The sequence below is a fragment of the Chryseobacterium sp. JK1 genome (assembly GCF_050632815.1).
GTDB lineage: Bacteria > Bacteroidota > Bacteroidia > Flavobacteriales > Weeksellaceae > Chryseobacterium.
In genome coordinates this window covers 1-57,671 of sequence record NZ_JBODRU010000002.1, presented here as the reverse complement: position 1 = coordinate 57,671, position 57,671 = coordinate 1, and the positions used below count along the sequence as shown (strand labels likewise).

At 36.1% G+C, this 57,671-nt stretch carries 48 protein-coding genes; 12 read left to right on the top strand and 36 right to left on the bottom strand.

The features are described from left to right. Positions 1 to 97: 97 nt before the first annotated feature. The 15 genes from ftsA to mraZ all read right to left on the bottom strand — a co-directional run bounded on the left by ftsA (position 98) and on the right by mraZ (position 15,635). A complete protein-coding gene (gene ftsA / locus ACQ76T_RS13210) occupies positions 98 to 1,480 on the bottom strand; it encodes a cell division protein FtsA (RefSeq protein ID WP_431343782.1) in 1,383 nt (460 codons plus the stop codon). Between the two features lie 87 nt (positions 1,481 to 1,567). Then, a complete protein-coding gene (locus ACQ76T_RS13205) occupies positions 1,568 to 2,542 on the bottom strand; it encodes a cell division protein FtsQ/DivIB (RefSeq protein WP_431343781.1) in 975 nt (324 codons plus the stop codon). 42 nt (positions 2,543 to 2,584) lie between these two features. Beyond that, positions 2,585 to 2,806, bottom strand: a complete 222-nt coding sequence (locus tag ACQ76T_RS13200) for a GxxExxY protein (RefSeq protein WP_431344387.1) — start codon at positions 2,804 to 2,806, stop codon at positions 2,585 to 2,587. 19 nt (positions 2,807 to 2,825) lie between these two features. Next, positions 2,826 to 2,921: a GxxExxY protein gene (locus ACQ76T_RS13195; RefSeq protein WP_431344386.1), complete on the bottom strand. Its 96-nt coding sequence runs from the start codon at positions 2,919 to 2,921 to the stop codon at positions 2,826 to 2,828. 214 nt (positions 2,922 to 3,135) lie between these two features. After that, entirely contained in the window at positions 3,136 to 4,500 is a 1,365-nt protein-coding gene (murC, locus tag ACQ76T_RS13190; RefSeq protein WP_431343780.1) for a UDP-N-acetylmuramate--L-alanine ligase, read from the bottom strand. 11 nt (positions 4,501 to 4,511) lie between these two features. Beyond that, positions 4,512 to 5,162: a hypothetical protein gene (locus ACQ76T_RS13185; protein WP_431343779.1), complete on the bottom strand. Its 651-nt coding sequence runs from the start codon at positions 5,160 to 5,162 to the stop codon at positions 4,512 to 4,514. Between the two features lie 2 nt (positions 5,163 to 5,164). Beyond that, positions 5,165 to 6,265: an undecaprenyldiphospho-muramoylpentapeptide beta-N-acetylglucosaminyltransferase gene (murG, locus tag ACQ76T_RS13180; RefSeq protein ID WP_431343778.1), complete on the bottom strand. Its 1,101-nt coding sequence runs from the start codon at positions 6,263 to 6,265 to the stop codon at positions 5,165 to 5,167. 47 nt (positions 6,266 to 6,312) lie between these two features. Continuing rightward, positions 6,313 to 7,551: an FtsW/RodA/SpoVE family cell cycle protein gene (locus ACQ76T_RS13175; protein ID WP_431343777.1), complete on the bottom strand. Its 1,239-nt coding sequence runs from the start codon at positions 7,549 to 7,551 to the stop codon at positions 6,313 to 6,315. A gap of 65 nt (positions 7,552 to 7,616) precedes the next feature. Then, positions 7,617 to 8,945: a UDP-N-acetylmuramoyl-L-alanine--D-glutamate ligase gene (gene murD / locus ACQ76T_RS13170; protein ID WP_431343776.1), complete on the bottom strand. Its 1,329-nt coding sequence runs from the start codon at positions 8,943 to 8,945 to the stop codon at positions 7,617 to 7,619. Between the two features lie 61 nt (positions 8,946 to 9,006). Continuing rightward, positions 9,007 to 10,248, bottom strand: coding sequence for a phospho-N-acetylmuramoyl-pentapeptide-transferase (gene mraY, locus ACQ76T_RS13165; protein ID WP_422695291.1), 1,242 nt, complete (start codon positions 10,246 to 10,248; stop codon positions 9,007 to 9,009). 33 nt (positions 10,249 to 10,281) lie between these two features. Beyond that, positions 10,282 to 11,742 carry a UDP-N-acetylmuramoyl-L-alanyl-D-glutamate--2,6-diaminopimelate ligase gene (locus ACQ76T_RS13160; protein ID WP_431343775.1) on the bottom strand — a complete coding sequence of 487 codons (1,461 nt, stop codon included), beginning with the start codon at positions 11,740 to 11,742 and terminating at the stop codon, positions 10,282 to 10,284. A 55-nt stretch (positions 11,743 to 11,797) separates the two neighbouring features. After that, a complete protein-coding gene (locus tag ACQ76T_RS13155) occupies positions 11,798 to 13,789 on the bottom strand; it encodes a penicillin-binding transpeptidase domain-containing protein (RefSeq protein WP_431343774.1) in 1,992 nt (663 codons plus the stop codon). After that, positions 13,773 to 14,138, bottom strand: a complete 366-nt coding sequence (locus ACQ76T_RS13150) for an FtsL-like putative cell division protein (RefSeq protein WP_422695287.1) — start codon at positions 14,136 to 14,138, stop codon at positions 13,773 to 13,775. The genes ACQ76T_RS13155 and ACQ76T_RS13150 overlap by 17 nt, the downstream gene beginning before the upstream one ends. 96 nt (positions 14,139 to 14,234) lie before the next feature. Next, on the bottom strand, positions 14,235 to 15,128 hold the full coding sequence (rsmH, locus tag ACQ76T_RS13145) for a 16S rRNA (cytosine(1402)-N(4))-methyltransferase RsmH (protein WP_431343773.1): 894 nt from the start codon (positions 15,126 to 15,128) through the stop codon (positions 14,235 to 14,237). A 48-nt stretch (positions 15,129 to 15,176) separates the two neighbouring features. Next, positions 15,177 to 15,635 (bottom strand): division/cell wall cluster transcriptional repressor MraZ, encoded by a 459-nt coding sequence (gene mraZ, locus ACQ76T_RS13140; protein ID WP_422695285.1) that lies wholly within the window; start codon positions 15,633 to 15,635, stop codon positions 15,177 to 15,179. Between the two features lie 272 nt (positions 15,636 to 15,907). Between mraZ and ACQ76T_RS13135 the strand changes: the two genes are divergently transcribed. From ACQ76T_RS13135 to ACQ76T_RS13125, 3 genes are all read left to right on the top strand, one after another. After that, complete coding sequence (locus ACQ76T_RS13135) at positions 15,908 to 16,669, top strand: alpha/beta fold hydrolase (RefSeq protein WP_045492318.1); 762 nt, start codon at positions 15,908 to 15,910, stop codon at positions 16,667 to 16,669. A 63-nt stretch (positions 16,670 to 16,732) separates the two neighbouring features. Continuing rightward, entirely contained in the window at positions 16,733 to 17,356 is a 624-nt protein-coding gene (gene yihA, locus ACQ76T_RS13130; protein ID WP_129040996.1) for a ribosome biogenesis GTP-binding protein YihA/YsxC, read from the top strand. Continuing rightward, positions 17,349 to 17,798 carry a GNAT family N-acetyltransferase gene (locus ACQ76T_RS13125; protein ID WP_431343772.1) on the top strand — a complete coding sequence of 150 codons (450 nt, stop codon included), beginning with the start codon at positions 17,349 to 17,351 and terminating at the stop codon, positions 17,796 to 17,798. The genes yihA and ACQ76T_RS13125 overlap by 8 nt, the downstream gene beginning before the upstream one ends. Before the next feature lie 62 nt (positions 17,799 to 17,860). Here ACQ76T_RS13125 and ACQ76T_RS13120 read toward each other — a convergent pair whose 3' ends face one another. The 9 genes from ACQ76T_RS13120 to ACQ76T_RS13080 all read right to left on the bottom strand — a co-directional run bounded on the left by ACQ76T_RS13120 (position 17,861) and on the right by ACQ76T_RS13080 (position 24,935). Beyond that, positions 17,861 to 18,742 carry a hypothetical protein gene (locus ACQ76T_RS13120; protein WP_431343771.1) on the bottom strand — a complete coding sequence of 294 codons (882 nt, stop codon included), beginning with the start codon at positions 18,740 to 18,742 and terminating at the stop codon, positions 17,861 to 17,863. A gap of 8 nt (positions 18,743 to 18,750) precedes the next feature. Next, positions 18,751 to 20,091, bottom strand: a complete 1,341-nt coding sequence (locus ACQ76T_RS13115; protein ID WP_431343770.1) for a beta-carotene 15,15'-monooxygenase — start codon at positions 20,089 to 20,091, stop codon at positions 18,751 to 18,753. 6 nt (positions 20,092 to 20,097) lie between these two features. Next, entirely contained in the window at positions 20,098 to 20,505 is a 408-nt protein-coding gene (locus ACQ76T_RS13110; RefSeq protein ID WP_431343769.1) for a hypothetical protein, read from the bottom strand. Positions 20,506 to 20,510: 5 nt separating this feature from the next. Continuing rightward, a complete protein-coding gene (locus ACQ76T_RS13105) occupies positions 20,511 to 20,915 on the bottom strand; it encodes a DUF6804 family protein (protein ID WP_431343768.1) in 405 nt (134 codons plus the stop codon). Positions 20,916 to 20,922: 7 nt separating this feature from the next. Then, entirely contained in the window at positions 20,923 to 21,447 is a 525-nt protein-coding gene (locus ACQ76T_RS13100) for an SH3 domain-containing protein (RefSeq protein ID WP_431343767.1), read from the bottom strand. A 440-nt stretch (positions 21,448 to 21,887) separates the two neighbouring features. Then, complete coding sequence (locus ACQ76T_RS13095; RefSeq protein ID WP_431343766.1) at positions 21,888 to 22,226, bottom strand: YegP family protein; 339 nt, start codon at positions 22,224 to 22,226, stop codon at positions 21,888 to 21,890. A 147-nt stretch (positions 22,227 to 22,373) separates the two neighbouring features. After that, on the bottom strand, positions 22,374 to 23,039 hold the full coding sequence (locus ACQ76T_RS13090) for a response regulator (protein ID WP_431343765.1): 666 nt from the start codon (positions 23,037 to 23,039) through the stop codon (positions 22,374 to 22,376). A gap of 15 nt (positions 23,040 to 23,054) precedes the next feature. Further along, positions 23,055 to 24,695, bottom strand: a complete 1,641-nt coding sequence (locus tag ACQ76T_RS13085; RefSeq protein ID WP_431343764.1) for an ATP-binding protein — start codon at positions 24,693 to 24,695, stop codon at positions 23,055 to 23,057. 48 nt (positions 24,696 to 24,743) lie between these two features. Further along, positions 24,744 to 24,935 carry a hypothetical protein gene (locus ACQ76T_RS13080; RefSeq protein ID WP_431343763.1) on the bottom strand — a complete coding sequence of 64 codons (192 nt, stop codon included), beginning with the start codon at positions 24,933 to 24,935 and terminating at the stop codon, positions 24,744 to 24,746. Between the two features lie 382 nt (positions 24,936 to 25,317). Between ACQ76T_RS13080 and ACQ76T_RS13075 the strand changes: the two genes are divergently transcribed. Continuing rightward, on the top strand, positions 25,318 to 26,175 hold the full coding sequence (locus ACQ76T_RS13075; RefSeq protein WP_431343762.1) for a hypothetical protein: 858 nt from the start codon (positions 25,318 to 25,320) through the stop codon (positions 26,173 to 26,175). Positions 26,176 to 26,233: 58 nt separating this feature from the next. After that, positions 26,234 to 28,042: a metallophosphoesterase family protein gene (locus ACQ76T_RS13070; protein WP_431343761.1), complete on the top strand. Its 1,809-nt coding sequence runs from the start codon at positions 26,234 to 26,236 to the stop codon at positions 28,040 to 28,042. Positions 28,043 to 28,105: 63 nt separating this feature from the next. Here ACQ76T_RS13070 and ACQ76T_RS13065 read toward each other — a convergent pair whose 3' ends face one another. Next, on the bottom strand, positions 28,106 to 29,170 hold the full coding sequence (locus ACQ76T_RS13065; protein ID WP_431343760.1) for a phosphatidylinositol-specific phospholipase C1-like protein: 1,065 nt from the start codon (positions 29,168 to 29,170) through the stop codon (positions 28,106 to 28,108). 333 nt (positions 29,171 to 29,503) lie between these two features. Here ACQ76T_RS13065 and ACQ76T_RS13060 point away from each other — a divergent pair, with 333 nt between their 5' ends. Next, the gene (locus ACQ76T_RS13060) at positions 29,504 to 32,548 is read left to right on the top strand and encodes a SusC/RagA family TonB-linked outer membrane protein (RefSeq protein WP_431343759.1); all 3,045 of its coding nucleotides are present in this window, start codon (positions 29,504 to 29,506) and stop codon (positions 32,546 to 32,548) included. 18 nt (positions 32,549 to 32,566) lie between these two features. Next, the gene (locus tag ACQ76T_RS13055) at positions 32,567 to 34,327 is read left to right on the top strand and encodes a RagB/SusD family nutrient uptake outer membrane protein (RefSeq protein WP_431343758.1); all 1,761 of its coding nucleotides are present in this window, start codon (positions 32,567 to 32,569) and stop codon (positions 34,325 to 34,327) included. An 89-nt stretch (positions 34,328 to 34,416) separates the two neighbouring features. Here the strand turns inward: ACQ76T_RS13055 and msrA are convergent, their stop codons facing one another. The 10 genes from msrA to ACQ76T_RS13005 all read right to left on the bottom strand — a co-directional run bounded on the left by msrA (position 34,417) and on the right by ACQ76T_RS13005 (position 50,059). Beyond that, positions 34,417 to 34,971, bottom strand: a complete 555-nt coding sequence (gene msrA / locus ACQ76T_RS13050) for a peptide-methionine (S)-S-oxide reductase MsrA (RefSeq protein ID WP_431343757.1) — start codon at positions 34,969 to 34,971, stop codon at positions 34,417 to 34,419. A gap of 293 nt (positions 34,972 to 35,264) precedes the next feature. Continuing rightward, positions 35,265 to 36,233, bottom strand: coding sequence for an ROK family protein (locus ACQ76T_RS13045; RefSeq protein ID WP_431343756.1), 969 nt, complete (start codon positions 36,231 to 36,233; stop codon positions 35,265 to 35,267). Between the two features lie 79 nt (positions 36,234 to 36,312). Continuing rightward, complete coding sequence (locus tag ACQ76T_RS13040; protein ID WP_431343755.1) at positions 36,313 to 37,524, bottom strand: PepSY-associated TM helix domain-containing protein; 1,212 nt, start codon at positions 37,522 to 37,524, stop codon at positions 36,313 to 36,315. 51 nt (positions 37,525 to 37,575) lie between these two features. Further along, complete coding sequence (locus tag ACQ76T_RS13035; RefSeq protein WP_431343754.1) at positions 37,576 to 39,690, bottom strand: TonB-dependent receptor; 2,115 nt, start codon at positions 39,688 to 39,690, stop codon at positions 37,576 to 37,578. Next, positions 39,690 to 40,889, bottom strand: a complete 1,200-nt coding sequence (locus ACQ76T_RS13030) for a PepSY-associated TM helix domain-containing protein (RefSeq protein WP_431343753.1) — start codon at positions 40,887 to 40,889, stop codon at positions 39,690 to 39,692. The genes ACQ76T_RS13035 and ACQ76T_RS13030 overlap by 1 nt, the downstream gene beginning before the upstream one ends. 43 nt (positions 40,890 to 40,932) lie before the next feature. After that, on the bottom strand, positions 40,933 to 43,113 hold the full coding sequence (locus ACQ76T_RS13025; protein WP_431343752.1) for a TonB-dependent siderophore receptor: 2,181 nt from the start codon (positions 43,111 to 43,113) through the stop codon (positions 40,933 to 40,935). A 27-nt stretch (positions 43,114 to 43,140) separates the two neighbouring features. Further along, positions 43,141 to 45,321, bottom strand: a complete 2,181-nt coding sequence (locus tag ACQ76T_RS13020) for a TonB-dependent siderophore receptor (RefSeq protein WP_431343751.1) — start codon at positions 45,319 to 45,321, stop codon at positions 43,141 to 43,143. Positions 45,322 to 45,473: 152 nt separating this feature from the next. After that, positions 45,474 to 48,548 (bottom strand): preprotein translocase subunit SecA, encoded by a 3,075-nt coding sequence (gene secA, locus ACQ76T_RS13015; protein ID WP_431343750.1) that lies wholly within the window; start codon positions 48,546 to 48,548, stop codon positions 45,474 to 45,476. Between the two features lie 124 nt (positions 48,549 to 48,672). Beyond that, positions 48,673 to 48,894, bottom strand: a complete 222-nt coding sequence (locus tag ACQ76T_RS13010) for a DUF2795 domain-containing protein (protein ID WP_002662059.1) — start codon at positions 48,892 to 48,894, stop codon at positions 48,673 to 48,675. Between the two features lie 136 nt (positions 48,895 to 49,030). Continuing rightward, entirely contained in the window at positions 49,031 to 50,059 is a 1,029-nt protein-coding gene (locus tag ACQ76T_RS13005; RefSeq protein ID WP_431343749.1) for a GDP-mannose 4,6-dehydratase, read from the bottom strand. Between the two features lie 89 nt (positions 50,060 to 50,148). On the opposite strand from ACQ76T_RS13005, the gene ACQ76T_RS13000 reads away from it, so the two are divergent. The 3 genes from ACQ76T_RS13000 to ACQ76T_RS12990 are packed head-to-tail and all read left to right on the top strand — an operon-like array spanning position 50,149 to position 55,376. Continuing rightward, a complete protein-coding gene (locus tag ACQ76T_RS13000) occupies positions 50,149 to 50,946 on the top strand; it encodes a DUF2797 domain-containing protein (RefSeq protein WP_431343748.1) in 798 nt (265 codons plus the stop codon). Positions 50,947 to 50,949: 3 nt separating this feature from the next. Continuing rightward, complete coding sequence (locus ACQ76T_RS12995) at positions 50,950 to 52,716, top strand: WG repeat-containing protein (RefSeq protein WP_431343747.1); 1,767 nt, start codon at positions 50,950 to 50,952, stop codon at positions 52,714 to 52,716. Positions 52,717 to 52,718: 2 nt separating this feature from the next. Beyond that, positions 52,719 to 55,376 (top strand): hypothetical protein, encoded by a 2,658-nt coding sequence (locus ACQ76T_RS12990; protein ID WP_431343746.1) that lies wholly within the window; start codon positions 52,719 to 52,721, stop codon positions 55,374 to 55,376. A gap of 122 nt (positions 55,377 to 55,498) precedes the next feature. Here ACQ76T_RS12990 and ACQ76T_RS12985 read toward each other — a convergent pair whose 3' ends face one another. After that, a complete protein-coding gene (locus ACQ76T_RS12985) occupies positions 55,499 to 55,849 on the bottom strand; it encodes a hypothetical protein (RefSeq protein ID WP_431343745.1) in 351 nt (116 codons plus the stop codon). Between the two features lie 174 nt (positions 55,850 to 56,023). Here ACQ76T_RS12985 and ACQ76T_RS12980 point away from each other — a divergent pair, with 174 nt between their 5' ends. Both ACQ76T_RS12980 and ACQ76T_RS12975 read left to right on the top strand, forming a co-directional pair. After that, entirely contained in the window at positions 56,024 to 56,218 is a 195-nt protein-coding gene (locus ACQ76T_RS12980; RefSeq protein ID WP_422695260.1) for a hypothetical protein, read from the top strand. A gap of 120 nt (positions 56,219 to 56,338) precedes the next feature. Next, positions 56,339 to 57,385: a PA0069 family radical SAM protein gene (locus ACQ76T_RS12975; protein WP_431343744.1), complete on the top strand. Its 1,047-nt coding sequence runs from the start codon at positions 56,339 to 56,341 to the stop codon at positions 57,383 to 57,385. Positions 57,386 to 57,671: the final 286 nt, after the last annotated feature.

The window sequence follows — 57,671 nt, the reverse complement described above, 5'->3', positions numbered from 1 at the left end:
CTGACAGTTGACGATTGATGCATGATATCTGCTTTAAGTTAATAAATATTATACTATTTTCCGGTATCATTGATCAAAAATTTTCTATCATTTATATTTATTCCACTTCTTCAAAGAATTTTTTTACTTTTTCCATAAGCGACTGCCCAAATGTGAGCTTCGCTTTTCTGTTCTCTTGCTTCTCTCTTGCTGCTGGTTGTTCCTGAACCGGCGCTTCTTCTTTTACAGGTTGAGCGGGTTCTGCCTGTACAACAACGGCTTCTGGTTTCGGCTGTTCAACAACATCTTCAATGATTTCGTCAGCATTCTGCTTTTTATCGCGGATTTTTAAACTCTCCATTAGCAATCCAATAGAGGTAGCAAATTCAGGACCTTTCAGATACTGATTTTTATCGTTGGCGATATATTCGTTGGCAAAACCAATTCTGCTGTCGAAACCTGTTGTATAGTTGGCGAGCTGACGAAGGTGTTTAAGGTTGGAACCACCACCTGTCAGAACAATTCCGGCAATCAGCTTTTTCTTTTGTTCAAAAGCTCCGTATGCCTTTAGCTCTGTATTTACCATTTCAAGAATTTCTTCAACTCTTGCATTGATGATCTGTGCTAAAGTTTTTAAAGAAATTTCTTTATCCGGTCTTCCATGAAGGCCCGGTATTGTTACAAAAGTACTGTCTTTTTCCAATTCGGGAACAGCCGAACCGAATTTTACTTTCAATTGTTCAGCATGTTTCTCAATAATAGAGCAACCTTCTTTGATGTCTTCTGTAATAATTCCTCCTCCGTATGGAATTACACAGGTATGACGGATGATATTATCTTTAAAAATGGCAATATCCGTAGTACCACCACCAATGTCTACAATAGCAACGCCGGCTTCTTTTTCTTCTTTGGTAAGAACGGCTTCTGAAGAGGCTAGAGGCTCCAGAGTAAGGGCTTCCATTTCTAATCCTGCTTCACGTACGCATCTTGCAATATTTCGGATGCTTCCCATTTGTCCTACAACAACATGGAAGTTAGCTTCTAAACGTTTTCCGTGCATCCCGACAGGCTCCTGAATTTCACCTTCGGAATCCACTTTATATTCTTGAGGAAGTACATGGATAATTTCTTCTCCAGGAAGCATGACCAGCTTTTTCACCTGATCTTTTAATGCTTCAATGTCGTCGTCTGTAATAAATTTATCCGGATGTTCACGCATAATATAATCGGAGTGCTGCAGAGAACGGATGTGTTTTCCTGCAATACCTACCGTAACCTTGCGGATAGGAACTCCGGCACTGGACTGTGCCTCGGTAACTGCAGCCTTGATTGAATTAATGGTTTGTGATATATTATTCACAATTCCTTTATGAACACCAAGACTTTTAGCTTTTCCTACACCGAGAACTTCTATTTTCCCGTGTGCATTCCTTCTTCCGACAATCGCGACTATCTTCGTTGTCCCGATGTCCAGACCTACTGAATACTCTTGATTTTCCATTTTTATATCGATTTGATTTTTTCTACTTTTTCCATGATCAGGACGATGTCCTGGCTTGTGTTACAATATCTTTTTTGAGACGTGTTTTTATTCTATTTTTACCTTGGCTTTTGACTTAGGCTTGGACTGCGCCGTTGCCACTGTTTTTTTCTCTGTTTTTTTTGTTTCCTTTGTGTGTGTTTTTGTTTTTGTGCTTTCTTTAGGTTGGGAAGCGACAGGTTTTGTTTTCTTTGTTTCGGCAAGCTTTGGTTTGATGTCTGTTTTTTTAGAGGCCATCAGTGAAGGAGCTTTTGCCATTTCCTGTTTTCCTGCTTTTAAAATACTGTCATTTTCTTTAAAATAGGGGTTTAAAGTTGTAACAATCTGATTCTGATATTTTACAGAAACCATACTGTATTTTTGCGGGTCCTGATATACCAGGTATTTTTCCACAAAGGTTTTAAATCCTTTTACTTTAAATTCAATATTTTCCAGATCTCCGATTTCCACTCTGTAGTTTCCTTCGCTTGTCAGAAGACTGTAACTTTCTTTATTTTTTGAAATTCCGATGAAGTATTTCTTGCTAAAATCATCTTTATCAATCTTTTCAACCAATTCTGCCAGCTTTTCATATTCATCAGGCTGCACATTTCCTGTTACCAGCATACAAGGATGTGAGTAGGTTCTTGAAATCGGGAATTCCACTCCTTTTTCATCCACATAAAAATCTCTTCCATCTTTATTGAGCCTGAAAACAGGAACTCTCTGTTTGATATCCAGATTAAGTTTTCCGTTTAGGTTTAGGTAAACGTTGGCACTGTCGACGGCAGGAAGAGAATTGATCTTTTTCTCTAAAGCAGGAATGTTCAGGTCTCCTACTTTTCCGGATGGGTTTTCTCTTTTTACAATTTCCCTGATATCTTTTTCGTCTACAAAATAAACCGGAGTCCTCTCGCTCATCTTTACAGAAATCTTATTATCTGTAATCTGCTCACGACTGAATCTTCCCAACGAGAAGCTCAGCAATAATCCGAGGATGATTACGGTGACAACAATTTTTAATATTCTGTATTTATTTTTCATATTTTTCTTTAGCCGCTAAGGACATAAAGCCATTTATTTTCTTTATAATTTATTTACAACTCGTTTTACTCCATTTTTGAATAAAACTGAATGGAAGTTCAAAATCATTCCAAGTTTTATATTTGTTATTCTTAAATAATTTAAAAGCTGGAAGAAATGATAGTCATTAATCTCCTGAGCTGCTTTTATTTCAATTATTAACTCGTTTTCAACTAATAAATCTACTCTGAAGGCTTTAGGTATTTTTAATTCTTCATATTCAATGTCAATGTTTTTTTGACTTTCAACATTTAATCCTCTGTTTTTTTAGTTCATAAACTAAACACTCTTCATATACATTTTCATAAAGCCCAATTCCAAGCGTACGATGTATTTTCATTCCAGCACTGAAAACAATCTCTGAAATTTCATTTTCTATCATACATTTTGTGTTTTTATGTTTAACGCTATGATCGCAAGGCAATCTGTTTATTTTTCCGATCGCGAGGGCGTTTCACTCAGCGAAGGCTATAACTTTTATAATTTGTTTTCTCATTTGCCGAGTGAAACGTCTTTGCGAACGATTTTATATTTTCTGATCGCGAACATTGCGTCTATACTCCAATTTTCTCAATCCATTCACAGATAGGGTCATACAGGGTATCTATATTTCCTGCGCCTACAGTAAGGAGGATATCAAAATCTTTTTCTTTTATTTTTTCAAATGCATCAGCTAATGTTGATACTTCTTTTTTATCTAATGTTACTTTGTCCAACAGCCAGCTTGAAGTAATGCCTTCAAAATTTTCCTGAAGTTCTCTTGCCGGGTAAATGTCAAGAAGAATAAGCTCGTCTGCTTTGCTTAAACTTTCTGCAAACCCGTCTGCAAAATCTCTTGTTCTGCTGAAAAGGTGGGGCTGGAAGGCTACCAATAGTTTTTTATCAGGATAAAATGTTCTTATTGAGCTCATTACAGCATTAATTTCTGTAGGATGGTGAGCATAATCATCAATATATATTTTACCGTTTTGATAAATATGTTTTGTGTATCTTCTTTTAATTCCTTTAAAATTGGCAATCGCCTTTTTCAGCGTATCAAAATCTGCGCCCAAATTGTGTAGAATAGCCAGTGCTACCGTCGCATTTTCAACATTATGGATTCCGGGGATTCCCCAAACGAAATCTTTTATGGTTTCTGTTGGAGTATGGAAATCAAAATAAATCTTGTCATGATCCATACGCAGATTGTCTGAATAGAAGTCTGCAGGCTCATTTACAGCATAGGTCTGATGTCCTCTGCCAATCTCAACACCTTTTCTTACGAATAGCTGTTGATCTTGTGGAACCAAAGCCGCAAATTGTCTGAAACCTTCTTCAATATGGCTTTTATCACCATAGATATCCAAATGGTCTGCATCTGTAGAAGTTACTACTGCCCAATCCGGAGAAAGGTTTAAGAAACTTCTGTCGTATTCATCCGCTTCTACAACGGAGTAAGTAGAACCATTGTACAGGAAGTTGGATTTAAAATTTTCGGAAATACCTCCTAAAAAGCATGAGAAAGGTAAATCAGCTTCTTTACACAAGTGTGCTACAAGAGTAGAGGTTGTTGTTTTTCCGTGTGTTCCTGCGATGGCAATACAGTCTGTATTTTCTGTAATTAATCCTAAAACCTTAGCACGTTTTAATACTTCGAACTGATTTTGGTTGAAGTAATCCAAGATCCCTAGTGTTTTGATAGCCGGAGTATAAATAACCAGTGTATCTTCTTTCTGAAGGGAAGTGATCCTATCATCAATAAGGTCTTCAAAAACGATATCAATACCTTCATTCATCAGGTTCTGAGTAAGTTTGGTATTGGTTTTATCGTATCCCAATACTTTTTTTCCGGACGCATTGAAATAACGTGCTAAGGCACTCATTCCGATTCCTCCGATCCCGACGAAATAAAAAGTCTGATATGTTTGTAAAATGTTCATTATTCTAATTATTATTTAAAAAGCCTTAAAGCTGTCCAGACAATAAAACTAATTACTGAAAAGATCAAGATGTTCTGGCCTTGTTGTCTGTCATTTTCAGAAAACCCGTACATCTTTTCACCATTAGGCAGTACTTTTCTATACTTCATTAGGTGATATCCAATGAAAATTCCAATGAATCCGCCTAATAGCGCAAAGAAATATCCCATAACAATCAGCAATTTTGGACTTTTTTCCTGTGCTGCCAAATTTTGTATTCTTTGCTTATTGATAATATTGAGAAGATCAGAATTAACTTCTTTTCCTCTATTTTTTAATATTTTTTGAGCGAGAAGATAATCAAACTTACTCCACTCTTCTTTTTTCATGACGATCTCAATCAGTTCTTCATCAGAATAATCAAATAAATAGTAATTATCCTCAATTTGGTTAACATCATTTCTGACAAGTTCCTCCTCCAGATGCTCTACTTTTTCAAAGTCTTCTTGCTGAATTTTCAGTTCAAACTCGTTTGTATTTGCATCTCCTCCGAAGCTGGCTCCTAATCTGGAAGAGTTGTCTTCCAATTCATAGATGATCTGATGATGTTCAAGGACTTTAATTAGTTCCAGAGCATCATCTTTATAAATAAATTTTCTATAGGTAGACAGTTCGGCTGTCATTTTTATTGTATTATTTTAAAAATTTCGTCTACAATCTCTTTTGTGGCATTTGGCTTGGCAAAATATTTAAGATTGTCCGACATTTCTTTTCTTACATTTTCACTCTCGCAGATTTCTGATAATGTATTCCAGAATTTTTCCTGCATTTCAGAGTCTTTTACCATTCTGGCAGCATCTTTTTCCACCAGATTCATAGCATTTTTGGTTTGGTGATCTTCCGCTGCAAAAGGGAAAGGAACCAATAATACTGGTTTCTGGGCTACTGCCAACTCTGAAATGGCGATAGCTCCGGCTCTTGAAACAATAATGTCGGCTGCAGAATAGGCAAGCTCCATCTCTTTGATGAATTCCAGGATCTGGATATTTCCGGTGGCAACATCTTTTGTTTCGTTTAAAATATCTTTATAATCAAGCTTTCCGGTCTGCCAGATCAGTTGATAGTCTTTATCTACTATTTGTTTAAGGTGAGACTTCCAGGCATTATTCAACGTTCTGGAACCTAAAGAACCTCCTACAGACAGAATGGTAAGTTTGTTTTTATCCAGTCCCATTTTTTCTTTTGCCTGAGAAGTTTCCTGCATTCCGGAAATAATGGTTGAGCGAATCGGATTTCCCAGAAATTTGATCTTTTCTACTGGAAAACCTGCTACTTTTGGATAGGCTGTAAATATTGCTTTAGCTGCTTTGCTTAAAATTTTATTGGTTACACCTGCATGCGCATTTTGTTCCTGAATAAAAACCGGAATTCCCAATTTAGTGGCTTCATAAAGCGCCGGTCCACTGGCAAAACCTCCTGTTCCTATTGCAAGATTGGGAGCAAAATCTTTGATAATTGTTTTAGACTTCGATAAGCTTTTCAGAATCTTGAAAGGTAATCCAAGGTTGGATAATAGATTTCCTCTGTCGATTCCGGCAATATCAATTCCTTCGATTTTATAACCGGCCTGTGGAACTTTTTCCATTTCCATTTTTCCGTTGGCACCAATGAACAAAAATTCTGCATCCGGAAATCTTTTTTTGATTTCGTCAGCAATGGCAATGGCAGGGAAGATATGTCCTCCTGTTCCTCCGCCTGATAATATTACTTTTAACTTTTTGTTCATTTTTCTAGGTTTTGAAATTGCTTTGTCATTTTATTTTTAGTGATGACTTAAGCGATATCGTTTATTTCTGCTATACTTTGTTTTTTGCCCAATCCTTCTTCATCATAAATCTGAATTCGGGAGCTAATATTTAAAATAATTCCTAACTGCAGGTAGGTTACGAGCATGGAGGTTCCTCCGTAGCTTATCAAAGGCAGCGGCTGTCCGGTTACCGGGATCAGATTCACTGCAACGGCAATATTCACCGAAAGCTGTATAAAGATCATGACCCCGAGACTGAGCACAAGCAACGATCCGAAGAAGGCAGGCATTTTACTGGCGATCATGACAATCCTTATCATCATAATCAGATATAAACTGACTAGGAAAGCGGCCCCAATTACACCATATTCTTCTACAATAACCGCAAAGATAAAGTCGGAAGCAGATTGTGGAAGCATTTGCTTCAATGCACTTTTTCCTGGGCCCATTCCGGTAATTCCGCCGTGTACAATGGCTGCTTTGGCCTGCATTACCTGATAATTTTTTGCTTTTACGCTTTCGTCATCCGTATCGGCTGTTTTTGCCTTGCTGGATGTAAAGGTTTCAATACGGCTCATCCATGTATGAACACGGTTTCCACCAATCATATTGGTATTCAGTGCAATCAGTAAGAAAAATACGATGGCAACAAATGATGCGGAGATAAATCCAGCAATGTATTTCCAATGGAGCTGGCCTATTATTAGGACAATTACGGAAACCATCAGAATCATTAATGCTGTGGAACCATTATCTTTTGCAACCAGAACAAAAACCAGAAGAATGGGTCCGAAAATATACATGATATTCTCTATCGGAAGTCTTTCTCTTGTAATTTTTTTGGTTAAATATCTGCACAGGTAGATGATGAGCATTAAAAAGGCAAATGATGACGGCTGGAATGAAATAGGTGTTCCCGGAATTTTCAACCATCTGGAAGCACTTGCTCCATCAATAGTTTGTCCGGTAAACATTGTGACGATAAGTAAAACAATCATTAAGCCGAGCAGAATGCTGCTGAGCTTTCCAATGTATTCGTATTTGACGGTTCCAACCAGTCTCATGATTCCTAATCCTAAGACTACAAAGAACATATGTTTGATAACGTGACCTGTTGTAGTCCCGTTATTGACAATATATTCGAGATTTGAACTTGCAGAGTAAACAGGGAAAATAGAGAAAATGGAGATCACAAGAATGACCATCCAAAGTACTTTATCGCCCTTTAGAAACTCAAATCTGCTTTCTGTGTTCTGTTCGTCCATATTTTTAATGCATCATGAAAAATTAATAGTTCAGTGATTGTTTATTAATGATTCATTGTTAATTCTTAATATTTTAAAACCTGCGCTTTGAACTGACGTCCTCTGTCTTCATAGCTTTTGAACAGGTCAAAACTTGCACAGCATGGAGATAATAATACAGTATCTCCTTTTTTAGCCAGTGATTTTGAAATTCTCACGGCTTCTTCCATGCTTGAAGTATCATAGATAAGTTCTTTTTTATCTTTAAAGAAATCGATGATCTTCTTATTATCTACTCCAAGGCAAACAATTGCTTTTACTTTTCTTTTGACTAAATCTTCAATTTCGGTATAGTCATTTCCTTTATCTAATCCTCCAACAATCCATACTGTTGGTGTTTTCATGCTTTCTAAAGCGTAGTAAGTAGCGTTTACATTGGTTGCTTTGCTGTCATTGATGTATTTTACACTGTCAATTTCAGTTACCAACTCCAATCTGTGTTCTACGGCCTGAAATGTCATCAATGAATGCCTGATGCTTTCATTGTTGATTTTTAGTATTTTACCGGCAATAGATGCTGCCAGACTGTTGGCAACATTGTGATTTCCTAATAAAGACAATTCCTCAACCTTCATTGAGAATTCATCGTTCACTTTTACCACAATTTCCTCATCATTCACGAAACCTCCTTCCGATAGTTTCTCTTTTGTAGAGAAAGGAATCATTTTCGCTTTTACTTCAAGCTTCTCAAGAAGATTTTTACTCATTTCATCATCTTTATTGTAGATGAAGAAGTTGTCATTTTCCTGATTTTCTGTGATTCTGAATTTTGCCAAAGCATATTCCTCATAGTTGTAGTTGTACTGATCCAGGTGATCTTGAGACAAGTTCAACAGTAAAGATATATAAGGTCGGAAATTCTGAATATCATCAAGCTGGAAAGAACTTACTTCCAGTACATAATATTCATGGTTTTCGTCTGCAACCTGCTTGGCAAAACTGTAGCCTATATTACCTCCTAAGCCTACGTTTAATCCGTCATTTTTCAGGATGTAATAGATTAAGGATGTTGTTGTTGTTTTTCCATTACTCCCTGTGATGGCGATGATCTTTGCATCGGTAAATTCAGAAGCAAATTCAATTTCCGAGGAAAGTCTTATACCTTTCTCGTGAATTTTATTGATGATCTCGGCTTTTTTCGGGATTCCGGGGCTTTTTACGATCCAATCGGCATTTAAAATCCTTTCTTCATCGTGGTTTCCTTCTTCAAATTCAATTTTATTATCGGTAAGAAACTGTTTATAGTTATCCTTAATGGCTCCTTTGTCTGAAAGAAATACTTCCAAACCTTTCTTTTTGGCCAAATAAGCAGCTCCGCATCCGCTTTCTCCACCTCCTAAAACAACTATTTTCATATTATAAAAGCTTTATGCTATTGGCTTTAAGCGTATTGCTTATTGCTTTTAGCTTTTAATTTTATCTCATTTTTAGTGTGATCAGACATACAATAGCCATTATTACTCCAATGATGATCATTCTGTTCACGATTTTACTTTCGTGGAAACCTTCTTTCTGATAATGATGGTGTAATGGCGACATTTTGAATAGTCTATTGTTTTGGGCATATTCCAACCCGTATTTTCTTTTTCTGTATTTGAAAACGATAACCTGAAGCATTACAGACAGGTTTTCGATTAAGAAGATTCCGCATAATACAGGAATCAACAGTTCTTTTCTTAAGATAATGGCTAAAACGGCAATAACTCCCCCTAACATTAAGCTTCCGGTATCTCCCATGAAAACCTGTGCAGGATAGGTATTGTACCAGAAAAACCCAATTACAGCACCCACCATTGCCACAGCAAAAATGGTGGTTTCCCCCATATTCGGGAGGAACATGATATTGAGATAGTCTGCAAAGATGATGTTCCCGGAAAGGTAAGCGAAAAGCGCTAGGGTAAGGAGGATGATTGTACTGGTTCCCGCTGCAAGGCCATCAATCCCATCTGTAATATTGGCTCCGTTGGAAACAGCGGTTACAATAAAGATTACGATAGGAATAAAGACAATCCATGCCCACTCATGGGCATCTTTATCATTCATCCAGAATAGCATTCCGCTATAGTCAAATTCATTATTTTTTGCAAAAGGAACGGTAGAAACAGTGATTTTTTCTGTAGGCATAAAGTTTTGCTCTACATTATTCCTGTTCACTACTTTAGCATCTGCATATTTTCTTTTAACAGTAATGTCTGGATGGAAGTACATTGTAACTCCGACAATTAACCCTAAACCGACCTGACCAACGATTTTAAATTTCCCACTTAAACCGTCTTTATTTTTTTTGATTTTCTTTAAATAATCATCCAGAAAACCAATTGATCCCATCCAAATCATTGAAACCAGCAACAGAACAATATAGACGTTGGTAATTCTTGTAAACAGCAATACGGGAATAATGGTTGCCAGAATTATTATAAGTCCTCCCATGGTAGGAGTTCCTTCTTTTTGTTTTTGACCATCAAGTCCAAGATCACGCACCAATTCTCCCATTTGTTTTGTTCTCAGATAGTTGATTACTCTTTTTCCGTAGACAAGAGCAATGATTAATGAGAACAGTACAGCCATTCCGGCACGGAAGGAAATGTATTTCAACAGTCCTAATCCCGGAACATGGATTCCATGGTTGGTTAGATATTCGTATAGATAGTATAGCATAGTTTCAATTGTTAATAAATTATCGTCTATAATTTACTTGCTCATTAATTTCCAAAGTTCATTAATCACTTCTTTGTCATCAAAATGATGTTTCACACCATTAATCTCCTGATAATTCTCGTGGCCTTTTCCGGCAACTAAGATGATATCTTTGGGTTCTGCAAACTTTATAGCCATTTTTATGGCTTCTTTTCTATCCGGAATTGAAGTGTATTTGCTGAAATTCTGAGGTTCAACGCCTGTTTCAATTTCTTTAATGATCTGTGCCGGATCTTCTGTTCTTGGATTGTCTGAAGTGATGATTGCCAGTGTTGATTTTTTGGTGGCAATATTTCCCATTTCAGGTCTTTTGGAGTGGTCTCTGTCTCCTCCGCAACCGAATACCGTGATCAATCTTTCGTTTTTGGTTCTAATATCGTTGATACTATCAAGGATGTTTTCTAAAGCATCCGGAGTGTGTGCATAATCTACGATAAAGAAAATTCCGCCATCGGATTTGAATGTTTCAAACCTTCCGGAAACTCTTTTCAGTTTACTGATAGCCTGAAGAATCTCATCCTGCTCAAAACCAAGTTCAGTAGCGACTCCAAAGACAAGTAACAGGTTGTATACATTGAACTTTCCCGTTAAGGTTGTCCAAAATTCTTTTCCGTTGAAGTTGGCCAGCATTCCATTGAAATCTACTTCCAGAAGTTTTCCATGATAATCTGCCAGTGTTTTCAATGCATAAGACTTCTTTTTAGCCTTTGTATTCTGAAGCATGACATTACCATTTTTATCGTCTATATTCGTAATGGCAATAGCCGTATCTTCCAGTTCATCAAAGAATCTTTTCTTGGCTTTCAGATATTCTTCGAATGTTTTATGATAGTCTAAATGATCATGCGTAAGATTGGTGAAACCTGCTATTTTGAAGTGTAATCCTTCAATTCTGTTTTGGGTAATACCGTGAGAGCTTACTTCCATGAAGGCAAATTCACATCCTTTTTCAACAGCCTCTGCTAAAATTCTGTTGATGGTAATAACATCCGGAGTGGTATGAGTTGCCGGAATAATTTCATCGGCAATTCTTATTTCTACAGTTGAAAGCAACGCAGAATCGTATCCTAAGTTTTTGAAAACATCAAAAAGAAGAGTCGTAACAGAAGTTTTTCCATTGGTGCCTGTAACGCCTATTAATTTCAGTTTTCTGGAAGGGTTTCCATAGAAATTTGAAGCAAGATGACCCAGAGTCTTAGATGAATCTTTTACCTGGATATAAGTTACATTTTCTTGTAATGTTTCGGGAAGCTCTTCACAAACAATTGTTGCTGCTCCTTTTTCAATAGCCGATGTAATGAATGAGTGACCATCTACAACTGTACCTCTCATAGCAATGTAAAGAGAGTTTTCAGTAACCTTTCTGCTGTCGATCACCAATTCTGTAACCTCACGGCTGTTGTCACCGTGGATTTCTATTACTGGGATTCTGTTTACTAATTCTGTTATTATCATCTTTATCAATAGGTTTTTCCTATCTTGTTTTAAATGTCTTTTCAGACGCTGTTTTCTAATTCTGCAGAGATAAATAAATTCTCTGGTTCTTACTGATCGTGGTGCCTTCCAACGGGAATTGTTCTTTAATTCGTCCTACTCCTTTATAGTCGACACGGTAGCCTAAGTTTTCCAGTTGGGGGATTACATTTTTACCAATTAATCCTACCACATTAGGCATTTGCTTATCATTGACTGCTACTTTTACATTAGGTTCAACCATTTTGCTTAGGTTTACCTTTTTGTCTACGAGCATTTCTTTTTCTATGTTTTGAGGGGTTTTCAGGAATGTTTTTCCTGCAATTTCCTTAAATACAGGTGCAGAAACAGGTCCTCCATAAAATCCTATGGATGTATTGGGCTCACTAATCATTACATAGCAAGTGTATTTTGGAGCATCTGCTGGATAAAATCCTGCAAATGAAGCTCTGTATTTCATTGGGCCTGGAAGCCAATATTCAAATCTTGCGGTTCCGGTTTTTCCTGCCATTTTAAGATTGGGAGTAAAGATGCTTCGTCCTGTCCCTTTTTCAACGGCTTTAGTCAGGGCACTGGTCATCATTTTAATGGCTTTTTCTGATGCCATTTTGTTGACCATTACTTCCGGTTTTGCTTTGTACATTACCTTTCCATCCTTTAAAATTTTGTCAATAAATAAAGGTTTAAGCATTTTTCCTCCGTTGGCCACTCCATTATAGAAAGTGGTTAACTGCAACAGGTTGATGTTTGAAGAGTATCCGTAAGAAATAGACGCTAATGTTGCGGCATTCCATCTTTTGTTTTCCGGGGTTACAATTTTCGGTTTTGTGATTCCCGGAAGTTCAATGTCCATTTTATCGAAGAGTTTCCAACGTTTTAAATGGTCGAGGAAGATCTGGGGTTTTTCTGCATAGTATTTTGTGATAAGTTTGGAGGTTCCAACATTACTGGATTTGGCCAAAACATCACTAATATCATAAATTCCGCCACCGTGTCCGTCTGAAATTCGTTGTTTAGCATATGTCCAAACTCCGTTTCCTACATCTACGGTTGTATTTTCATCAATGAATCCATCATCCATTGCAGCCAATAGCGAAATGGTTTTAAAAGTAGATCCCGGTTCAATATTATCTTTTAAAGCATAGTTGTAAGAGTCTTCATAATCTCCTGAATCTGTTCTTCTTAAGTTGACAAGGGCACGAACTTTTCCTGTTTCAACCTCCATTACGATGACCGTACCATGTTTTGCCTCAAAATGAATAAGCTGCTTCTCCAAAGCGGAATGTGCAATATCCTGAATTCTAAGGTCTAAGGTCGTATAAACATCTTCTCCGTCTACAGGTTCCTGAACTTTCCAGAAGTCGATAGGTTTCCATTGAGAAGAATTGATTCTCTGTTCCAGTCGTTTACCGTCTGTACCTGTCAGATACTTTGAAAAGGCTCCTTCCAGACCGGATTTAAGTTCTCCATTATCGATACCGATGGTTCCGGCTCCAATTTCTGAAGTGGCCAATTCTCTTTTATAGTTTCTGTCTACAATAAATCCGCCTTTATTTTTTCCTCTTTTGAAGATCGGGAATTTTCTGATTCTGTCGTATTGGTCAAAATCAAGACCTTTTACCAAAGTATAGTACTGGTTTTTCTTTTTCTTCTGCTCATCAAACTTCTGTCTGAATTCTCCTCTGGATTTTCCGAACATTTTGCTCAGAGAATCTGTTAACGCGCCGATATTATTCGTATAAATCGTATCCTTCATGGTTTTGAAGTCCAGATATATATCGTAGCGCATTACAGTGGTCGCAAGAATAGACCCATCAGAAGCAAACAAATTACCACGGGCAGCTTTTAAAGTGGCTTCACGGTAATTTTTGTTGATGTAGTCGTCTTTTATTTCCTGAACATTGGTGTTTTGAAGAATAACAATCCTTGCCAAGAACATTACAAACACGCACAAAGCTACCACTGCAAAGAGGTAGCCCCATCGTAAAGTTTTTTTACGCTTATTGTCGTATTCATTTTGCTTTTGCATCTGTACTGTCCAGTTTTATTAGCAATTTATGAGGGTGGTTTTCCAGGGTCATCAGTGAGTCCCGGGCAACCTCTTTCCCCAGCTCCGATTCCATTTTTACTTTAATAAGCTTACTCTGGGCGTAAGCATTTCGCGATTTGTACTCTTCTGTTTCTTCTTTTAACTCGTTTACAATTCTAATTTTCTTGTTGACGAGATGGTTGGTATAAATCATGGCCATCATCAATACAAACAACAGGAGAAAATACTTGTAATGTATTTTGATCTCATCACGATTCAGAAAATTACCCTTTATAATATCTATAAAGGTGAGTCTTTTCTGGGGGCGATTTGTTGTTCTTTTAGCCAATTTATATGATCAATTTGCTTTACCGTGAATTGATTTTGTTGTCAATTGTTAACCGTATTTTTTAAAATTTACTATTGACGACCCGCTCATTCGCTTTTATACTTTTATTCCGGTTCTCATTTTAGCACTTCGGGCTCTTGAGTTTTCTTCAATTTCCTGGTCATCCGGGATAATTGCTTTACTCTTTATCAATTCGAATGCCTTTTTATAATTTCCGTAGATATCTCTTTCCGGTTCTCCTTCAAACATTCCATTTTTCAGGAATCTTTTTACCAGGCGGTCTTCCAGTGAGTGGTAAGAAATCACAACCAGTCTTCCTTCTGGTTTTAAAACATTGTAAGACTGAACCAGCATTTCTTTTAATACTTCAAGCTCCTGATTAACTTCTATTCTGATCGCCTGAAAAAGCTGTGCATAGAATTTATTAACTTTATGAGGAGGAATATAGCTGAAAAGCTTTTTCAAATCCTCTGTAGTATCTATACTTTTAGTTTTTCTATGGTGAACAATTTCTCTTGCCAGTTTTCTGGCTTCTCTTAGCTCTCCGTAATGATAAAAAAGATCAGCAAGTTCTGATTCTTCATATTCATTAATCACTCTTTTGGCGTCCAGACTCTGCATCACATTCATCCTCATATCCAAAGGAGCATTGCTTCTTGTAGAGAAACCTCTTTCTGCCTCATCAAACTGATGGGAAGAAACTCCCAGGTCTGCCAAAACACCATCTACCTGCGAAATTCCGTACATCAACAATGAGTTCTCCAGAAATCTGAAATTCTGGTTAACCAATGTGAATCTGGGATCATCAATTGTATTTTTAAGTGCATCCAAGTCCTGGTCGAAACTGAAAAGCCTTCCTTTATCGGAAAGTCTGCTCAATATCTCCCTGGAGTGGCCTCCGCCTCCAAAGGTGCAGTCCACATATGTTCCGTCAGGATTTGTCACCAAATCATCTACACTCTGCTTCAACAAAACGGGGTTATGATACATGCTTAATTGTGTTTTTTATTTAAATAATAATCAATTAATAACTTACTGTTATTCTTCATCGAAGGCGCCCATTACATCTTCGGCAAGGCTGGCAAAATCTGCTTCATTGGTAGAGATAACCTGTTCGTAGGCTTCTTTATCCCAAATTTCGAAGAGTTCTCCAGCACTGGTAACCACAATATCTTTCTGAAGATTTGCAAAATTCGTCAGGTCTTTAGAGATCTGTAGCCTTCCTGCATTATCCAATTCTACTGTCTTTACTCCTGCCGTAAACATTCGTATGAAATCAGCATTCTTTTTTATGAATCTGTTCAGTTTATTAATTTTGCCCATCAGTTTGTCCCATGCATTCATAGGATAAACCTCCAGACAAGGTTGGAACACAGATCTTTTGACTACAAACGCCTTGTCTTCGAAGTTTTCCATCTGTTTGATTAAAGATGAAGGAACTTTTAAGCGGCCTTTGTCGTCAATTTTGCACTCATATGTTCCAATGAAATTTTTCATTTGGGACAAATTTATATAATAATTTCCAAAATTTCCCACTTTTTCCCACTTTTTGACTCAATGTTAATAAGTTTTATTAAAGATTGAGCTGTAAGAATGTAAATTATTGATATGTAAGTACTTGTTGAAACTGTTATTTACGCCATAATAAAGAGAATTTGAAAAAAAAAGTTAAAATGGCGAATATTATATTATTTTTATCTTAAATTAGGATAATCAAAATATTTTTGAGGTTTAATTTGTATTTTTGCAAGGCTTTATTAAGGCGTTTTATGATATTTAGTACAAAAAAAGAAAAGAAATATTCCTATGTAGAGGCTGGGGAAGGACATCCATTAGTGCTGTTGCACGGGTTAATGGGTGGTTTGAGTAATTTCGATAAAATGGTAGATTTTTTTTCAGACAGAGGTTTCAAAGTATACGTTCCTCAGTTACCTATCTACGATCTGCCGGTACTCAATACCAATCTTACTACAATAGCAAAATATATTATCAAGTTTATCGAAAGTCATATTTCAGGACCTGTCTCCATCGTAGGAAATTCGATGGGAGGACACGTAGGGCTTATTCTGACATTGGCGAGACCAGATTTGGTAAAGAATCTTGTTCTTACAGGAAGCTCCGGTTTGTATGAAAGAACTTTCGGGGACAGCTTTCCAAGAAAGAATGACAGATCTTATATAAGAAAGAAGACCGAGGAAGTTTTCTATGATCCCAAAGTGGCTACAGAAGATCTTGTAGATGAAGTTTTTGCGGTAGTAAATGACAGAATGAAAGGAATAAAAACAGTAATGTTGGCCAGAAGCGCCATCAAACACAATATGCTGAATGATCTTCCCAAGATTGTCACGCCAACGTGTCTGATTTGGGGGAAGCAGGATAATGTAACTCCTCCTGAAGTAGCGGAAGATATGCATAAGTTTATTCCCAATTCGGATCTGTTCTGGATAGACCACTGCGGCCACGCAGCAATGATGGAAAAACCAGATGAATTCAATGAGATTCTATACAACTGGATTAAAGATAAAGTTTAAATACCTAATAAAGACCATTAAGAGCTTTTCTTAATGGTCTGTTTTTCTAAAAATATATTCAAAATGATTATTAAGACAGCAGAGTTTGTAAAGAGTAGTGGCAAATGGCAGGAGTGTCCGGAACCGAATATTCCTGAATATGCTTTTATCGGAAGGTCGAACGTAGGAAAATCATCACTGATCAATGCCATGATGAATCATAAAGATTTGGCTAAAACTTCGGGAACTCCGGGAAAAACTCAGCTAATCAATCATTTTTTGGTGAATGAAAACTGGTACCTTACCGATTTACCGGGTTATGGATACGCTAAAGTTTCAAAGGTGCAGCGTAAAGACTTTGAAAAGCTGATCACCAATTATATTCTGAACAGAAGAAACCTTGTCAACCTTTTTGTTTTGGTAGATTCAAGACACAATCCTCAGAAAATAGACCTTGAGTTTATCCAATGGTGTGGTGAAAGTGGAATCCCATTTTCAATTGTTTTTACAAAAGCAGATAAGCTGAAGCCGAACGTTGTCATCAAAAACGTTGAGGACTATAAGACCGAGCTTCATAAAACCTGGGAGGATCTTCCCGAACTGTATATAACATCAGCAGAGAAAAAAGAAGGAGGAGACAAGATTCTTGATTTTATACAAAAAACCAATGAGTTTTTAACGAATAATAATATAAGTTTCGATGAATAATAGGGTCTGGAAAATTAAAACCTTTGAAGAGTTTACCATTCCTGAACTTTATGCTGTACTGAAAGCCCGAATAGATGTTTTTGTCATTGAACAGAACTGTCCTTACCCGGATCTTGATAATTATGATCAGAAAGGAGTCCATATCTGGGCAGAAGAAGATGGGCAGGTCTTGGCGTACTGTCGTATTTTTGACAAGGGAATCAAATTCAACGAAACTTCTATAGGAAGAGTTCTGACCACGGAACAGGGGAGAGGAAGAAGCCTTGGAAAGCAATTGATACAATATGCGGTAGAAACCATCGAAAACCGTTTTCATACTTCGGAAATCAGAATTTCTGCACAGGATTATCTGTTGAGATTTTATGGAGGCTTTGGTTTTGAAGATACCGGGAAAAAATATCTGGAAGATGATATTCCCCATACGGAAATGATTAGAAAATAAATAAAAGCGAGGAAAATTAATTCCTCGCTTTTTTGATAGTTAAATATAGAGAGTGTGTTTTTTTATTTGCCAGAGATCGCTTTTAAGATAATAGGCTCCAGGTTGGATGGAAGGTCAGCGGATTTGATCTGATACTTTTTGATTTTCATTTCTTTAAACCAATTTTCCCAATACTCTTTAATAACAGCTTCTTCAAAAGGATTTCCTTTTTCCGGATTGATTCCTAAAATGATGACCTCGAGATTACTGAGATTTTCATTTGCTTTTACAAACCCATAGCCATTTTTTTTAATGGTATTTTTAAAATCTGACGTTGTAAGGTTATTGGCTTTTATGAGTTTGGTTGTCAGATAAGAGGTTTTGTTTCCTTCTGAAAATTGGGTATTTTGATGATACATATATCCGTCTGTCAAAATAAACAGAATATTTCTTTTATCTTGTTTTATGCAATAATCGTTGACTTTGTTTTTGAAAAATTCCCAAATATCAGAGCCTACGAATGTTTTGTCTTTTATAGCTGATTGATAGATGTTTAATGGTAATTGTGAGTATTTTTTATCTACAGAATCAAAATAACTTCTTGGGGTATCTTTGTTAAAAGAAACTTTCAATTCTTTTGTGAAATCATTAATTTTTGAATCGGAGGGCTCCGGGTTGAAGAAAACCTGCATCTGATCATCATAGGTAATGATTTTTTTGGATTTGATATGGTTTAAAAATCCTTTTTCAATGGCTTTGATGTATTCCGTATCGCGCTGGAAATATTGCATTGTAGGATTCGGATTAGCTATAGTATCTATTCTGTCGGACAGATCAATTAAAATACTGACATTGATATTATTTGAATCAACTTCCGGGGGGCAATTGGTACAAGGTGATGGCTTTGGCTCTTTACAGCAGGAAGCCAAAGAAATAATTATTAATAAATAGAATATTTTTTTCATAATGTAAGCTATAAAGATGATAAATACACTAAATTTTGATTGTCAGAATTAGCCCCTACCGTTTCCAGATTAGTAGTGTATGTTGAAATACAATCGTCAATCATTGTTTGCTTTTCCGTTTTTGAAACAGCAATTTTTTCACCGATAAAAGTGATCCAACCCTGAACATATTCCGAAGCATATAATTTGTAATCTTTAGTAGGAATGATGACTCCGTCTATAATGTTTTGAAGCTCTTCAATTCTACCACGGGCCTTGATCATTAATTCTTTTGTGCTGCCAATAGCAGTAATAATTTCCTCAATTTCTTTTTTCAGAGCATTAATTTTTTCCTGAAAGAACTCTACTTTTTTCTGTCTTATTTCCTGCTCGTTTTTAATCTTATCTTTTTCACGGTGTTCTTTCATTACAAAATCAAAAACCAGCCCCCAGATAATATAGACAATGAATCCAGCGAAAATAATCCCCCAAAACTGTATTTGGGTAAAAGCTATTTTAAGATTAAATGGTGGGGATTCAAAAGTTTTATTTAACTCATATAATTTTGACTCAATTTCATAAGCTAAAATGCAGTCGAAAATAAAAGTTACTATAAATAATAAACCCAGCTTAATATAATTTGCTGTCGTTTTATTCTCCCAAAACATGTGAATCAAATAACCCAGCCCGAGAAATACAAACGGAATCAAAGTTACAAAAGCCCCTTCTATAAATCCTTCATTCCATGCTTTAGTGAGAGCCTGTGCATCCAGAACACTCTGGATGACAGTGCTTTTTGCATCAAAAGTTTTAAAGAAAGCGGAATAAGATGTTGAGATATAAAAAGTTAAAAGATACAAACTGATGGGAAGAAGGAGAATAGCTCCTATCCAAAATTTCGCAGAAGCTCCTCTTGTTGCTTTCACATTATATTTTTCAGGATTTCTTGGAAGATCGAGAATTTCAGCTTTTAATACTTCTATAGTATGCTGATGATTTTCAATTTCTGAGTTTTTGGTTTTTAATTGCTCATCTTTGGTTTCCTGGGAAACAATGAAAGCTTTGATCTCCGTTTCCCGATTTTTCTGTTCATTAACATATGCTTCTTTAAGCTTTGTCTGCTTTTCAACCATTTCCTTTTCTTCATTCTGGAACTTTGAGTAAACAGCATCAAGGCATATAGACAGGGTAGAGTGGTTTCCACTGGTTCGTGAGCTGTCTCTATATCCAGATTCGTGATACGTTCTTTTTCGGGTTTCTTCAAGCGATTCTTCGGATGGAATAATTTCATTTTTTGGAAGCTGCTCTTGTTGATTCTCTATGGGAACAGATTTTAGTTTAAATAAATTTTTTATACTGATAGTGTCCATAATGAGTTAGTGTTTTAGTTCATATAAGATGTCGTTTTTATTCTTTCCAATTTTTACAGCTTCGAGAAGATAATCTACAATGGCTGTTACATTTTCTTCTAAAAAGCCAAACATCAAAACGTATTTCTGCATTGCAGAATATTCATCTGGCGAAACAATTCCGTCAGCCCAGATCATAACAGTGAGATCATATAGATAATCTACTTTTTCCTCAATTGTTTGCGGAACCAATGATTTTATATTGATGGGGTTCAAAAGGATTTCGTCTAAGTTTTTGGATGGTATTCCTCTTTCTTCTGCGCACTTATAGAGCATTTTTAATTCTAATGCGCTGAAATCGTCATCGCAAATTGCCATTTGGTACAACCTTAGAAAATGAGCTTTGAGATTTTCTGTGATCTGTTTTTTTTCCATGCGGGTTATTCTTCTTTGGTTTTTTTAGGATTAATGATTCTATCTCTTGAAACGGTTCTTTGATGTATGGGTAATGTAGCGGATGGCTCAGGGTTTTCTTCAGCAGATTCTTCTTTTTTCTCCTGTTGTTTTTCTACAAAACCTATGAGGAGGAATAAAATTCCTGTCAGGATATCGATCGGAATCCAGATATTTTTTCGATACAGATAAATAGGAAAAACAGGATTGAAAAGGATGAGAACAACCAGAAAAACAATACTGAAATAATGTTGTCTGAAGGTAATGGTACTATATAAAACCAGTAAAGCACCTATAGAGACAAGAATTCTGAGATAGCTGTAATACTCTATAGGAAGTTTGAAAATACCTGCGAAACAGCATAGCGCACAGAAAATGAGAAATGGCTTCATTTTTTGATTATTTTACATCCTTATAATATACATAGCCTTTTTTTCCACTGGATTTAACCAGTACTTTATACCATGAACCTTCCTTTGAAAGTGGAGTCAGTTTAGTGTCTTTAGAAATTGTTGCAATGACTTTAGATTTAAATGACGGTGTTTCATAAATCGTAACGTTTCCAATTCCTGCAATATATCTGTTGCCGGAATTAACGTTGATATTAACCTCATCAATAACAATTTTTGAAGGTTTTCCGGATCTGGATTTTCTCGATTGATAAGAGTCTGAAGAGTTGTGTTTTTTTGAGGTACTTTTTGAAGAAGTACTACCTGAAGAACTTTTTCCCGAGCTGCTTCTGCTGCAAACACCACAAGTTCCTCCACTGCTGCAATGTCCGCATCCTGAGCAATTGGAACAGGCTGTACAATAGGCTGATCCTGTACATCTTCCGCCATGTCCAATATTGTCATTGGCTTTAAAACAAGAATGTAAGAGAAGTAAACTAAAGGTAAATATGATAAATGGTATTAGTTTTTTCATGGTGTAGGTATTGAATAGTTATTGCTTTTGTGACTATTTTAAATAAGTATCTCATTCATGGAGGTCTTTCTCATTGCCTGTATCTTTATTTGATTATTCGTATTTGGGCACTGTCTGATAGAGCTTGACCCCCCAAGTAAAAATACTTCTGTTTGATTATAGCCTGACCTTAACGAATAAGTCCCGTCAATATTGATTTTCGTTAAGTTGTTGATTATGAATCCTCAGTAACCGGAACTGAAAACAAAGAAAGTATCAATGTGACGATTGAAGCTCCCAAATTTTGCTCTATGAATAATCCCCATGAAATAAGAACTCCTAAAAAGCCTAAAATCCAGCGTTCAATTTTCAGATAAAAAAGTTTTCATGGTTATTAGTTTTTATGAATAGTTTTCTATTGCCTGATGAAGCTGATCCAGTCTAATTTTGAGATCTATGTTTTAGTTTTTTAAAGTTTCGTCAACAATTTCCGCTGTTGGGGCATTCGATTTTACGGAAGCAATTCCGTTTTCCATCCCCGATTTTGAACCATACATCTGACTATTTCCGATAATTTCTCCGTTTTTGGCTTTTAATACGAAATAATCTTTTCCGTTCTTTGCTATTCTTCTGTCATATCTTGAAAGATCTTGTGAGTTAATTTTAACAGATTCAATTCCTTTTTGGCAAGACGCTTTCTGAATATATCCTTCGCTGGTTAAGATAATTTCACCATTTGATGCCTTCAGATTAAATTGATACTCTTTGTTTGTTCTTTGAGTGATTACGAATTTTCCCATATTATTATTTTATAGTGTACATTATTATGTATGTGATTTTACTTCCCCAAAAGTATCAAGCTTTGAAGCGTGTTCCTTACGGGAAACCGTAAAAACAAAAAACCTTTCAAAAACTTGAAAGGCTTATAGAATAATGATAAATACAGGCTAAATAATTCCTAAATCTTTGCAAAAAGCAACCAGTTGTTCGTTGCTGGTAATTTGTAAATCTTCTTTCAGACTGTTCAGCTTCTTTTCGACGCTGCTTAAACTATTAGGTCTGATATTATTATTTTGAAGATACACCGGGATATTCTTTTGCAGAACTCCCTGTGAGAGTAAAGAGACCAACGTGATGTCATACTCCGAAAATTCATAACTGTTCAGCTTTTTCACATCCTGTTTAAGGTCCAGAGACAGATAGTTTTGGTTATCATAAACAGTTGCTACTGCTTTTTTAAGATCTTTAGAGTCGTTTCTTGCTTTACGAACAAAACCATTGATTCCGCATTCTTTGAAAAGAATATCAATAACACCGGATCTATGTTCAGCCGAAAAAACAATTGTTTTAAGAGAAGGTTGTATTTCTTTTATAGCCAATATAAGTTCTTTGCCGTCCTTTATTTTCTGTTCACGATGATCTTCTTCGTAATAGAGGTCGGTAATCAATAAATCATAAGGTTCCCCTTCTCTATGAGATTTCTGAATTTTTGCAAGGGCATCATCGCAGTAAGAAACGTAATCAGAATGAGGAATATTAAGTTCTTCTAAAGTTTTCTGTACAGAGATACTGATACTTTCGTGATCTTCGGCTATTAAAATTTTTTTAAACATTTTTTCTTCTATTTTTTATGCGGGGAAAGAGATATATACCTTCAATCCCTTTTCGGTTTGAGTATCAAAAGTAATTTTTCCATGAATTTTTTCAATACGGGAAACCGTATTTGATAATCCGTTGTTATAGGAAATATCCCCTTGAATACCTACGCCATCATCTGTGTATTGAATATGTATTACATTATCTTTTCTTTCAAATTTGAATGCAACACGGCTAGCCTGGCTATGCTTTTTCATATTTACCAACAGCTCACGGATCACCTGAAACAATTCATCTTTAGCAGAACTGCTTACACCATCCCATATATTTTTTGAATTTCCTGCAAGGAAAGTGTGAACCTCATCACTTTTGAAAGAACTTATCAAAGTGGAAACTTTTATATCAAAATCCAAAGTGTCACTAGTATCTTCCTTTTCATAGGAAATGTCTCTGGATTTTTCATACACAAACTCCAACTCGTCAAGCGCTTCATCTTTGTCAAAATCAGATTGGTTTTCAATCTTTGTCATTACCTGATAAATACCATTGGCAACCACGTCATGAACTTTTTTAGACATTTTAAGCTGGGTGTTTTTTACTTCCAGTTCCTTTTCTTGTTTTAATTGTATCTGCCTTTTTCGGTACCAGCCTATAATGATAATGGCCAGAATTAAAGCTATTATTAATAACAAGATATTAATTTGTTTTTGAGAATTGTCAGCTTTTAGCCTTTGATTGTCTATTTCTTTCTTTTCACTATCATATTTTATGTAGGCAAATCGATTCCTATTGTCGTTTTTGTAATTCTGAATACTGTCAGAAAGATTTTTATACTGTTTGAAATTTTTTCTTGAATTAATAGGATTGTCAACTAATGAAATTTTTTCTATAGCTTCTAGTCGGTCATCAGGGCTTTTTAATTTTTTTGCTACCTCGAGCATTTTTTGAGCATAATATAATGATATAGCAGGATTATTTTCCTGATTAATTTCGGCCAAATGAGAATAGCTCGAATTAGCACCCCAATAATCATTATTTTTTAACTTGAGGTTTAATAATTCTTCGAACTTCGATTGAAAAGAAGAAGTTTGATTTTGCAGCCATTGAGTATATACAATGTTTTCTTTAATTCTGTTTTTTAAATTGATATCTTTTACCTGGGAAAGATCTATATTTTGTAATGTCTTTAAAGCTGAAGAATATTTCTTTTGCCTATATTCAGAAGCCCCTTTGTTGTTCAGCATATCAAATTTGTCTTTTTGAGAAGTATTTTTTTCAGAAAGACCTTTATTATACCATTCTTCAGCAGATGCATATTCTTTTTGCGCATATTTTATATCACCAAGGGTATTATATGCGGAATAAAGACTTTCGTCCCCTTCTTTCATAAAGTTGAGAGCATCTACTAGAGTGGTTTCTGCTCCAAATATATCTCCGGTATACTTTTGGGCTATGGCCTGGCAGATGAGACTTTTAGAAATATTGGAAGAATCTCTTGTTTTATAATAATAATTTAAAGCTTTTTGAAACTTTCTGTAGGCTTCAATATTATCCTTAAGAAGAAGCTGGGCCCCTTCATCATATAATTTATCAGCCTCAGGGGCATTATGAATTGCTGTTTTTTGTTCACAGGCAATAAAAAGCAAAAGAATAAATAATAGATATCGTATCATTTGACTAAAATAAAAAAAACCGCTCTAATAAAGAACGGTTTTAATTTCCTATTTTTTAGGTGGCAGAACAGGACCTGTATCTCCTCCAGTATCATCTGGTGCTGTAGAACCTCCCGGGTCTAAAGGACCATTCATTGTATGTATTGTAATAGGAGTTGGGTTGTTATCGTTGGTAGTTGTTGTATTGGCATTATTGTTTGAGAATGCTAAAGCGAATAGCATTAAAAAAAATTCTAACATAGTTCAAAAAATTTATTGTTAAAGCATTCGTACTCTTCCCTGCGAAACCGATCGCAGACAGTGTTATACGGTTAAAAAAAATTGAAGCGCTTCTAAATTTTTTGGGAAGTGAACCTTCAAAAACGGAGGAGAAACATCTGCTTCCCAACCCGGAGTTTTCCTCCGTTTTATCTGGTGATTTTTAAAATCAGTTTTGTAAATTTGTTTTAATTGTTTGTTTATCACTGATTTTGATATGGCAAAGATGAGGAAGAAAGGAGAGCAAGGGTTAGACAAGTTATAGACATCGATGGACAAAAAATGGACATGGATTTGTTACGGAAATCCGTAATGCGACATGGAAGAAAATCATCTATTTTGTAATTGCCTTTAAAAACTAATTATGTCCAAGAGAAAACTATTAATCAATGAGGTATTTGATCAAGCAAAGAAAGAATCTGGAAAAACATCTAAAAGCGGATTGGCTCTTTACTTAAAAGTTCACCTTGAAAGTTTTAAAATCTTTTTTGATGAAAAGACATTTAGCCGATATTATGATGCTTTTGTATTAGGAATTAAAAAAGAAATAAATCTAGATACTGATACTCTTAATAAATTAAGCCAATATGTTGGCTATGATAGTTTTAAAGAATATATTCCAACTTTCGAAAAGAAAATTGAAACTGAAGAAGAAAACACGACTTCTATTAAGTTCCTTTTAGATGGTGAAGAGGTTTCTGTGCCTGAAAAAATTTTTAATATCATAATTAAAATAACCAACAATCCTAATTTTAATGTTCCGGATTTCATGAAAAAGAATGGGTTGGGAGTATTAGAGTTTGTTTTTGTTGCAATGCTTGTTACAGGGGGTGTTGTTTTTTCAAACCCTTCATCTAACAAAAACACATTAGGTTTAATGTCTTTTATGAGTCCGAGTCAAAAATATATGTATTGGAATGGAGAGCAGTTTATTGAGACAGATAGCAATAATATAGGGCCAGAGTTTGATGTGATTGCAAAGGATGAATATAAGTTCAAATACTTAAAAAAAATAACAAGAAAAGATACAATGACTGTTGAAAATTCTCTTGGAAGAACATGGTATTCAAAATATAATGGTGATGTGGAATTTTTTACAAGTGATGGTGTTGATCCAGGAAATAGAAGGGAGTTAAGAAAATCAACCTCACTTATTATAAAAAAATATGCAGGAAAAAAAGCAGACTCAATCCAAGCTGCAAAGCAACTTCCTTCACAATAATTTAAAACTCAATTAAAACAATTCTCCATCTATTCCCTTAATTTCGTTTTATTTTAAGATGAATAAAGGAATATTGTCATTTTTGCTTTTCAGTTTCTCTCTATTGGCAGCTCAGCAAAAACCTGTAAAAATTGCTTTTCTTTCCGATGTGCATTTTCAGGATTTGTATGGAAGTTTTTCAGATCATGATTTTAAAGGAATTGTAAATCCTAAAACCGGAAAGCCAACTATTTTGAGAACCATGGATTCTCAGCTGCATTCCACAAGAATTTTCAATGAAAACTATTTTGCGTTTCTGAAAGCATTAGATGATATAGCAACAAAAGGAATAAAAATTGTTGCGATGCCTGGGGATTTTTCAGATGATGGTCAGGCCTATAACCTCCGTGGACTGTATAAAATTCTGGAACAATATCATCAGAAATATGGGATCAACTTTTACCTAACAACGGGAAACCACGATCCAGTTGGTCCATTTCGAAATGAAGGAGGAAAAGATGATTTTTTAGGAAAAGACGGAAGCCCATTAGGAATTTATAGTAAAGATGGCCTTGGAAAAGCACGAGATAAGATCATTACCAAAGACATTGCGGAATCTGGCTATCTTGAAATTCTGAGTGAATTAAAAGATTTCGGTTTCTATCCCAAAAAACGAGATCTGTTTTGGAGTACACCGTTTGATCTTACACCATTTACCAATTATTCTTACAAAAAAGCCTTGCCGTCTGCAGATTACTCCAAAAGGATGTATGAAGTTGAAAAAGGGTTCAATGTTCCAGATTTAAGCTATGTTGTTGAACCTGTGAGTGGTGTGTGGATGGTTGCTATAGACGGAAATACCTATATTCCGAAAAAACTTAATGATAAGCCTGAAAATCCTTCCAATTATAAAGGCGCAAGTATTGGTTATAATAATGTGCTGACCCACAAGCAGCATCTCATACAATGGATAAAAAGGCTGGCTCAGGATGCTAAAACAAACCATAAAACTTTGATTGCCTTTACCCATTATCCGATGATTGATTTTAATGATGGAGCGACAAAAGAAATTAAAGGCTTACTGGGAGAAAAAAAGTGGCAGCTGGAAAGAGTTCCAGAGGAAGAAGTAGCAAAAGCATTTGCCGAAGCAGGTTTGCAGGTTCATTTTGCAGGACATATGCACATTAATGATACAGGAATAAGAAATTTTGGAGATAAGTTTTTGGTCAATGTTCAGGTTCCTTCATTGGCAGCTTATCTGCCAGGATATAAAGTGTTGACGATTCACTCGCCTGAAAAGATGGAAGTTCAGACAGAAATTCTGAATACCGTTCCCCGTTTCGACGAATTGTTCCCTTTATACGAAAAAGAACATGAGACTTTAGAAAAAGATACTCGCAAAATATTGTGGAATAAAGACATTTTAAAGACAAAATCTTATCACGACTTTATGCTTTTTCATTTAAAAGAACTGGTTCGTTTAAGAATGATTCCAGATGATTGGCCAGCCGATTTTATCAAAAAAGGAGAGAAGCTCAATGGCGAGGATATACTATTTTTATCACAAAGTTTGAATGTTGAAAATGCTCAACATACTCTTCAACAAAAAGAAATCCACTCAGAATCATTCAGAAAATGGAATTTTGATGATCTGTTGCTGGATCTTTACAAATTTCAGTCTGCAGACGAGCTTGCAAGAAAAGATATTCCAAAAGAAAGATTGGAGCAGTATCAACTGTTGGAGAAAGAGTTCGAAAAGAATACTATTCAGGATCCTTTTATTATTCAATGGAAATCTTTATTTAGAATATTGTCATTACTTTCTTCGGGAGATCCGAGTGATCATTTTGAGATCAATTTACAGTCAAAATCAATCAAAAGATTATAAAAAAGAGAAAGGCTATCCCAATAAAGATTACCCTTCTCTCAAAAAATCTAACTGTAGAAATATTTATTTTCCTGTTACAGGGTTCTTCCTTTCATAAGTATTGTTATCGAAACTAATTTTATAACTGGATTTGAATAATTGACTTGGGTAATAATAATCGGTAGTAATAATCTGCGCACCGCTTTCCTTTGCCTTTTCAAACCTTGAATAATCTTCATTTCTAGCTTCCATCGTGTCTGCATCTGCTCTTGTGCGGATGATATACCCTTTCTGTACAAGTTCTTTTATCTTCGAATTATCCTGAGGCTCGTTCATGAATAAGACTGCAGATTCTGGAGTTCCGGGAATAGAATTTGTAAAGATCATTCTTCCTTTCAGTGAAGGATGGTCTTTAGCATACAAATCTCTGTTCTCGCTGTTATTATCCAGTACAAAAAGAAATTTTCCTCTTGCATCTTTCACTTTTGGCCAGTTTTTGTGGAGAACAGCCTCGTTCAAAGTTGAATAGTTTCCACGAATATCATCAGGGGTAATAATCTTATTCTTTCCAAGGAATTTTTTCAGTTCTTGATCCAGATCATCAAAAAGTTTTTGAGTGAAATGTTCCGGTTCAGTTCCGAACGGGTTGGCTTTTCCATCTTTAGGCTCAAGAGTGATAAAAACGGGAATATGATCAGGATGCAGATCCGACCATTTTTTCAGATCCTTAAGACAATCTTCCAATGTATAATACCATGTTTGATAATCAATATCAGTAATATGGATCATTTTATAACCGGGTTTGGTCATTTTCTTTTCAGGATCAAAAGGTTCGGACGTTTTTACCAAGTCCAGAATTTTAGGATGTGCATATTTTCCTCCTTTACTGTCAGCATACACATCAATTTCCAGGTTTCTCAATCCAAGGTCCAGCTGTTTTGGAATAGGAATATGTTCATATTGAATTTTAGGTAAAGAATTCTGAGAATCTTTCTGTGATAAGTAGTTATAAACCTCTGGAAGAATAGCCTTTTTATAAGAATTGTGAGAGCCGATTACCTGAATTTCATTGATTTTTAACGGGTCAAGAGCTTGAGACCAGAATAAGTTTGATGATAAGTATATACCAAGAAAAATCACCTTTTTCATTTCATAAGAATTTGTAATGGCGAAATTAATAGGTCTTTCTCTCTTAAAGATTACATATTATGTTAAGTGTTTTTTAAAATTTTGTGAATGGTAAAAAAATATTTAATTATAAATAGTTGGTATATAGATAATTATTTATTATCCCAAAATGAGATATTTATGTTTTGTTGATCTTAACATAATATTATGTTAAAATGAAATTGTGGTAGATCCTTTTACTTTGTATGCCGAAATAAAACTAACAGTTGCCTGAAAAGAAAACCACCGTTGCGGGAACAACAGTGGCTTTTGAAATAAGCAATGTAACGTCTTGCAATTACTTTACTTATTGATATGTACCACAAAATTAATTTTTTTACGTTTAAAAAGTTAATTCCTATTGCATTATTTTTTTTAGTAGCCAATCAGGCTGATGCAAAAGGACTTACTTCAAACTATCCTGTCTATTCGCAGGTGAATGAAACAATTTCCGGAAATGTAACGGATCAGGATGGTCTTCCGTTGGAAGGAGCGAAAATTACTGTTGTAGAAACAGGGGATACCGCCACTGCCGACGCATCCGGAAACTTTAGTATTTCGGCAAACATCGGGCAAACCCTGTCTGTTTCTTATGAGGGGTATGCCATACAAATGGTTAAAATCTCAAGTACATCAGTTTCTGTAAAATTACAGTCCAAAAAAGGATCAACTTCTATTGAAGAGGTTACCTTAGTAGGATATGGTACCCAGAAAAAATCTGATTTAACGGGAGCAGTAAGCCAACTGAAAGCAGAAAACTTTAAAGAAGGAATGAACATTTCTGTGGATAACCTGATGCAGGGGAAAATAGCAGGGGTTCGTATCGTTCAGACAAGTGGAGAACCTGGAGCGGGGGTGAATGTTTCCATCAGAGGAATCGGTTCCATTAGAAGTGGAAGTACGCCATTATTTGTTGTAGACGGTGTTCCTTTGAATAACGATCCTGTGAGTGCACAGAGCCCGAATGTAGGATTGGGAAATACTACAGCAAAAAACCCATTAAACTTTTTGAATACGAGTGATATTGAATCTATCACAGTTTTGAAAGATGCTTCCGCAGCAGCTATTTATGGAGCAAGAGGATCAAATGGTGTTGTCTTGGTAACGACAAAAAGAGGAAAGAAAGGAGAACCTATGTTCACCTATGATACTTACTTGGGTTTTTCTTCTGTGATTAAAAAATTAGACCTGATGACGGCCGATGAGTATAGGGCAGCAGGTATTGATAAGTCTTATGACCATGGCGGAAATACAGACTGGCAAAATGAGATCTATAGAAATGCCGTTTCATCCAATCATGCCGTTTCGTTCTCCAAAGCTACAGATACAGGAAACTACTTTGCTTCCCTTTCTCACATGGATCAGGATGGTATTGTATTGAACAGCAGCTTTAAAAGAACCACCGCTCGTTTAAATGCCGAGGAATCGTTCTTTGATAATAAAAGATTGAAGATTAAGCTGAATCTTACAGCAAGTGATATCAGAGAAACAGGAATTCCCAATGGAGGAAACGCAGGATCTGATGGCCAGCTTATTATCCATGCACTAATGGCAAATCCTACACGCTCCGTGTACGATGCCAACGGAAATTATACCAACTTCAACATGAATGCTCATTACAATCCTTTGTATTTGTTGAGCGTTTATCAGGATAAAACTAACACTTTCAGAGTATTAGGGAACACAGAAGCAACCTTGAGAATTCTACCGGGATTGAATTATAAATTTAACTTAGGTGTAGACAGAAGTATATCAGAAAGAAATACAACTATGTTCCCGAATATTACAGACAGAAGTCCGAAAGGAATCTATTCTCAGGCGAATCTGGATTCTTATAATATTCTTTTGGAGCATTATCTGACTTATGATTTTAATTTGAACAGACATAACTTTAGTGTATTAGGAGGGTTTTCTTACCAGAAATTTAAAGCTACGGCCACTTATCTTGGAGTAAGAAACTTCGTGGATCAGGGAACTGGGATTTCACCGGAAATCAATCCGGGATACTCAGGAGATGTATTTATTCCACAACCTGGAACTTCTCAAGAAAATGAATTGCAGTCTTACTTCGGAAGGGTAAATTATAACTTTGATAAAAAATATTTCTTAACCGCTTCCTTAAGGGCTGATGGTTCTACCCGTTTTGGAGATAACAACAAATATGGATATTTCCCATCTGTAGCAGCAGGCTGGACTATCTCAAAAGAAAATTTCCTGAAAGACGTTTCATTTATCAATGAATTAAAATTAAGAGGGAGCTGGGGAGAAACCGGAAATCAGGAAGTACTTAATAAAATTACAAAAGCTAGTTACTTATTATCACAATCTGCCGGATATTATCTGTATGATAACCTAAACCTGATCAACGGTGTTCAGGTAGTAAGAACACCTAATGCTAATTTGAAATGGGAAGTAGTGGCGCAAACCAATATAGGTTTAGATTTCAGCTTCTTGAAAAACAAAGTATACGGTTCCTTAGAATACTATAATAAGACCACGAAAAACCCAATATTATTCATTCCTTCAACTCCATTAAGCCCTACAGATTACGTTTGGTTAAATGCTAATGGAAAAATCGTTAATAAAGGTTTTGAATTCTCTTTAGGTGCAGAAATCATCAAGACAGAAAACTTCACATGGAATTTTGATGTCAACGGGGCTACAGTCAATAATGTTGTAAAAGACCTTCCGGTTTCTGGTATTAATTCAGGAGAAGTTTCCGGACCAGGGCTTTCCGGAGTTACAGCCAATATATACAGAAATGGCTACGAGGCAGGATCATTCTATTTATATAACTACTTAGGAGTGGATGCCAACGGAAAATATATCTATGAAGACCTGAACGGTGACGGAAAGATTGATGCCAACGACAGAAAGATCTTTGAAGGAGCGATTCCAAATTTCACTTTCGGGATCAATTCTTATATGAAATACAAAAGGTTTGATTTTGCATTCTCTTTCATTGGACAGACAGGAGGTTACCTGGTAAATAATACGGCTTTAGATTTAAATATCAACAATTTGGCTTCAGACAGAAACGTTTTGAAGAAGTATTATGATTCAGGAGCAAGCTTTGCCAACCAGCCACAATTATCTTCTTTATATCTTGAAAAATCAGATTTTATCCGCCTAAGCAATGTAAGATTAGGATATACTTTTGACATGAACCAATTGAAGTTTTTAAAGAGTATCAATCTTTATGTAAGTGCACAGAATCTATTTACAATTACCAACTATTCAGGGTACGATCCACTTGTTGACACCAATAAGCAAGTACAGGGGAACCAATCTTTGGGAATTGATTATACAACCTATCCGTCCGCGAAAACTTTCATTTTGGGAGCTACTATTAAATTTTAATTTAAGTTAAAAGAAATCATGAAGTCTAAATTTTTAAATATTAATACAATCTTTTTGTCCATCGCAGTAATGTCTTTAGTTGGATGTACAAATCTGGATGAAAAAGTGATTGATGAGGTAATGGGAACCGAAAACGCGGATCCTGAAGCTTCTCTTGCTGCAGCCTACGGACAGCTTGGAGACGGAACCTTTGTAGATCACGGAAGTGTGTTTGCTTTACAGGAATATTCTACTGATGAAGCTCTCTTAGCAACCAGAGGTAGTGACTGGGGAGATGGTGGAAAATGGAGAGCAATGCATGAATTTACCTGGGATGCCAATAATGATGTTGTAAAAACTACCTGGAACCAATTGAACTCAGGAATTACGAAATCTATATTTGCAATCGGAAGTATCAACAAAAGTAACGGCAACAATAAGGCCTTGTTTTTAGCAGAAGCAAAAGGATTATTAGCATTTTACACCTATACAACAATCGATTTATATGGGCAGGCTCCTTACAGAAATCCGGATAATTTGAATGCTCCTATTGTTATCAGAAGAGCAGACACTACCATAGATGAGCTAATTACCGAAGTTGAAGGTCTTATTCCCAACTTAGCAGATATTAAAACTCAGAATACCCATGCAGGAAGATTTACAAAGCAGGCGGCTTATGCATTATTGGCAGATATGTACCTTAACAGAGCAGTGCTGAAGAACAAAACAGGAAGTAATTTCAACTTTAAAGAGCAGGCTATAAGTGGAGGAGGAACCGATATGGATAAGGTAATCAAGTATTCTGATATGCTGATTAATGGAGGCCTGTTCAGCTTGGAGTCTAATTATTTCCACAACTTTGATATCAATAATGATACAAGTAAGGAAATGATCTTTACCATTGTTCAGAAGAAGAATTCCAACAGAAATGCAGATAATGACCTTGCCTATATGTCTATGGAGAGAAGCCAGAAGCCGTCTCCTGATAACAGAGGAACCAATGCTTCATGTGTTACTCCGGAATTCTATTATTCATGGAATGGAAATCACGATGATCCACGCTTTCAGAGAACGTATCAGTACGAGGATGGAACATGGTTCAGAAATGACGGGACTGATGTAAGTGTACCGTCAACCAGCAAAGTAGAAGGAACAGGGAAACCTTGGTTCCATTTCAACAGAGGATTACAGGTGGGGCAGCAGTATGGTCCTAAAATTCTTTCAAACGGTAACTTCGATCTTACTCCAGACGGAAGAATAAAAGTTTACAAACTGTTTACCGAAAAGAATACCACTCTTGCGGCTGATTTCACTCCGGAGCTGAATTTTGATAATCCTTCGGAAGCGGTATTTACACAGGCTCAAATCAACAGAGGAGTGAGAAACTTCAAATTTGAATTCGACCCTGGTTACGGAAACAACGGAACAAGCGGTATGGATGTTCCTTTGTACAGATTAGGAACAATCTATATGATGAGAGCTGAAGCATTTTTCAGAAACGGAAACATATCAGCAGCCTTGTCAGATGTCAATAAGCTAAGAACAAGCAGAACCAATGATGCTTTAAAAGGTAATGCTCCGGGTGTGGCTCTTGCTTCTCTGGATGCGAATACATTATTTAAAGAATCCGGATACGAATTGTATTGGGAAATGTACAGAAGAAAGGCAATGATCAGATTCGAAAAATTTGATCTTCCGGGAACAGCCAAGCCTGCAACCCAGCCTTACAGAAGAATATTCCCGATTCCTCAGTCTACTATTGACGCTTCTAAAGATTTCTCACAGAACCCAGGCTATTAGCCTTCTTCATATAAAATGATTTTTTTTGCGCAAACAAAAGCGAAGAGATTTTTTCTCCTCGCTTTTGTTATTTTTAGTCGGTATAGAAATTATTCTGCATTCAACATTCCCAGTTCTCCGAAATGTTTTTTGAATTTCTGAATTTTTGGCCCTACCACAGCACTGCAATACGGTTGGGTAGGATTGTCATTATAATACCCTTGGTGATATTGTTCTGCTGGCCAGAAGGTCTCAAATTGAGTTAATTCCGTTACATAGGTTCCCTGCCATCTTCCAGATGCCTGAGATACTTTGATGGCTTCTTCAGCTTTTGCTTTTTCAGCATCATCTTTATAATAAATAACAGAACGGTATTGAGTTCCTATATCATTTCCCTGTCGGTTTAGCTGAGTAGGATCGTGAAGGAAAAAGAAAACATCCATAAGTTGCTCATAAGAAATGATAGCAGGATCATAAGTGATCTGAACCACTTCCGCATGTCCCGTTTCTCCTGTACAGACTTCCTGATAGGTGGGGCTATCTTTATGCCCTCCCGAGTATCCTGAGATCGCAGACTGTACCCCTTTCAGTAGGTTAAAGCAGCTTTCCACACACCAGAAACATCCGCCACCGAAAGTAATTTGCTCTAAATTATTATTATCCATTCTAAGGTTGATTATTTTTTATTTAAAATTTTGTTTTTTCCAATTCTGTAAAGGGGAAAAAGACAATCAAAATTATGAAAAACTTTTTCATTTAAACATAACTTTGACCTCTTAAACACAAATTGTGATGATAGATGTGACAAATCATTTTAAATACGAGTAACATGTAAGTTATGACGCATTATTCCACGAAGATATATAACCCAATCATTTGTGGAGAAATCTGTGCAATCTGTGGTAAAAAAGAAAAGCACCCTAAAAAAGGATGCTTATATTACTAAAAAATAGTTCAGTTATTTTTCCCAAACCAAAGCACTTGCTCCAAGAATAGCAGCATCAGCTTCATCCAGTTCGCTGAAAACCAATTTTACTTTATTTCTGAAAATAGGAAGAAGGTTTCTCTCCATATGAAGTTTCGCAGGTTTTAAGATAAAATCTCCGGCCTTAATAACTCCTCCAAATAAAAGAATAGCCTGTGGAGAAGAGAACATGACAAAATTAGCCAATGCTTCACCCAGTTTCTGACCTGTATATCTGAAAACCTCAATAGCAATAGGATCCTCCTTAATGGCACATTCGTACACTGTTTTAGAATTGATCTCGTCTTCAGGATATTGGTTCAGCATAGATTCCGGGAATTCAGCCCTCATCTTCTTTGCGGTAATGGTAATTCCTGTTGCGGATGCATAGGCCTCAAGACTTCCCTCAGAACCTGTACTCCAGTGCTTTCTTCCGCCTGGTTTTACAATCGTATGACCTAATTCTCCGGCAAACCCGTCGTGTCCATAGATTAAACTTCCGTTGGCAATAATTCCGCTGCCTACTCCAGTTCCCAGTGTAATCATGATAAAATCCTTCATTCCTCTGGCAGCTCCGAAAAGCATTTCTCCAAGGGCAGCAGCATTGGCATCATTGGTAACAGTACAAGGAAGGTTGAACTTTGCCGTCATCAGTTCCGCAAAAGGAATTACTCCTTTCCATGGAAGGTTGGGTGCCAGTTCAATGGTTCCTTTATAATAGTTGGCGTTCGGTGCTCCTACTCCGATTCCGTCAAAGTGTGCTTCAGAGCCATATTTTTCCATCATAGGATAAACATGTTCATATAAAGCATCAATGAAATCCTCCACTTTTTCATAAGCATCGGTTCTCAGATTTCCTTTATCCAGAACTTCTCCACGGTGATTTACAATTCCGAACTTCGTATTGGTTCCGCCGATGTCAATTCCAAGGGCAACTTGTTTTGATAAATCTATTAATGACATTTCTATTATTAAATTCTAGAGGCTAAAATTATAAAAAAGATTGTATTAATGGATTATTAACTGTGTTTTATTTAAGATTTTAAACTGTTTTTACTGTTTTTTTCTTTTTTCTTCCCCACCATATCATAAATCCGGTAACCGGAAGAGAAGCACAGATAATACTTACAATGAAAGCGATTATCTTTGTAGGAAGGCCCAGAATAGCTCCTACGTGAATATCGTAATTGGCATTTACTACCTTTTCACCAAAATTTTTATCCTTAGGGTCATGGGTATGTAACAGTTCCCCCGAATTTTCATCAAAAATAAGACTGCTGCTTTTGTGGTAAGAGTAAGAAAGATGTTTCACATATACCTCGAAGTTAGGATGTTCATGATCATCCATATGCTCATGGCCAAGATCTATGGCAAAACCGTAAGAGTCCGGGTATTTTTGCTCTACAGTACTGATGATTTTATCTAAAGTTCCTTCTGTTCTTACTTCAACAGGAGCTTTTGTTTTGATGTGTGAAAAGTCCGGATATTTTGTTTCTCCACCGGAAAATATAACATAAATCATCGCCTGAACGACAAAAAATGCATAGAATAATCCTGTAATAGAGAAGATTAAAGCAAAGATAGATGCATAAAAACCTAAGACATTATGAAGATCATAATTTTTTCTCTTCCAGCTTTTGATATTCTTCCACTTAAATCCTAAACGTTGCTTTCTTGCTGCCTTATTTTTGGGCCACCATAAAACGATTCCCGTAATCAGCATGATGACGAAAATGATCACCGGTATTCCGACAACGTAAGTTCCCCAATCCTGTTTCAGAAGGAAACTCCAGTGAATCATCTTAACAATATTGAAGAAACCGTTTTTTTCATCATAAACTCTTAAAACCTTTCCTGTGTAAGGATTTACGTAGGCCTGTTTATAAATAGGAAATTCATCAAAATAGTTCCACCCTTTCGTATTGTGCTCGTACCAGAAGAACATATAAGACATCTTCTTATCGATAGGAACATTTACCCAGTGAATAGGATACTTCTCTTTCACCTGCTCTGCAACGGATTTTTCCATTACTCGGATGGGAAGAACCTGTTTTTGGTCGATATTCTGTTCGTGATGGTAAATTACATCCTTACGGGTTACATTTTCCACCTCGTCTTTGAAAACATATAATGCTCCCGTTATAGAGATGATGAAGATCAGAAATCCAATTCCCAATCCGAACCACAAATGCAGTTTGGCAGACCACTTTTTAAAGAATCCAGGTTTGTTTTTATGATGATGTTTTTTCTTCATAAGACAGGTAAAAGTAAAGCAAATATATGCTTTACTTTTTATTTAGTTTAATTAAAATTTATATTCAATCATGAAAGTCCCTCTCATTCCCAGCGCGTTAATATAGTCGCTATCTCTTGCAGACCACCATGCAATAGAGGGTTGGTAGGTTCTGTTCAGAAGGTTTTCAATCCCTAAAGACAGCCTCCAGTTTTTGTTGACTTCATAACTTGATTTAAAATTGAAAACAGTATAATCAGGAACATAACCTTCGCCATAAGCATACAAGCCTGTTTTGGCATTAGGATCAAATCTGTTCTGTTTGAAAGAATGAAGCATATCGATTCCTATAGATAATGCAGGAATAGGTCTTCCTTGAACATAAGCAAGTACTTTCGGCGCTGAAATTCTGCTGTTGTTGATTTTTGTAGAGTAATCTCCGTCGTCTTTTACAGAAGTGATTCCTTCCATCCAGCTATAGCTTCCTCCAAACTGAATCCATTTTACCGGGGTAAAGTGTAAAAATCCTTCTACTCCGTATACAATTTCAGGTGATCTTTGGATCATCAAAGCTCTGTCCGGGCTTTGTACAAAGGATGCTCCCAGTTTGGATGTACTTACATAAGAAGTTAGTTCATAGTTTAACCAGCTTGAAAGTTGCCCGGTAGCTCCCAATTCATAATTGTTTACAATAATGGGCTTGGTTTCAAGGCTTTTGATAGTTTCAGAAGTTGAGGTTCTCAGAATTCTTCCCAGCTCATTGATAGAGTAAGCTTGTGAAAAGCTTCCGAAAAGATTGATGTAAGGCTCAATATTATAACGAATTCCAAGGTTGGCTACCAGTGCGTTGTAACTTAATTTTCCTCCCTCAACAGGAATGCTTTTGGTGAAAGTTCCGTCACTTTTTATCACCGATAGCGTATTGAAGTCGTCTACGCTTACTTTGATGTTTTCATAGCGAAGTCCTCCCTTGATGGTGATTTTTTTGAACAGATCAATTTTTGCCAATAAGAAAGGGGCAATATTGGTCATGGTCATATTCGGAGTCCAGAATCTTCCGTCTTCCAGTTTTTGAACCGTGTTATCATTCAAGATATCAGCTCCATAGATGATTTCTCCCTGAGAGTTGGCAGAGTTCCAAAGTTGAGTGTCAAAATTGAATCTCGCTCCCATTTTTTTAGAAATAACATTAGATTGACCACCATTGAAGAAGGTATCGCTGTATCCGTAAACGGTTTTAAAATCCTGATAGTAAAGATTGATATTTAAAGAAGTTCCGGCAAAAAGATTTTTATTGTCGTAACTTACCCGAATGTTGTGGTTTTTAGGAGTTCCCTGTGGAGTGGTTTCCAATCCTTTTCCCAATCCTTCTCCGATAGTAGGGGTAATTCCGTATTTACCGGTTTTTAATCCTACATTAAGATCAGATCTTGAAGAATATCCAATGTAAGATGCTTCAACTCTTTGGTTTTCGTTGATGTCGTACCCAAGTTTCAGCATTCCGTTGTAATTATCCATCTTGGCAGTGCTGTAGGTGGGGCTTAAAAGAACACCATCTGCATCTTTCATATAGCCGGTTCTTTCATACGCCAGGGAAAGGGTATAATCAAACTTTTTAATTTTACCTGATAAAAGCTGGCTGGCTCTTATTCCAAGAGTTCCACCGTAAGGCTGTCCTGTGAGGCCAATCTGCGAAATCCCGGAGATGCTTTTATCTGTTTTGCTTTTTTTTGTAATATAGTTGATGATTCCACCATCTGCACCGTTTCCGTAGATGGAAGATGCCCCTTTTATCACTTCCACTCTTTCTATAGCAGAAGGATCGATCACTCTTAAGTCTCTGGCTCCGTTACGAAGTGGGGTAGACTGAGGAATACCATCAATCAAAACCAAAACCTGACGCCCTCTTAGAGTCTGTCCGGTGTTGGACGTTTGTCCGGAATTGGTTCCTAAACTTGGCACGGTATATTGTAGAATGCTTGTAATATCGGAGTTGACCGTCAGCTGAGACTGGATCTGCTTTTCACCTACGATGGTAATAGAGCTTGGCACCTCTTTTATATTTTCCTTTTTTCTTGAAGCAGTCATTACTACTTCCTCAACAGTTTTGGTCTGTAATGTATCTTTAACCTGAGCGGCAACCGTAATCGTTCCAAGGCAGGCAGCTGATAGAATCGCTTTTTTCATTATATATTCTTTCCTTTTTTCTTTCTTTTTCCCCACCAGATCAGAAATCCGGTTACAGGAAGTGAGGTGCAGATAAGCCCGGCAATGAACCATAGTATTTTTCCAAACAGTCCGAAGTAAGAACCTGTATGAATATCATAATTGGCATTGGCGTATTTTTCCGCGTTGTTGAGTTTGTGATGAGGTTTATTGGCCAGTAGTTTTCCTGAATATTTATCAAAGGTCAAAAGATTTCTCTCGCTGAATCTTCCTTCCTGTCCATAGATGGTTACCGGGAGATTTTTAAGCTCTTTTCCTTTTTTATTTTTTCCGTTTAAAGAAATTCTGAAGCTGGATGAACCTGCGTACAGTTTTTCTGTTTGTGAAGCTGCAAGATCAAAAATAGCTTCGTTTTTCACCATCAATGAATCCGGGGATTTCATTTCCTTTTCCTTTGGAAGTTCCATAGATCCGGATAATGCCAGATTAAAAGTGTTTTTCACATAAGGATAGGCAAAGTAAATCCCTGTAAGACTAAGCAGTAAGGCAATAAATGATGCATAGAAGCCCAATATATTGTGGAGATCATAATTTTTACGTTTCCACGTTTTTACATTCTCCCAACTGAACCATAGGCGGCCTTTTCTTGCATTTTTGTTTTTTGGCCACCATAGAATAATCCCGGTGATGAGCATGAAAATGAAAAGAACAGTCGGTATCCCTACAACATATTTTCCCCAATCAGAGTTCAGAAGAAGCCCCCAGTGAATGTATTTTAAAATATTGAAGAAATCATACTTTTCGTTATAAACGGCAAGAATTTCTCCTGTATATTGATTAACATAGACCTGTTTGTTGATCAGGACTTCCTGGAAATAGTTCCATCCTTTTTTATTCTTCTCGTAATACTGAAATCGGTAAGATTTGTTTTTATCTAAAGGAATTTCAACTGACGTAATGGGATATTTCTCGTTCAGTTCCAGAGATACTTTTTCACGAAGCAGATTGATGGATAGAGGTTTGGTTTCAGGAGTACCGTTCTTTACATAAATAGCTTCTTTGCGAAGGCTATTCTGAACTTCATCCTTAAAAACATATAAAGTCCCTGTAAGAGAGACTATAAAAACAATAAGGCCAACGGACAAACCAAACCACAGATGCAGTTTGGCAGACCATTTTTTAGTAAAAGAAACTTTCTTTTTATGATGCTTTTTCTTCATAGCAAAAAGTTAACCCCCTTTTGAGGGCTAACCTTTGAATTTTTTAAAATTTATATCCGATTGATAATCTCCAGTTACGCGGTGCATTGTAAATCCAAGCGTATTCGCCGGCATCTCCTCTGTAACCGCTGTAAAGTGATCTGTTAAGAACATTGTTTAGCATTACATTAACATCGAATTTTTTGGCAACGTAAGAAACTCCGAAGTTGGTGTCAAAATAATCCGGAAGACTTTGATCCTTTTCAGCATTTACTCCATACCAAGATTGTCTTCCTCCCTGATATTGATATCCTGCAGAGATTCCGAAACCTTTCATTAGCCCATTTTCAAATCTGTAATTGATCCATGTATTTTGAACATTCTTTGCATTCCCCGGAGACTGAATTCCAATGTTGGCAGGTTTGGTGTCTTTAATGGTTTGAGCATCAGTATAAGCATAGTTGATGATAATATTCAACCCTCTGATGATTTCTCCCTTGATGTCAGTTTCAAAACCTCTTGCTCTCTGTTCTCCCGTAGCAACCTGAAAAGCCACTCCATTGTTTTCTGCGGTTGGCCCAGACACAAGTATATTTTTTCTTCTGATTTCATATACGGCAAAAGTCGAGTTCCATTTTCCACCAAACCAGTCTTTTTTCAATCCGAATTCAATATTTTGTCCTCTGAAAGGATCTGTAATTCGTGTATTATTGATCCCTGTTGCGGATTGTGGAACAAAGGTTTTATCATAAATCCCGTAAGCGGAGAAGTTTTCATTAATGGAATAACTTACTCCTACTCTTGGCGTAAATTCTCCCGCTTTATCTGGTACAATAGGGGTTCCCGGGCTAAGATTAGGATATGCAGAATATGTTTTACCACTTGTATATCTTCCTGCTAATGTCACTCTCAATTTGTTATCAAACATTTCAATCTGATCCTGAGCATAATATGAAGTATATTTTACCCCTTGATCGTTGTAGAAAGGTGCATTTTTATTTAAAGTATAAAAATCGGCTGAAGGTAACCGTGAAGGGTCTACTCCGTACTGAACATTATAGATGTCAATTGGGAATAGCATTGTTTCTTTTCCATCTACAATTTTTGAATAAGAAGAAAAGTCAGCTTCGTATTTTCTATCTCCATAATCAAACCCTGCAATAATTTTATGAACAATATTTCCTGTATTGAGGCTTCCTCTTACATAGGTTTGGAAAATGTGGTTTTTTCCTACTGCTTGCCAGTTGCTTAAGTTTCTGTTTAGTACATTTTTATTAGCCGAATCAAATGTTCCCCACCATGAACCTCCGTCATAATTAAGATCCATATACGCATATTGTGTACTCCAAACCCAGTCTTTAAACAGCTTTTGATCTAAGCTTAAGAATAAACTCTGATCTTTTACTTCCGTTTTTTTGAAGTTAGGATCATTAAAGTTGGTGTGTACGTTCAGTGAAGCATATCCGTCGTTAGACATCAGGTAAGCTCCTGGCTGATTGAATTTTAAGTACTGATAGTTATATTGTGCGGTGAATGTCGTTGTTTTTGTAGGTCTGAAAGTAATAGACGGCGCAATGATAATTTTACCTGTCTTGTCATTTTCTACCCATGATTTGTTGGAGCTTCCCATTAAGTTGAGACGGTAGTCCAGAACCCCGTCTTTTATAAGAACCCCATCAAGATCTGCCTCTCCTCGGAAAAGGTTATAGCTTCCTGTTGTAAAACGTACGCTATTGGCAAATTTTCCTGTAGGTTTTTTGGTGACAACGTTATAAAATCCAGCAGGATCTCCCATAGAGCCCATAAATCCAGCGGGACCTTTTACAAATTCTATCCTGTCAATAATAGAAGCATCAGGATTAATAGGTCCCCAGGTAGAAGAAACATTCATTCCGTTCATGAAAGTAGCGATACTGGCCCCTCTCATAAATACGTTGGAATATACATTATCCCAGTGTTCCACTTTTCTTGCTCCACTTACGTTACGAACAATACCTTCAGACATATTGAGTGTGATCTGATCTGCAAGAACCTGAGAACTTACAGACTGCACATTCTGAGGAAGCTCAAGAATAGGAGTCTGAATTCTTAAAGATCCCGAAACCTCATTCAGTTTATATTTCTGATAATACCTTCCGTTAACAACTACTTCTTCAATATCGTTGGATTTGATAGTGTCTTTTTTTTCCTGAGCAAAACTTAACACGGATGTTAATAAGGCAGCTCCTATTGTTATTCTTTTCATTGTTTATAAGGGGAAATTCGAACAGTTTTAAAATTTATAAGTAACAGATCCCAGGATATTGATCAACTTCTGAGGATTGGCTGTGGTATATCCTATCCAGTAATGTTGGCTTGTGAAGTTGTCTACTTTAGCTCCGATTCTGAATTTTTTTGTATCATAGAAAGCATTAGCGTTCATCACAAAATACTTTGGAAGAGTGAATGTTTCTACTTTGGATGTAACAGTACTGATCTGATTGAAAATTTTATTCGCATTTGCAAAGTTTCCTCCAACTCCGAAACCAAGTCCTTTTAAGACTCCGTCCACAAACTGGTAGCTTGCATTAAAGTTGGCCAACCAGGGAGAACCTGCTGTAGCGGGACGTAAACCAGTGGCCATATCTTTGGTATCATTATAAGAAAGGCCTCCTATTAATGAAAATCCTTTAATTAAGTAAGCATTTACCTCTAGTTCCACTCCTTTGCTTTGGATTTCTCCTGCCTGTGTTTGTACAGATTTACCTGCTCCTGAGAACTCACCTGTAGCTAACAGCATATTTTTAACTCTGATATCGTAGTAGCTTACAGAAGCATTAATTTTTCCATTGATCAGATTGGCCTTAAAACCTCCTTCGAACTGATTGGCTCTTTCCGGATCAGATAAAGCAAGTCCTCCTGCCACATTTGTGGTATAATATCCATTACTCTTAAAACTGTTTTGATAGTTTCCGAAGATTGAGAATTTATCTTTTATAATCTGATACACCAATCCTGCTTTTGGAGACCATGCAGACTGGTTGTATGCATCTACAGGAGACATAAAATAGCTGCCTTCTTTAGCATTATTATTTTCATAACGAAGGCCTAAAACAATATTAAGCCCGGAAATAGGAGTAAAGACGTTGGAAATATATCCACTGTAAGTATTAAGATCAGCGTCCACATCAAAATGGCCAATTTTGTTAGGGTCGTTATATAATGCACCCAGAGTAGTTCCGTTAAAACCTGAATAATCGGCACCATTGGCTGCTACACTGTCATAGTTGCCGCTGGCCAGGTAAATATATCTGGATCTGTCTTTCGTTTTAAGATAATCAAAACCTACAACAGTTCTGTTTCTCATTCCGTTTTTGAAAGTATAGTCAAAATTGAAGTTCTGTTGTATCTGAAAATATGATTTTCTGCTATCTCTTGTAGCCTGGTCATTTCTGTCAACAAGAAGATTGTTGTTTGCATCTACTCTTGCTGCAAAGTAAGGTCCGAAGCCATCAGAATAACTACTTGAAGTATTTACGTTTGTTGATGATTTGATGTGATCATTAATTTTATAATTGATCTGACCGAAAATATTATTGACTCTTGCTGTTGTATAAAGACCATCTCCAATATAAGATTCTTTATAGTTAAGTCCTTTCTTTTCAAGATCTTTCATATTATCAATTCCTCCAAGATTTCCAGGAGTCAGATAGAAAAAGAAGGGCTCACCTACAGCTCTTGTATTGAACATTTCATATTCAACATTAAACTGAAGTTTATCACTTGCATTATACGTTAATGACGGGGCAAAAGCAAAATAAGTGTTTTTTGCATCGGTTTTCTGGAAAGTACCTTCGTTGGTATAGGCTGTATTGATTCTGAAAAGAAGTTTGTTATCTTTTGTAAGAGGTGCATTTACATCAGCTTGAGCTCTATAGGTATTATAGCTTCCTCCGAACAGGCTTACTTGCCCTGCGAAATTCTCAAAAGGTCTTTTTGTAATTCTGTTTACTAAACCTCCGTAAGAGGCAACATTACTTCCGTATAAAGTTCCGGAAGGCCCTTTTAACACTTCAATTCTTTCGATATTCACAGCATCAATGGTGGTTGTAACCGGAGATACTAAACCGTTTCTTAAAGAGTTATTGGAGGGGAATCCTCTTAAAACAATAAAAGAGCCTCCATCTCCGGCTCTGCTTGTTGCACTCCACATTTGCTGTATACCTGTAACGTTTCTGTAGGCATCATCAACTGTAAAGATATTTTGATTTTCTAATACCGATTTGTTGATAGAGGAAAAAACCTGTGGATCTTCAATTGCTTTTAAAGGCATTTTATTTGAATAATCACTATCTTTCTTGACGTAGGTGTTAATAATTACTTCATCAATATTTCTGGTGTTTACAGAATCCTTCTTCTGAGCCAACATTAATATAGAACTTAACGTTGACGCACAGATCAGTACATTTTTCATGAAAGTCAAATTTTCTGCAAATATATTATTTTTAACTATTCTAAATAAATAATTAAATTGATATTTATCATAAATTTGTTATACCATAAATAAGAAAAACCCGCTACAGTCTTTACTAAAGCGGGTTTTGTATGATTATGATTAAATTTTTCTTATGCTGGAATTTCTCCTTTGTATAAGAAAGAGATAATCTCTTTGTTCAATTTGTCGATCATTTCACTGAATAAGTGGAAAGATTCCTGTTTGTAAATAACAAGCGGATCTTTCTGCTCGTAAACGGCTCCCTGAGAAGATCTTCTTAAGTCATCCATTTCACGAAGGTGAAGTTTCCAGTTTTCATCAATGATTGATAATGTGATATTCTTTTCGAAGTCGTTCACTAAACTTTCACACTGAGTATCGTAAGCTTCTTTAAGATCTGCCACAATAGTCATTGTTTTGTGCCCGTCTGTGAAAGGAACCTGAATCATTTTGAACATTGAACCTTGATTTTGGTAAACATTCTCAATGATTGGGAATGATTTTTCTTTCAATAAGTTCAACTTCATTGTGTAATCTTCCTGAGCAGCTTTGAATAAGATATTTGTCAGATCCTGAACCGTCTTATTATTAAAATCATTTTGTGAAACTGGAGATTCCATGGTAAATGTTTTAATGATTTCGTATTCAAAATCTTTATAATTTCCTGACGCTTTTCCTTTCGCAACGATAGAATTGGCAACATCGAAAATCATATTTGTGATGTCATATTTCAGGTGATCTCCGAATAGAGCGTTCTTTCTTCTCTTGTAGATTACGTCACGCTGTTTGTTCATTACGTCATCATATTCAAGAAGTCTCTTTCTTGTTCCGAAGTTGTTTTCTTCTACTTTTTTCTGAGCTCTTTCAATAGACTTACTGATCATAGAGTGCTGAATTACTTCTCCCTCTTTGTGACCCATTCTATCCATCATTTTAGCAATTCTTTCAGAACCGAATAAACGCATTAAGTTATCTTCAAGAGATACATAGAATTGAGAACTTCCCGGATCTCCCTGACGTCCAGCTCTACCTCTCAACTGTCTGTCAACACGTCTTGAATCGTGTCTTTCTGTACCGATGATGGCTAAACCTCCAGCTTCTTTTACTTCTTTGGAAAGCTTAATATCCGTACCACGACCTGCCATGTTGGTTGCAATCGTAACAACTCCTGGCTGTCCTGCTCCTGCAACAATCTCAGCTTCCTTCTTGTGAAGTTTCGCATTCAATACCTGGTGCGGGATTTTTCTTAATTGAAGAGCTTTTGATAATAACTGAGAAATTTCAACAGAAGTAGTACCTACAAGTACAGGTCTTTTCTGTGCTGTTAATCTTTCAATTTCTTCAATTACAGCATTGTATTTTTCTCTATTGGTTTTGAAAACCAAATCTTGTTTGTCATTTCTTAGAATAACACGGTTGGTCGGGATTACCACAACGTCTAATTTGTAGATTTCCCAAAGCTCTCCAGCTTCCGTTTCAGCAGTACCTGTCATCCCCGCAAGCTTGTTGTACATACGGAAATAGTTTTGAAGCGTAACCGTTGCAAAAGTTTGAGTAGCAGCCTCAATTTTTACATTCTCTTTAGCTTCGATCGCCTGGTGAAGACCGTCAGAATAACGACGTCCCTCCATGATACGACCTGTCTGCTCATCTACGATTTTTACTTCTCCGTCTATGACAACATATTCATCATCTTTTTCAAATAATGTATAGGCTTTCAATAGCTGGCTCATCGTGTGAACACGTTCAGATTTTTCAGCAAAGTCTGCGAAAAGTCTTTCTTTAGCTTCAAATTCTTCTTCTTTAGATAAATTTTTAGCTTCTACTTCAGCAATCTCAGTTCCAATATCAGGTAATACGAAGAAGTTAGAATCAGAGTTCCCCTGAGACATATATTCAACACCTTTGTCTGTAAGATCAACCTGATTGTTTTTCTCCTCAATGACGAAATAAAGATCTTTATCTACAATCGGCATATCACGGTTGTTGTCCTGCATATATTGTGCTTCCACTTTCTGAAGCAATGCTCTGTTTCCGCTTTCCGATAAGAATTTGATGAGTTGTCTGTTTTTTGGAAGACCTCTGTACGCCTGAAGTAATTTGAACCCTCCTTCTTTCGTATTTCCTGCAGCGATCAATTTTTTCGCTTCATTGAAAATAGCAGAAACAGTTTTCTTTTGTACTTCAACGATTCTGTCGATAGAAGGTTTCAGAACATCAAACTCCTGTCTGTCTCCCTGAGGAACCGGACCGGAAATGATCAAAGGTGTTCTTGCATCATCTACCAATACAGAGTCAACTTCATCCACGATAGCAAAGTTCAGTTCTCTTTGTACCAATTCTGAAGGTGAGGTTACCATGTTGTCTCTCAAATAGTCGAAACCGAACTCGTTATTGGTTCCGTATGTAATATCTGAGTTGTATGCTTTTCTTCTTCCGTCCGAGTTGGGCTGGTGGTTATCGATACAATCGATAGACATCCCGTGGAACTGATAAAGAGGGCCCATCCATGCGGAGTCCCTTTTAGCAAGGTAGTCGTTCACGGTTACCACGTGTACCCCTCTTTCCGGAAGTGAATTTAAATAAATAGGTAATGTTCCTACCAAAGTTTTACCTTCACCGGTTGCCATCTCGGCAATTTTACCACTGTGAAGAATAATACCTCCGATAAACTGAACATCATAGTGGACCATATCCCAAACTACTGGAGTTCCGGCAGCATCCCATGAGTTTTTCCAAACAGCTTGGTCTCCCTGAATTTCTACAAAATCTTTCCCCATAGCAGCCAGTTCTCTATCCCAGTCACTTGCTGTTACACGGATTTCTCCATTCTGAGCCCATCTTCTTGCCGTTTCTTTGATCAATGCAAAGGCTTCGGGAAGAACTTGTACCAGAACTTTTTCTTCAATTTCGTATGATTCTTTCTTAAGAGTCTCAATTTTTGAGAAAAGAGCTTCTTTTTCGTCAACGTTGGTTGAATTTTTTATCTGCTCTTTAATCTGTTCTATTTGAGCTGTGATCTTGCTGGTTGCAGATTTTATATTCTCTTTAAACTCAGCCGTCTTTTGTCTCAACCCATCATCCGACAATTGTTGAATGTTAGGTTCTACAGCTTTGATTTTTGTTACAACTTTTTTTACTTCTTTTAGGTCCTGCGCTTTCTTGTCTCCCAAAAACCCTTTAAGAACTTTGTTTAAAAAACTCATAAATTATTTGCTTTATGCTTAATGCAAAATGCTTTAAGCGTTTTAAATAACACGCTTATCGTGTAAATTAATATATAAAAAGGGCAAAAAAGCTCTAAGCCATAGCCTAAAGCTTATCGCTTTATTAATATTCGTCCTCGTTCCAAAGGAAATCCTCGTCAGTAGGATAGTCACTCCAAACCTCCTCGATAGATTCGTAAATTTCTCCTTCGTCTTCGATAGCCTGAAGGTTTTCCACTACTTCCATAGGTGCACCAGTTCTGATTGCGTAGTCGATAAGCTCTGCTTTTGTCATTGGCCAAGGTGCGTCACTTAAATATGAAGCTAATTCTAATGTCCAGTACATAATTTTCTAATTTTTTGCAAAAGTATAAAAATAGGTTGTATAATAAACTTTTTTATACTTGATTTTCAATTCTTTTTATAATTTTTTCTTATAGATGGCTGTCACAAACTGGCTGGCAGCTATGTCAGCAATTTACTTATTGTCGTTTTCTCAAAAACCATTCCACAAATTTTTTTATGCCATTTTGGAAGTCTGTCATAGGTTTATACCCTATTAAATCCCTTGCTTTTGTAATGTCTGCATTGGTTTTTGTGACATCTCCCGGCTGCATTGGCAGAATTTTTTTGGTGGCAGATTTTCCCAGTGCCATTTCTATAGTGGAAACCATCTCCGATAAAGTGACGACCTGATTTTCTCCCAGGTTAAGAATCTCATAGATCCCGGAATTTTGTTCCAGATAAAGGATTGATTTGGAAATCCCATCAATAATATCCTCTATATAAGTATAATCTCTGGCCGTATTTCCATCCCCATAGAAAGGGATTTCCTGATTCTCCGAAATAAGCTGGGTAAACTTGTGTATGGCAAGATCAGGTCTTTGCCTTGGCCCATAGACGGTAAAGAATCTAAGCTGGATCATATCTATATGGTATAGATTATGGTAAACATGACCTATAATCTCTCCACTTTTCTTGGTGGCCGCGTAAGGGGAGATCGGGTTATCTACATTATCTGTTTCTGCAAAAGGAATTTTTTCATTGTTTCCGTAGACACTTGAAGAGGATGCGCAAATGAATTTTTTAATATTGAAATCTTTACACAGTTCCCAAAGATTCATAGTACCGCGAACATTTACCTCTTCATATTCCAAAGGACGCTCAATAGAGGGGCGTACACCCGCCAGGGCAGCCAGATGAATCACCATGTCGATAGGGTGATTTCTAAAGATAGCCTCCAATCCTTTTTGATCCCGGATATCCTGCCAATAGAGGGAATATTGATCAGAATGAGCGAGCGAAACTAAATGACGGATATCGGTCTCTTTATCTGAGAATTCAAAATCCGAAATTTTACCGATTGACTCTAAAGTATTTTTAATTTTTACCTGATAATTATAGAAATCATCAAAATTGTCAATGTTTATGACAGAATGTCCATTTCTTAATAATTGTTCAATTAAATGAGAACCAATGAACCCACTACCGCCTGTTACAAGATAAACCATTTGTATTTTTTATGAGTACAAAAATATAAATTTTACTATTTGAAAAATATAATCATTAAATTTACTTAAAAAAGTAATATAAATATAATATGCAGTTTCAAGGGCAAATTTTAAAAATGACAAGCTACGATGCGAAGCCAATCCAATACTACCTCAATCTTTCAGGAGATCTTATCCATATGAATGAGTTGATTGGAAAGGAGTTAAGCATAAAACACACTGGGTTCCAATGTGTAAATTGTGGTGAAAATAAACCGATTTACAGGATGGGATTCTGCAAAAACTGTTTTTTTGAAAGCCCTTATGCAAGTGATACCATTATCCGTCCAGAACTTTCCACGGCACATTTAGGTGTTGCAGAGCGTGATCTGGAGGTGGAAAAACAGATTCAGCTGCAGCCACACACGGTGTATCTGGCGTATACAGGAGATGTAAAAGTGGGAGTGACCAGAAATACACAGATTCCTACAAGATGGATTGATCAGGGTGCTACTTTTGCATTACCCATTGCAAGAACAGAGAACCGATATGAAGCAGGAATGATAGAAGTTGCTTTAAAAGATCACCTGGCAGATAAAACCAATTGGAGAAAAATGCTTCAGGATGATTTTGAAGGCGAAATCGATCTTGCAGATTTCAGACAGAAAATAAAAGAACACTTCCCTGAAGATTTTCAAAAATTCTACAGAGAAGGAGAAGATTTGTGGATGTTCGACTATCCTTTTGAGAAACCTGAGAAAGTCACTTCATTTACTTTAGATAAAAAACCTGAATTTATAGGAAAACTGACCGGCATTAAAGGTCAGTACCTAGGGTTTGAAGGAGGAAACTTTATTAATATAAGAGGACACGAAGGATATGTGATCGAACTCGGTGTAAAGAACTGATAAATGTACAAATATTTACCTTTAATATTTCTTTTGTCATGTACTCCAGATAATCCTAAAATCACAAGACAGGATATTGATTATATTGAAAAAGATAAAAATACAGGACTTTTCAGAATACATCATAAAAACGGAAAGTGGGGATTCGTAGATAAAGATACGATGACTACAATTCCTTTTATATATGATTTTATAAATCCTTTTGATGAAAACGGATTGGCTTATACAAAAGACAAGGGTAAAGAATTTTATATAAACAGAGAAGGCAGAGTGGCTATTCCTGCAGGTTACGATGAAGTAGGGTTGTTTTCAGAAGGAAAGCTAAGTGTTAAAAAAAATAATAAATACGGTTTTCTGGATACAAAAGGGAATGAAATCATTCCAATGATGTATGATGAAGTTGGCTTTTTCAGCCAGGGGCTTTGCCGTGTTTCACAAAATGAAAAATACGGATTTATTGACCCGAAAGGAAAGGTTGTTATTCCTATTATATATGATGCTGTTGATAATTCCCACACCGATTCTATTGTGATCGTTTCTAAAAATAAAAAATGGGCCTTTTTTGATTCTAAAGGAAAGCAATTGTCGGAATTTATATATGATAAGGTTTTTAGTGGGTACAATCTCAATATACCACCTCCTTCAGATATAAGTGAAGTTACTACTTATTTTAAAAATGGCGCTGTGTTGGTCGTAAAGAATAAGAAGTATGAGTTTCTCAATGAGAAAATAAAACCAGCCTTTCAGGGCAATATATTCGATCTGGCATCCGTATTTGATACTTATAAAAATGCCATTGTCAAAAAAAATAATAAATATGGAATTATAAAACCTGACGGAACGGCAAAAGTTCCGGTAGAATATGACTGGATAGGATATTTTGATACCAATCATAATTCCTCAGAGTATTATAATGCGAAAAAAGGAAAAGTATTCCATATCTATAACAGGAACCTGAAGAAAATAGGGGAGTCATATGAAAAGGTTTCCAATGACTTTTCAGTTTCAACACCAGCAATTATATTTAAAAACTTGAAAGGAAAATATGGCATGGTGAATTCAGACGGATTCATTTTGATTCCTTTTGAATATCAGGAGCTTGATAAACTGAATAAGGATCTTTTTTTGGGAAAAAAGAATGGGAAACTAGGAATAATTGATAAGAATGGAAAACAAAAAATTCCTTTCGAATATAAAAATTTGTATGATCTGAATGAAGAAGGTTTATTCGTTGCCGATGCTAAAATTATAGATATCAATAATAAAACTATACTATCAGGGTATGAAAGTCTGATTCCTGTTCACTATAATGATCATCAGTTTATTGTTTCCAAAAATAAAAAATACGGAGTCGTTGACCTTAAGAGTAAGATATTATTGCCATTAGAATATGATGAAATTTCAAATTGGGTTGAATATGGACCTCATGAACGCCATTTCATTGTCAAAAATGGAAAATATGGTTTGGTAGAATATGGAACATTTAAAGTGGTTATTCCGCCTGTTTACGAAAAATTTAGGCAGAGAGAAAGATTAATTTTTGCTTCCAGAGAGAATAAGGCAGGGATTTTGGATATTGATAACAAAGAAATCTGCCCTTTTATTTTTGATGAAGTTAAACCAAGTATATTTTTAAGGGATACAGATCAGAAAAATAGGGCCTATGCTAAAAAAGGAAATCAGTTTTATGAAATAACTTTAGCAGGTAAAATCATAAAAGAGATTTCCAGAAAAGTTTATAAAGAAAACACCGAACACCAAAATATATAAATATGAAAAAATGGGTTAAAAGACTATTAATAGGCTTCGGAATACTGGTGGGGGTTCTTCTTGCCGCCAACTTCGGACTGAACATATGGCTTAAAACCCAACTTCCCGATTACATTAAAAACAATACCGAATATAAAGTTTCCTATAAAACACTGGATGTAGATCTTACCACAGGAAACATTCTCTGTGCAGGAATATCTGTTAATAGTAAAAACCCTCAGAATACTGAAGTTGTAGGTTTGCAGGGAACAATTGATACATTAAAGATTAGTCGCTTTGGAATTTATGACGCTATTTTCAATAAAAGAATAAGCTCGTCTGACCTTTTACTGGCCAAACCTACTCTCAATATCATTTTGGCTAAACCTGCGGATCACAAGTCCGGTAAAAAGAAAAACCCTTTTCTATTTGAAAATATCAGGATTAATGAAGGCAAAATTTCTATTTTCAAATATACCAAGCAAAAACTGTTATCTGTTCAGCAGCTAAATCTCTTTGTAGAAAACCTTCAGATGACCGAAGAATCGGTGGAAAGTAAATTGCCTGTAGTTTTTGATAGCTATACTATTAAAGGTAGAGATTTCTTTTTTCGCCCAGAAGAAGCCTATGCTCTTACTATCCGCACTATAAATACAACTGACGGACAGATGTCAGTGGAGGATTTTAAATTGACGCCACTTTTATCTTTTGCTCAGTTCAAGAAGTTTTATCCTAAAAAATCCCAATTATTTGACGTTGCTATCCCTAAAATAGAGTTTAAGGATGTGATGTTGAATAAAAATCAAGTCTCTCTGGCCAATGCAGATTTTCAAAATCCTGTTTTTAAACTATATACTACGGGGGTAAAAGCGGTAAAAAAAGAAAAAAAATCAGACTTTGAGGTTAATTTGGAAAATATAAAGCTTAATAATGCGGTTGTCCAGATTCATAAACCTGATGGAAACAAACTTCTATCTGCGGGAAATCTTAGTTTGAAGATCAATAAGTTGTTGTTCAACAAAGAAACATCCCAGCAGCTTATTCCTGTAGGATATAAAGACTTTACCCTGTCCGGCAGAAATATAGAATATGCGGGAAATCAAAATATTTCCGTAGAAAATGTTGCTTTAAAACCGACCAATGGAGAAATCAGGAATATTGTATTACACTCAGATCTCTCTGCAGGAGCAAAGATGAAAACCGATTTAAAAGTGGATCACGTTGCTTTTAATATTAATACATTAGAATTTATCAATAAAAAACTCAACCTTGATCTTAAAGATGTTCTTGTAGAAAATGTAAACGGAACTTTTAAAGCTCCAGAGAAAAAGACAGAGAAAACAACTCAGCCCGGAATCATCAATTCTCTGATAATAAGAAAAGTTTCATTAAAAAACTCAAATATTACCTATGATAAAGCAAAACAACCCCTTGCTTTTCACGATTTGAATGCTACGTTTAATGAAATTGAATTAGCTTCTCAACCTAATCGCAGGGAACTTTTATTCAAAATCAAAGACTATTTCCTTACAACACGCAACTTTGCTTACAAAACACAGTTCTATACGATGAGTGTTGGACTTTTAAAATTGAATAAAAATAAAGTTCAGGTCAATAATTTTGCCATGAAACCTCTCGTTTCAAGAGCTCAGTTTATCAAAATGATTCCCGTTGAGAGAGATCTGTATGATCTGAAGGCGGGTCAGATAACAGCAGAAGGAAGTTGGGATCTGTTTTCTCAACATAAATTCATCAATGCTTCAAATGTAACGGTACAATCTGCAGATGCTAATATTTTCAGAAGTAAAATCCCGAAAGACGACCCCAAAATAAAAGCACTTTACTCTAAAATGCTTCGTTCTATTAAGATTCCGATGACTGTTCACAACTTGGATCTGAAAAATTCTATTTTAGTATACGAAGAGGATACGCCTGAAAGTATGGGCCCCGGAAAACTGACATTCAGTAACTTTAATATGAACGTCAAAAATCTGAATTCTGCCAAAACAAAAGGAAAACCCACAAAAGTGGATATTAAAATCAACTGTTCATTCATGAACCTGTCTCCTCTTGCTGTGAACTGGAGTTTTGATGTGGCTGACCAGGGAGATCATTTTGCCATTTCCGGTAAAACATCCAACCTTCCGGCGAGTGGAATCAACCCTTTTATCAGGCCTTATCTTCATGTGACAGCTACCGCAGGGACAATTCAGGAAATGCTTTTTAATTTTAAAGGAGATCCAGCAGGTCTGCATGGCACGTTCAATCTTAAACATAAAGATTTAAAAATTGCTGTTTTAAATAAACATAATCATGAAAAGAAAGGCTTTCTCACTGCTGTTGTCAATATTTTCATAAAATCTGATTCCGGAAGCTTCCCGGATGCCGTTACCGTAGAAAATGTAGAGCGGGATCCCACAAAGTCCTTCTTTAATCTGTTTTGGAAAGGAATAGAACAGGGATTAAAGAAAACACTGATTGGTAGAAATGTAGAAAAGACAGAGAAAAAAGTAAAAAATGCAGTCTCTTCAGTGAAAGACATGAAGCAGTCTGTGAAAGAACTGAAGCAGGAAATAAAGAATAAAAAAACGGATTCGAAACCCGCAGCAGAGAAAAAAGAAAAGAAAGGTTTTCTGAACAGTATTTTTAAGAAGAAAGAAAGTAATTCAGAAAAAGAATAATATTTTAAACCATTAAAAGATAGTACAATAAACTCACCTTATCAAATAATAAGAGATAATTGTTTATCGTAATTAAAATCAAATCAATGGTTTAAAAAATTACTATAAAGTATAAAGGGTTCTTAAAAATTGAATTCATCACTTTCCAGAACCGGGATGTCTCTTAAAAATTTATCAAATTCTTCACCGGGATAATTGCTGTCTGCTCCATAAGAATCTATAATCATCCCGCGATTTCCAGCATCGTCTTTTACAACATAAAGAACCGCATTGTCATCAGGATTGCTGTCTCCCTCAAAACGGTAGGTTTTCAAAATGATCAACTCAGTGGGTTGATAAATTTTCTCAGAATTTTCAAACTTCATCTCACAATGTTCATTCATTCTGAATTCTCTGTGTATTCCTCTTTCAGAAAGCGTTTTCATAACCTGACTCAGGGTGGTCATTTGATCGTAGTTTCCTGGATTTTCCATAATGTTATTTTTGTTGTTGAATACAATAATTAAACCATTGCTTTTTTAAATATAAGAAAAATAATCAATTACGATTTTGTGAGAAATAAAGGTTAATGTTAACAAAAATTATAATTTGAAAAAATAAAATAGGTATACTTTTTGCAATGCATATAATAATAAATCAAAGAAAATATGAAAAAAGAAGTTGGAGTTTTACTGGCAGGAGGAGTTGGTCTTTTGGCAGTATTGAGTTTAATAAGTATTAAAAAAATTTTGACTAAAAAAGATAAAAAATACAGTGATTCCTATTCGGACTATCACAGACACTTTGATGAAAAGAATCAAGAAGATGAAACTCATGGAGTGGAACTTTACGCACTGAAGTAGTAAAAAAATATATTAATTATGTTTAATCCAGCGCTTTTTCAAGTGTTGGATTTTTTTGTGGAAAACTTTAATGTTAAAACTCATTATTATATAAAAAAACCACTCTAATTTTACAAAGGAATGCAAAACGAAAATTTCATAAAAGGTCAGGGAGCTCAGCGCAACGTTATCAACCGTTTCGACAGATATACCTATGAACCTGAAGATGAAGATTTCGAAACAACCAAAACTTCCTTTACTGACGTTTTTCCAAAAACTATTGTTAATCAGGTTAAAAGCGAAGATCTTCCGATGGAATATTCCATGAATCCTTATCAGGGATGTGAGCATGGATGCTCTTATTGTTTCGCCAGACCTACCCATGAATATTGGGGCTACAGCGCAGGAATTGATTTCGAAAGAAAAATCATGGTCAAAAAGAACGCTCCGGAACTGTTGGAAAAATTTTTTCAGAAAAGAGGATATAAACCTGCTCCAATTCTGCTTTCTGGGAATACAGATTGCTATCAGCCAGCAGAAAGACAGTTTGAAATCACCAGAAAACTTCTTCAGATGTGTCTTGATTACAGACATCCTGTCAATGTTTTGACAAAAAATGCTCTGGTATTGCGAGATATTGATATTTTAAAACCAATGGCCGAGCAGAACCTGGTTTCTGTTTCATTAAGTATTCCTACCATTAATGAAGAACTCAGGCGAAAGATGGAGCCCAGAACAAGTTCCGCAAAAAATAAATTGAAGGCCATAGAAATTCTGACCGAAAATAAAATTCCTGTTCATGTTATGGTTGCGCCAATCATTCCGGGGTTGAACAGTGATGAACCTTTAAATATTCTAAAAACAATTTCAGAAGCAGGTGCTTTAGGCTTTGGATATAATGTAGTTCGTTTAAATGATACCGTTGAACCGGTCTTTGTAAACTGGATTGAAGCACATTTTCCCGACAGAGCTCAAAAGGTTCTGAATCTGATACGTTCCATGAGAGGAGGGAAGCTTGGTGATAAAAGATATTTTGAAAGACAAACAGGTGAAGGCAATATTGCAGAAATGATTCACGCTACCTTTAAAATAGGAAAGAAGAAGTTTTTCACAGGAAAAGAATTTCCTAAACTCTCTATTGCAAACTTTACAGGCACCCGCGATCAGCAATTGAGATTGTTCGATTGATGTCGCTTCTCAAAAGTCTTATCTATTATATATAGTATAAACGGCTTTATCTTTTCCAACCTTTTTTATTAATCATATATCATAATATAGTACATCCTATTTCTCAGGAGCTATTTCCTGCTATCCATTTTTACTCCTCGCTCCCGCGCTTTCCTACACGCAAACCCATTCACGTACCTACCTAAGCTGTGGGGTAACCATTCCTATCAGGGCTATAATCCTTGTCGAGAAAAAAATACGGCCAAAATACCTCATTCCTTCTAAAACCCATCTCCCAATCCTACAA

Coding starts and splice junctions, on each gene's coding strand:
- ftsA (WP_431343782.1), bottom strand. CDS start 1,480: ATGGAAAATCAAGAGTATTCAGTAGGTCTGGACATCGGGACAACGAAG.
- ACQ76T_RS13205 (WP_431343781.1), bottom strand. CDS start 2,542: ATGAAAAATAAATACAGAATATTAAAAATTGTTGTCACCGTAATCATC.
- ACQ76T_RS13195 (WP_431344386.1), bottom strand. CDS start 2,921: ATGAAAATACATCGTACGCTTGGAATTGGGCTTTATGAAAATGTATAT.
- murC (WP_431343780.1), bottom strand. CDS start 4,500: ATGAACATTTTACAAACATATCAGACTTTTTATTTCGTCGGGATCGGA.
- ACQ76T_RS13185 (WP_431343779.1), bottom strand. CDS start 5,162: ATGACAGCCGAACTGTCTACCTATAGAAAATTTATTTATAAAGATGAT.
- murG (WP_431343778.1), bottom strand. CDS start 6,265: ATGAACAAAAAGTTAAAAGTAATATTATCAGGCGGAGGAACAGGAGGA.
- ACQ76T_RS13175 (WP_431343777.1), bottom strand. CDS start 7,551: ATGGACGAACAGAACACAGAAAGCAGATTTGAGTTTCTAAAGGGCGAT.
- murD (WP_431343776.1), bottom strand. CDS start 8,945: ATGAAAATAGTTGTTTTAGGAGGTGGAGAAAGCGGATGCGGAGCTGCT.
- mraY (WP_422695291.1), bottom strand. CDS start 10,248: ATGCTATACTATCTATACGAATATCTAACCAACCATGGAATCCATGTT.
- ACQ76T_RS13160 (WP_431343775.1), bottom strand. CDS start 11,742: ATGATAATAACAGAATTAGTAAACAGAATCCCAGTAATAGAAATCCAC.
- ACQ76T_RS13155 (WP_431343774.1), bottom strand. CDS start 13,789: ATGCAAAAGCAAAATGAATACGACAATAAGCGTAAAAAAACTTTACGA.
- rsmH (WP_431343773.1), bottom strand. CDS start 15,128: ATGTATCATAACCCCGTTTTGTTGAAGCAGAGTGTAGATGATTTGGTG.
- mraZ (WP_422695285.1), bottom strand. CDS start 15,635: ATGAAAAATTTCATTGGAACATATGAGTGCAAAATTGACGACAAAGGC.
- ACQ76T_RS13135 (WP_045492318.1), top strand. CDS start 15,908: ATGATATTTAGTACAAAAAAAGAAAAGAAATATTCCTATGTAGAGGCT.
- yihA (WP_129040996.1), top strand. CDS start 16,733: ATGATTATTAAGACAGCAGAGTTTGTAAAGAGTAGTGGCAAATGGCAG.
- ACQ76T_RS13125 (WP_431343772.1), top strand. CDS start 17,349: ATGAATAATAGGGTCTGGAAAATTAAAACCTTTGAAGAGTTTACCATT.
- ACQ76T_RS13120 (WP_431343771.1), bottom strand. CDS start 18,742: ATGAAAAAAATATTCTATTTATTAATAATTATTTCTTTGGCTTCCTGC.
- ACQ76T_RS13115 (WP_431343770.1), bottom strand. CDS start 20,091: ATGGACACTATCAGTATAAAAAATTTATTTAAACTAAAATCTGTTCCC.
- ACQ76T_RS13110 (WP_431343769.1), bottom strand. CDS start 20,505: ATGGAAAAAAAACAGATCACAGAAAATCTCAAAGCTCATTTTCTAAGG.
- ACQ76T_RS13105 (WP_431343768.1), bottom strand. CDS start 20,915: ATGAAGCCATTTCTCATTTTCTGTGCGCTATGCTGTTTCGCAGGTATT.
- ACQ76T_RS13100 (WP_431343767.1), bottom strand. CDS start 21,447: ATGAAAAAACTAATACCATTTATCATATTTACCTTTAGTTTACTTCTC.
- ACQ76T_RS13095 (WP_431343766.1), bottom strand. CDS start 22,226: ATGGGAAAATTCGTAATCACTCAAAGAACAAACAAAGAGTATCAATTT.
- ACQ76T_RS13090 (WP_431343765.1), bottom strand. CDS start 23,039: ATGTTTAAAAAAATTTTAATAGCCGAAGATCACGAAAGTATCAGTATC.
- ACQ76T_RS13085 (WP_431343764.1), bottom strand. CDS start 24,695: ATGATACGATATCTATTATTTATTCTTTTGCTTTTTATTGCCTGTGAA.
- ACQ76T_RS13080 (WP_431343763.1), bottom strand. CDS start 24,935: ATGTTAGAATTTTTTTTAATGCTATTCGCTTTAGCATTCTCAAACAAT.
- ACQ76T_RS13075 (WP_431343762.1), top strand. CDS start 25,318: ATGTCCAAGAGAAAACTATTAATCAATGAGGTATTTGATCAAGCAAAG.
- ACQ76T_RS13070 (WP_431343761.1), top strand. CDS start 26,234: ATGAATAAAGGAATATTGTCATTTTTGCTTTTCAGTTTCTCTCTATTG.
- ACQ76T_RS13065 (WP_431343760.1), bottom strand. CDS start 29,170: ATGAAAAAGGTGATTTTTCTTGGTATATACTTATCATCAAACTTATTC.
- ACQ76T_RS13060 (WP_431343759.1), top strand. CDS start 29,504: ATGTACCACAAAATTAATTTTTTTACGTTTAAAAAGTTAATTCCTATT.
- ACQ76T_RS13055 (WP_431343758.1), top strand. CDS start 32,567: ATGAAGTCTAAATTTTTAAATATTAATACAATCTTTTTGTCCATCGCA.
- msrA (WP_431343757.1), bottom strand. CDS start 34,971: ATGGATAATAATAATTTAGAGCAAATTACTTTCGGTGGCGGATGTTTC.
- ACQ76T_RS13045 (WP_431343756.1), bottom strand. CDS start 36,233: ATGTCATTAATAGATTTATCAAAACAAGTTGCCCTTGGAATTGACATC.
- ACQ76T_RS13040 (WP_431343755.1), bottom strand. CDS start 37,524: ATGAAGAAAAAACATCATCATAAAAACAAACCTGGATTCTTTAAAAAG.
- ACQ76T_RS13035 (WP_431343754.1), bottom strand. CDS start 39,690: ATGAAAAAAGCGATTCTATCAGCTGCCTGCCTTGGAACGATTACGGTT.
- ACQ76T_RS13030 (WP_431343753.1), bottom strand. CDS start 40,889: ATGAAGAAAAAGCATCATAAAAAGAAAGTTTCTTTTACTAAAAAATGG.
- ACQ76T_RS13025 (WP_431343752.1), bottom strand. CDS start 43,113: ATGAAAAGAATAACAATAGGAGCTGCCTTATTAACATCCGTGTTAAGT.
- ACQ76T_RS13020 (WP_431343751.1), bottom strand. CDS start 45,321: ATGAAAAATGTACTGATCTGTGCGTCAACGTTAAGTTCTATATTAATG.
- secA (WP_431343750.1), bottom strand. CDS start 48,548: ATGAGTTTTTTAAACAAAGTTCTTAAAGGGTTTTTGGGAGACAAGAAA.
- ACQ76T_RS13010 (WP_002662059.1), bottom strand. CDS start 48,894: ATGTACTGGACATTAGAATTAGCTTCATATTTAAGTGACGCACCTTGG.
- ACQ76T_RS13005 (WP_431343749.1), bottom strand. CDS start 50,059: ATGGTTTATCTTGTAACAGGCGGTAGTGGGTTCATTGGTTCTCATTTA.
- ACQ76T_RS13000 (WP_431343748.1), top strand. CDS start 50,149: ATGCAGTTTCAAGGGCAAATTTTAAAAATGACAAGCTACGATGCGAAG.
- ACQ76T_RS12995 (WP_431343747.1), top strand. CDS start 50,950: ATGTACAAATATTTACCTTTAATATTTCTTTTGTCATGTACTCCAGAT.
- ACQ76T_RS12990 (WP_431343746.1), top strand. CDS start 52,719: ATGAAAAAATGGGTTAAAAGACTATTAATAGGCTTCGGAATACTGGTG.
- ACQ76T_RS12985 (WP_431343745.1), bottom strand. CDS start 55,849: ATGGAAAATCCAGGAAACTACGATCAAATGACCACCCTGAGTCAGGTT.
- ACQ76T_RS12980 (WP_422695260.1), top strand. CDS start 56,024: ATGAAAAAAGAAGTTGGAGTTTTACTGGCAGGAGGAGTTGGTCTTTTG.
- ACQ76T_RS12975 (WP_431343744.1), top strand. CDS start 56,339: ATGCAAAACGAAAATTTCATAAAAGGTCAGGGAGCTCAGCGCAACGTT.